We start from the raw sequence: 55,023 nt of genomic DNA, 5'->3' as shown, positions 1-55,023 counted from the left end.
AAGCACTACCCGCAGCGCCGGGAGATCGATGGCCTGCAGGTGCGGATCCAGGGCGAGTCGGCTGATCTGCAGCGGATCGTCCGGGCATTGGGGGCCACGCTGGCCTGAATCGCGGGCATAAAAAACCCGGCCACCAGGCCGGGTCAAGAGGACGTGAGGCTATGTGTCAATCTTGCCGAGCAGGCTTGACCAGTCGCTTTTCCAGTTCGCGGCAGGCGTTCTGGATCATGTCTTCAGTAATGGGTACTTCGCGGCCCTGGGCATCGATGATGGCACAACCCAGAGACTGGTTGGGCTGGGTACGGATCACTTGAATCTTGTCATTGCTGCTGTGTTGCAAGGACATGGCCTGTCTCCTCATCAGGTTGTGTGCTTACTTTAGAATGACCGGGTGACCGGGCTGTTACAGACCAGCGCCAGGGCAGGTCCGGTAACTTCACTCCACCAGAAATACCGCAGGAGTGCCAGTCATGGATTAGACCGATAATCTCTAGGTGCTAGCGTTACTGGTCATATTCAACCTGACTCATTGCGATTTACCAAAGTTCCTGCGAATTCATCCCGTTACCGGCGCTGCCGTGGGTCGATCGCCGGCGCGTCAATGGATGAACGGCATGCTCTCTTCTCGTCATCGCCGGGCCTTGCGCCTGGCCAGTCGCTTTATCGCTCCCTACCGTTGGCAGGCGCTGGGAGCCTTGCTGGCCCTGGTGCTCACCGCGGGCATCACCCTGTCCATGGGGCAGGGCATCCGCCTGTTGGTGGACCAGGGCTTCATGACCCAGTCGCCGCACCTGCTGAACCAGACCATCGGCCTGTTCCTGCTGCTGGTACTGGCGCTGGCCGTAGGTACCTTCGTGCGTTTCTACCTGGTGTCGTGGATCGGCGAGCGCTGCGTCGCGGATATCCGGCGCCAGGTGTTCAATCACCTGATCTACCTGCACCCGGGGTTCTACGAGAACAATCGCAGCTCGGAAATCCAGTCCCGCCTGACAGCGGACACCACGCTGCTGCAGTCGGTGATCGGATCTTCGCTGTCGTTGTTCCTGCGTAATGCACTGATGGTGCTGGGCGGCATAGTCCTGCTGTTCATCACCAATCCCAAGCTCACCAGCATCGTGGTGATCGCCCTGCCGCTGGTGTTGGTGCCGATCCTGCTTTTCGGTCGCCGGGTGCGTAGCCTGTCGCGCTTGAGCCAGGACCGGATCGCCGATGTGGGCAGCTACGTGGCAGAAACCCTCGGGCAGATCAAGACGGTCCAGGCCTACAACCACCAGGCCGAGGACGAACGGCGCTTCGCCCTGACGGTGGAGGAGGCTTTTCATACCGCGCGCCAGCGCATCATCCAGCGTGCCTGGCTGATCACCCTGGTGATCGTCCTGGTGTTGGGTGCCGTAGGGGTGATGCTCTGGGTCGGCGGCATGGATGTGATCGCCGGGCGAATTTCCGCCGGTGAGCTGGCGGCCTTCGTGTTCTACAGCCTGATCGTCGGTAGCGCCTTCGGTACCCTGAGCGAGGTGATCGGCGAGTTGCAGCGGGCGGCAGGGGCTGCGGAGCGGATTGCCGAGCTGCTGCGGGAGCGGAGCATCATCCAGGCGCCGAGCGCCGGGCTGGTCCGTTTGCCGACCCGGGTTAGAGGGGAGCTGCAACTGGAGAACCTGCGCTTTGCCTATCCCTCACGAGCTGATCGCTACGCTCTGGATGGTTTGTCCTTGAGCATCCGCGCCGGGGAGACCCTGGCCCTGGTCGGCCCCTCGGGAGCTGGCAAGTCCACCTTGTATGACTTGCTGCTGCGCTTCTACGATCCGCAGCAAGGGCAGATCCTGCTGGATGGCGTGCCCCTGGCCAGCCTCGATCCGCAGGACCTGCGGCGTTGTTTCGCCCTGGTGTCGCAGAGTCCGGCGCTGTTCTTCGGCAGCATCGAGGAGAACCTGCGCTACGGCAATCCTGCCGCGACTGCGGAGCAAGTCCGGGAGGCCGCGCGGATCGCCTACGCCCATGAGTTCATCGAGCAGATGCCCCAGGGCTATCAGACTCACCTGGGCGATGGTGGACAGGGCCTGTCCGGAGGCCAGCGCCAGCGCCTGGCGATCGCCCGGGCGCTGCTGGTGGATGCGCCGATCCTGCTGCTGGACGAGGCCACCAGTGCCCTGGACGCGCAGAGCGAACACCTGATCCAGCAAGCCTTGCCGAGCCTGATGCAGAATCGCACCACCCTGGTGATCGCCCATCGCCTGGCCACGGTGAAGAATGCCGATCGAATCGCGGTCATGGACCAGGGCCGGCTGGTGGCGGTGGGTACGCACCAGCAATTGATCGCCGACAGCCCGCTGTATGCGCGCCTGGCGGCGCTACAGTTCAGCGATGGTTCTTGAGTTCAGCGGGCTGGATGGCGACAGGTTCCTGTCGCGTCTGCCGAGCTTGTGAGGCTGCGCACGAGGGCGTAGGCCTCGCCAGCGATGTATTGCTGCTGCGTCATACCCGATCACAGCGAAGGGGGGAGATACGAAAAAGCCCGCAATCATGCGGGCTTTTTCTTGGGCGGGAGATCAGAGATCGTCGAAGTAGCGTTCGTGCCAGTCCACCAGTGGTTGCGGTGAATTGAGCTTCTGGCCGTAGATCACCGAATAGGACAGGACGTTCTGCACGTACTGGCGGGTTTCGTCGAAGGGGATGCTTTCCACCCACACGTCGAAACTCAGGTGGTCGGCGCCCTTGAGCCACTGGCGCACGCGGCCGGGGCCGGCGTTGTAGGCCGCTGAGGCCAGCACCCGGTTGCCGTTGAACTGGCTGTGGACCTGGCTCAGGTAGGCTGCGCCCAGCTGGATGTTCTTGTCCGGATCCAGCACTTGCTGCGGCGAGGCCAGGGGAATGCTGAACTTGCGCGCGGTTTCCTTGGCGGTGCCGGGCATCAGTTGCATCAGGCCGCTGGCACCGACACCGGAGCGGGCGTCGTCCATGAACGCACTTTCCTGGCGGGTGATGGCGAACACCCAGCTGGAATGCAGGCCACGGACCTTGGCTTCGCGTACCAGGGTATCGCGGTGGGCCATGGGGAAACGGATGTCCAGGTCGTCCCAGTACTGGGCCTGGCTGATGGTGCGGATGGCCGGGAAGTACCACTTCAGGTCATAGGCCAAGCGGGCCTGGGCGACCATTTCGTCACGGTTGAAATGCCGGCTGACGTGGTACCACTCGCGACGCCCGTCGACGATCTGTCCCCGGGCATGGAGTTCCAGGGCGCGACGCACGCCTGGAGTGTTGCGTACCTTGTTGATCACCGCCTGGCTGAGCATCAGCGGCTGGTTGTTCAACTGGTAGGGCGCCTTGGCATGATCGGCGGCGAGGAAACCATAGAAGTCCCGCTCCCGGGACAGGCCCTTGAACAGTGCCTGGGCCTGGGGGTTCTTCGGTTCCGCCAGTTCCAGGCTGCGTGCCTGCCAGTAGCGCCAGCGGTTGGTGCTGGCCAGCTCCTGGGGCAGCTTGCGGGTCAGCTGGTAGGCATCTTCCCAGCGCGCCAGGCGCAATAGCAGGCGCAGGCGCCATTCGGACACGGTGTTGTCCCGCAGCTCGGGATCGTACTTGGTCATCACGTCCAGGGCGCGGCTGTCGAAGCGCCGGGCCAGGGTCAGGCCGATCTCGCGGGCAATGGCCACTTTTTCGTCACGGGAGAAGTGCATGCTGCTGGCATAACCGTCGAGCAGGGCCATGGCCTTGTCCGGGTCCTGGCGGGCCAGGCGGCGCAGGCCAAGGCCGACCACATCGGACATGGCCTCGTTGGCGGGCTGGAAGCGCGAAGGCTGGCTTAGCAGCTCCGGTTTCTGGGCCACATCCACTAGCAGGCGACCCTGGGGCGCCAGGGTGGTCATGCTGTTGACCAGGCTGTTGGCCAGGGCGTAGTTACGCGCCTCGGCCGCCAGCTTGGCCCGCTGCCAGCGCTTTTGCTCGGTCAGCTGGCCCTCGGCGGCCCACTGGCCGAACAGGCCGTCGCAGGCCGCAGGTTGGGATTTGCCGCTCAGCCAGAGTTTTTCGGCGGTGGCGTAGCCCTCGGCCTTGAGGTTGTGGCCCAGTTGGTACTGGCCGTTGAGGCAGTCGAGCTCGGTGAAGTTGAGCTTGGGGTCGTAGTACTTGGCGAATGTCGCCCAGTCGCCGCGTTCGGCCAGCCAGCGTAACCAGCGCAGCTTCATCCAGTTGGCCTGGGGGAGGTCGCCGTGTTCGGCGAGGAATTTCTCGATCTCGGCGTTGCTGGCGCTCTTCAGCCGGGCAGTGAGTTCGTCGTAGGCCAGGTAGGGCTCGAGCGGGTAGTCGCGCAGCGCATCGGCGTAACGGAAGTAGGGGCCGGAGTCACCCTTGGCCAGGGCGCGCTTGGCTTCGTCGTAGTACTGGCGTTGCAGGGTCAGGTCTGCCGCCTGGGCGGACTGGGCGGCAGCGGCGGAAAGAAGCAGGCAGGATAAAAGGCTGAAAAGGCGACTGCGCATGAGACATCCGGGCAGAGAAATCATGACAAGTGCCGACAGGGCCAACACTGATTGCTCACTAGCTTAGCCTTTTGCCAGCAACCGGCGAAAGCTTTGCCGGTCCGCTGGTATCAGTTGGCAACAAATGTCGCGCCAGGGTCGCCACCGGCGAAATAGCCGGCCTTCTGCGAGCCTAACTCAGGTAGAATGCGCGCCCGGTTTTTGGAGAAGAACATGACCCTGCTCAAATTCAGCGATGTGTCCCTTGCTTTCGGCGCCATGCCGTTGCTGGACAAGGTGTCCTGGCAGATCGCCCGTGGCGAGCGGGTGTGCATCATCGGTCGCAACGGTACTGGCAAGTCCAGCATGATGAAGCTGGTCAAGGGCGACCAGAAGCCCGACGACGGTTCAATATGGCGCGCACCCGCCCTGAAGATCGGCGAGTTGCCCCAGGAGTTGCCGGTGGCCGACGAGCGCACTGTGTTCGATGTGGTCGCCCAGGGCCTGGCTGGGGTCGGCGAGTTGCTGGCCCAGTACCATCACCTGAGCCAGAACATCGTCACCGACGCCGACCTGGAAAAACTGATGCACGTCCAGCACGACCTCGAGGCCCGTGACGGCTGGCGCTTGCAGCAGCTGGTGGACAGCACCCTGAGCCGCCTGCAGTTGCCTGCCGACAAGACCCTCGCCGAGCTGTCCGGTGGCTGGCGCCGGCGCGTCCTGCTGGCCCAGGCCCTGGTGGCGGAGCCGGATCTGCTGTTGCTCGACGAGCCGACCAACCACCTGGACATCGGTGCGATCGCCTGGCTGGAAGAAGCGCTGAAGGATTTCCAGGGGGCCGTGCTGTTCATCACCCACGACCGTTCCTTCCTGCAAAATCTGGCCACTCGTATTCTCGAGCTGGATCGTGGCGGCCTGATCGACTGGAACGGCGACTACGCCAGCTTCCTGATCCATAAGGAAGCGGCCCTGGCAGCGGAAGAAACCGCCAACGCACTGTTCGACAAGCGCCTGGCCCAGGAAGAAGTCTGGATTCGCCAGGGCATCAAGGCCCGTCGCACCCGTAACGAAGGCCGCGTGCGGGCGCTCAAGGCCTTGCGCGTGGAGCGTAGCCAGCGTCGCGAGCGCACCGGTAAGGCCAACATCCAGCTGGAAGCGGCGGACAAGTCCGGCAAGCAGGTGATGGTGCTGGAGAATGTCAGTTTCGCCCACCCGGAAGGGCCGTTCCTGGTCAAGGATTTCTCCATGGTCCTGCAGCGCGGCGACCGTATCGGCCTGCTGGGCGCCAACGGCACCGGCAAGACCACCTTGCTCAAGCTGATGCTGGGCGGCCTGGTGCCCAGCAGCGGCAAGGTCGAGGAGGGGACGCGGATCGAAGTGGCCTACTTCGACCAGTTGCGCCACCAGCTGGACCTGGAAAAGACCGTGATCGACAACGTCGCCGAAGGTCGCGACTTCATCGAGATCGATGGCCAGAACCGGCATGTGCTCAGCTACCTGGGCGATTTCCTGTTCAGCCCACAGCGGGCGCGGACGCCGGTCAAGGCACTCTCGGGTGGCGAGCGTGCGCGGCTGCTGCTGGCCAAGCTGTTCAGCAAACCGGCCAACCTGCTCGTGCTGGACGAACCGACCAACGACCTGGACGTGGAAACCCTCGAGCTGCTCGAAGAGGTGCTGTCGAACTACCAGGGCACGGTACTGATGGTCAGCCACGACCGGGCCTTCCTCGACAACGTGGTCACCAGCACCTTGGTCTTCGAGGGTCAGGGGCGCGTGCGCGAGTACGTCGGTGGTTATGAGGACTGGATCCGCCAGGGTGGCTCGCCGCGTTTGCTGGGTGTGACCGAGAACAAGTCCGGCAAGGCCGAGCTGAACTCTGCCGTAGTGCCGCCGGTGCCGGCCCAGGCGCTGGAGCCAGTACAGGAAGCCGCTGCACCTGCGGCGAAGAAGAAGCTCAGCTACAAGCTGCAGCGTGAACTCGAGGCCCTGCCGGGGCAGATCGAGGCCAGGGAGCAGCAGATTGCCGCCGTCGAGGCGGAAATGGCCGATGCCGGTTTCTACCAGCGGCCCGTGGCAGAAACCACTGCGGTCATCGCGAAGCTGGAACAACTGAACGCCGAGCTGGACCAGATGGTCGAGCGCTGGGCGGAGCTGGATGCCTGATTGCTGGGTGCCTGATGCAAAAAGCCCGACTCCAGAGTCGGGCTTTTTGTCGCTGCGGTTGTCGCTTCTTCAGTTCGGCAACGACAAGCCTCAGCGCTTGGCCAGGTGTACCGCCAGCACGTCGCAAGGTGCTCCGTGCAGGACGTCGTTGGCGGTGGAGCCGAGCAACAGGGCCAGGCCATGGCGACCGTGGCTGCCGACCACGATCAGGTCGCACTCCTGTTCCTTGGCCAGGTGATGGATTTCCTGGCGCGGCTGGCCATAGGTCAGGTGGCTGTATTCCTTGGTCAGTTCCGGGTACTTGTTAATCAGGCGGTCGAGGCGTTCCTTGGCCTGGTCGAATTGTTGCTGCTGCAGTTGCGAGAGATCCATGGGGACGTCGCCACCGAAGGCCATCGCCATCGGTTCCACGATGTGCACCAGCGATAGCTTGGCGCCATTGCTCACCGACAGTTCGCGGGCCCGGTGGATAACAGGATCGCACTCTTCGGTTAGATCTACGGCGACCAGAATATGGTGGTAGGGCATGAGGCGCTCCTCCAGAGGATTGCAATAGCTTCAAGTATGGCTGGTTTAAAGCGGGTTGGTTGCAACGGCCCGCTCATCGAGAATCGAGAGTACAGATATGACGGTCTGGATAGTGGTGTCAATCCTTGTGGTGGTCTTGAGTCCCTGGGCATGGCTACGACCTTCGCGTCGCCAGAGTGGGTTGATCGCCGTGCGCATGGAGGCTCGGCGCATGGGCCTGGCCATGCAGCTGGCGCCCCAGGAGTGGCCGCACTGGCTGGGCCAGCAGCCTCCGGACCCGTGCCCGCAATACCACCGCCCACGGCGTGGGGGGGCGGTGGCGTGCTGGAGTTATTGGCAAGTGGCCCCGGGAAGTTGGGTCAACCAATGGCGAGAGCCATGTGACGATGAGTCGCTGCTCCAGCACCTGCGAACCCTGCCGGCTGGTGTGTTCAAGGTGGAAGCCGACAAGCAGCTGATCGCCCTGTACTGGAATGAGCGGGGTGAGCCCCGGGTGTTGCAGGATATCGCCGCGGTACTCAAGGCCCTGGCTTGAGCGCCGAGCAAGTTGGGCGAGCCTGTGCGCCAGGCAATAAAAAGCCCGACTCAGCATCGGGCGGGGTGGCCAGGCAGGCCGGAAACTCTCATGAAGCCACCTTCGGGTGGCTTTTTGTTGCCTGGGACTCGGGTTTGAGGCGGCATGCAGTTCCAGCGGCCATGCATGCGGCGTTGTTCGGATTTCTTTCTGAAGCTTAGCCAGGGGTTGTCATGCCGGCGGGAGATTTAGGGCGATTTTTCTAAATATTGATCTTATGAATGACTGCAGATGCAGGGGCGTGTTGGTGGTCCGCAGCACCCGGGAATGACCGCAAAGTCGCGTTTCAAACAGCATTTCGGACGATTGACAATTAGCGGATTTTCCGTGAATGTGGCGTACCCAAATCAAACGGGCGTATGAAATGAGCGTTTGTATCTCAGGCGTCTCTATACAGATTCCCGATTATCGCGTTGGCGGGTGTGCCTGGCGGATTGGCGTTAGCATCGACGGTGACGTCAGTGCCATGCCAGAAGTTAGCGTCCGACGTGTACTGTTCAGCTTCCATATCGTGGAGATCAGTTGATGATTTACGAAGGTAAAGCCATCACGGTTAAGGCTCTTGAAAGCGGCATCGTCGAATTGAATTTCGACCTCAAGGGTGAGTCCGTCAACAAGTTCAACCGTCTAACCCTGAACGAATTGCGTCAGGCTGTTGACACCATCAAGGCAGATGCGTCGATCAAGGGCGTGATCGTCAGCAGTGGCAAGGACGTGTTCATCGTCGGCGCCGACATCACCGAGTTTGTCGACAACTTCAAGCTGCCGGATGCGGAGCTGGTGGCAGGCAACCTCGAAGCCAACAAGATCTTCAGCGATTTCGAAGACCTTGGCGTGCCTACCGTTGCCGCCATCAACGGCATCGCCCTGGGCGGCGGCCTGGAGATGTGCCTGGCAGCGGACTACCGCGTGATGTCCGCCAGCGCCAAGATCGGCCTGCCGGAAGTCAAGCTGGGCATCTACCCGGGCTTCGGCGGCACCGTGCGCCTGCCGCGCCTGATCGGTACTGACAACGCCATCGAATGGATCGCCGCCGGCAAGGAAAACCGTGCCGAAGACGCGCTGAAGGTTGGTGCTGTGGATGCAGTGGTGGCCCCTGAGAAGCTCAAGGATGCTGCCCTGACCCTGCTCAAGGGCGCCATTTCCGGCGAGTTCGACTACAAGGCCAAGCGCCAGCCGAAGCTGGAGAAGATCAAGCTCAACGCCATCGAGCAGATGATGGCCTTCGAAACCGCCAAGGGTTTCGTGGCCGGCCAGGCGGGTCCTAACTACCCGGCTCCGGTCGAGGCGATCAAGACCATCCAGAAGGCCGCCAACTTCGGGCGCGACAAGGCCCTGGAAGTGGAAGCCGCAGGCTTCGTCAAGCTGGCCAAGACCTCGGCCGCCCAGAGCCTGATCGGCTTGTTCCTGAACGACCAGGAGCTCAAGCGCAAGGCCAAGGCCTACGACGAGATCGCCCAGGACGTGAAGCAGGCCGCTGTACTTGGCGCCGGCATCATGGGTGGCGGCATCGCCTACCAGTCGGCCTCCAAGGGCACGCCGATCCTGATGAAGGACATCAACGAGCACGGTATCGAGCAGGGCCTGGCGGAAGCCGCGAAACTGCTGGTTGGCCGCGTCGAGAAGGGCCGCATGACCGCAGCGAAGATGGCCGAAGTGCTCAACGGCATTCGTCCGACCCTGTCCTACGGTGACTTCGGCAACGTCGACCTGGTGGTCGAAGCCGTGGTCGAGAACCCCAAGGTCAAGCAAGCCGTACTGGCTGAAGTCGAAGCCCAGGTCAAGGAAGATGCGATCCTGGCGTCCAACACCTCGACCATTTCCATCAGCCTGTTGGCCAAGGCCCTCAAGCGTCCGGAAAACTTCGTCGGCATGCACTTCTTCAACCCCGTGCACATGATGCCGCTGGTGGAAGTGATCCGTGGCGAGAAGTCCAGTGAGCTGGCCGTCGCCACCACCGTTGCCTATGCCAAGAAAATGGGCAAGAACCCGATCGTGGTCAACGACTGCCCGGGCTTCCTGGTCAACCGCGTGCTGTTCCCGTACTTCGGCGGTTTCGCCAAGCTGGTCAGCGCTGGCGTGGACTTCGTACGCATCGACAAGATCATGGAGAAGTTCGGCTGGCCAATGGGCCCGGCCTACCTGATGGACGTGGTCGGCATCGACACCGGCCACCATGGTCGCGACGTGATGGCCGAAGGCTTTCCGGATCGCATGAAGGACGACCGCCGTTCGGCTATCGACGTGCTCTACGAGGCCAAGCGCCTGGGCCAGAAGAACGGCAAGGGTTTCTATGCCTACGAGACCGACAAGCGCGGCAAGCAGAAGAAGGTCGCCGATCCGTCGGTGCTGGAAGTGCTCAAGCCGATCGTCTACGAGCAGCGTGAAGTCACCGACGAAGACATCATCAACTGGATGATGATCCCGCTGTGCCTGGAAACCGTTCGTTGCCTGGAAGACGGCATCGTCGAGACGGCTGCCGAAGCCGACATGGGCCTGGTCTACGGTATTGGTTTCCCTCCATTCCGTGGCGGTGCGCTGCGCTACATCGATTCCATCGGTGTCGCCCAGTTCGTTGCCCTGGCCGACCAGTACGCCGATCTGGGCGCGCTGTACCACCCGACCGCGAAGCTGCGTGAAATGGCCAAGAACGGCCAGAGCTTCTTCGGTTAAGCGCCCACACTAGAGCGAGAGTGAACATATGAGCTTGAATCCTAGAGACGTCGTGATTGTCGACTTCGGTCGTACTCCGATGGGCCGCTCCAAGGGCGGCATGCACCGCAACACCCGTGCCGAAGACATGTCGGCACACCTGATCAGCAAGCTGCTGGAGCGCAACGCCAAGGTCGACCCGGCGGAAGTCGAAGATGTGATCTGGGGCTGCGTCAACCAGACCCTGGAGCAGGGCTGGAACATCGCCCGCATGGCATCGCTGATGACCCAGATCCCCCACACCTCGGCCGGCCAGACCGTCAGCCGCCTGTGCGGTTCGTCCATGAGCGCCCTGCACACCGCGGCGCAAGCGATCATGACCGGCAACGGCGACGTGTTCGTCGTTGGTGGTGTGGAGCACATGGGCCACGTGAGCATGATGCACGGCGTGGATCCGAACCCGCACCTGTCCCTGTACGCGGCAAAAGCCTCGGGCATGATGGGCCTGACCGCCGAGATGCTGGGCAAGATGCACGGCATCACCCGCGAACAGCAGGATGCCTTCGGCCTGCGCTCCCACCAGCTCGCCCACAAGGCGACCCTGGAGGGTAAGTTCAAGGACGAGATCATCCCGATGCAGGGTTACGACGAGAATGGCTTCCTGAAGCTGTTCGACTACGACGAAACCATTCGTCCGGATACCACCCTGGAGAGCCTGGCGGCCCTGAAGCCGGCGTTCAACCCCAAGGGCGGCACCGTGACTGCCGGTACTTCGTCGCAGATCACCGACGGCGCTTCGTGCATGATCGTGATGTCCGCCCAGCGTGCCCAGGACCTGGGCATCCAGCCGATGGCGGTGATCCGCTCGATGGCGGTCGCAGGTGTGGATCCGGCGATCATGGGCTATGGTCCAGTACCGGCCACGCAGAAAGCCCTGAAGCGTGCGGGCCTGGGAATCGCCGATATCGACTTCTTCGAGCTCAACGAAGCTTTCGCCGCACAGGCCCTGCCAGTGCTGAAAGATCTGAAAGTACTCGACAAGATGGACGAGAAGGTTAACCTGCACGGCGGCGCAATCGCCCTGGGTCACCCGTTCGGTTGTTCCGGCGCGCGTATCTCCGGGACTCTGCTCAACGTCATGAAGCAGAATGGCGGCACCTTCGGTGTGTCTACCATGTGCATCGGCCTTGGCCAGGGTATCTCGACCGTCTTCGAACGCGTTTAAGCGTTGGGTTGATGGAAGCCGGGGCCCTGTGCCCCGGTTTTTGTTTTTCTGAAGATTTTTAATTTTTTTGCACGAGGGCCAGAGCATGCAGTTACAACCCGGGCTCTACCAGCATTACAAAGGGCCGCAGTACCGCGTCTTCAGCGTGGCGCGGCATTCGGAAACGGAAGAAGAAGTGGTGTTCTACCAAGCCCTGTATGGCGATTACGGCTTCTGGGTGCGTCCCTTGAGCATGTTCCTGGAGTCAGTCGAAGTTGACGGCGAGCAGGTCCCACGCTTTGCTTTGGTGCAGGCCGAACCCAGTCTTTTTTCACCGGCTTGAGCGCAGGTCGCGCAGTACCCTGCGCTTGACCTCACCTTGTTGCCACTATATATAGCGGTGCCGCGTCAGGCGCCATCCGCCTCAACTTCTCGAATTCAGGAATTTTCCGATCCATGGGCAAATCGCTGGTCATTGTGGAATCCCCGGCTAAGGCCAAGACCATCAACAAGTACTTGGGTAACCAATACGTGGTGAAGTCGAGTATCGGCCATATCCGAGACCTGCCCACCAGCGGTTCGGCAAGTGCCGCCAAGGAGCCAGCCGCCAAGCGTGGCAAGGCCGCAGGCGAGGCTCCGGCCCTGTCGCCGAAGGAAAAGGCGCGCAAGCAGCTGGTGGCGCGCATGGGCGTCGATCCCGAGCATGGCTGGAAAGCCAAGTACGAAATCCTTCCTGGCAAGGAAAAGGTCATCGAAGAGCTGCGCCGCCTTGCCAAGGATGCCGACACCATCTATCTCGCGACGGACTTGGACCGCGAAGGGGAAGCCATTGCCTGGCACCTGCGCGAGGCCATCGGTGGTGACGACGAGCGCTACAAGCGCGTGGTGTTCAACGAAATCACCAAGAAGGCGATCCAGGACGCCTTCTCCCAGCCGGGCGAGCTGGATATCCATCGGGTCAATGCCCAGCAGGCCCGGCGCTTCCTCGACCGCGTAGTGGGCTACATGGTGTCGCCGCTGCTGTGGGCCAAGATCGCCCGTGGCCTGTCCGCCGGTCGCGTGCAGTCGGTGGCGGTCAAGTTGGTAGTGGAGCGTGAGCGCGAGATCCGCGCGTTCATCCCTGAAGAATACTGGGAGGTGCATGCCGACCTCGGTACCGCGAAGAATGCCAAGGTGCGTTTCGAAGTGGCGCGCGAGAATGGCGAGGCCTTCAAGCCGCTCAACGAAGCCCAGGCCATGGCGGCCCTCGAGAAGCTCAAGGCGTCGTCCTACAGCGTCGCCAAGCGTGAAGACAAGCCCACCAGCAGCAAGCCTTCGGCCCCGTTCATCACTTCCACCCTGCAGCAGGCGGCGAGCAATCGCCTGGGCTTCGGGGTGAAGAAGACCATGATGATGGCCCAGCGCTTGTACGAAGCGGGCTACATCACCTACATGCGTACCGACTCCACCAACCTCTCGGCCGACGCCGTGGCAATGGCCCGTAGCTATATCGAGAGCGAATTCGGTGACAAGTACCTGCCAGCCTCGCCCAATGTCTACAGCAGCAAGGAAGGGGCCCAGGAGGCGCACGAAGCGATTCGTCCGTCCGATGTGCACACCCATCCGAGCAAGCTGTCGGGCATGGAACGTGATGCCGAGCGCCTGTATGAGCTGATCTGGCGCCAGTTCGTGGCCTGCCAGATGCCTCCGGCACAATACTTGTCCACTACCGTCAGCGTTGCCGCCGGCGACTTCGAGCTGCGCGCCAAGGGCCGTATTCTCAAGTTCGACGGTTACACCCGGGTCATGCCCCAGGTGAGCAAGCCGGGCGATGACGATGTGCTGCCCGACATGGCCCAGGGCGAAGTCCTGAAGCTGATCAAGCTGGATCCGAGCCAGCACTTCACCAAGCCGCCGGCGCGCTACTCCGAGGCCAGCCTGGTGAAGGAGATGGAAAAGCGTGGCATCGGTCGTCCTTCGACCTATGCGGCGATCATCTCCACCATCCAGGATCGCGGCTACGTGACCCTGCACAACCGCCGCTTCTATTCGGAAAAGATGGGCGATATCGTCACCGAGCGCCTCTCCGAGAGCTTCTCCAACCTCATGGACTACGGCTTCACTGCTGGCATGGAAGAGAACCTCGACGATGTGGCCCAGGGCGAGCGTGACTGGAAGAATGTCCTCGACGAGTTCTATGGCGACTTCAAGAACAAGCTCGAGGTCGCGGAGGGCGCTGAAAGCGGTATGCGCGCCAACCAGCCGGTCATGACCGATATCCCGTGCCAGACCTGCGGTCGGCCGATGCAGATCCGTACGGCCTCCACAGGCGTGTTCCTGGGCTGCTCGGGTTACAGCCTGCCACCCAAGGAGCGCTGCAAGGCCACGGTCAACCTGGTTCCGGGCGACGAGATCGCGGCGGACGACGAGGGTGAGTCCGAATCCCTGGTGCTGCGCGGCAAGCATCGTTGCCCGATCTGCAGTACGGCGATGGACGCTTACCTGCTGGATGAAAAGCGCAAGCTGCATATCTGCGGCAACAATCCGGATTGCGCCGGCTATGAGATCGAAGAGGGCAACTACCGGATCAAGGGCTATGAAGGCCCGAGCCTGGAGTGCGACAAGTGCGGTAGCGAGATGCAGCTCAAGACCGGCCGTTTCGGCAAGTTCTTCGGTTGCACCAACCCGACCTGCAAGAACACCCGCAAGCTGCTGAAGAGCGGTGATGCGGCGCCGCCGAAGATGGATCCGGTGAAGATGCCCGAGCTCAAGTGCGAGAAGGTCAACGACACCTATATCCTGCGTGACGGTGCGTCGGGGTTGTTCCTGGCCGCCAGCCAGTTCCCGAAGAACCGCGAGACCCGCGCGCCACTGGTGCTCGAGCTGATCCCGCACAAGGACGAGATCGATCCGAAGTATCACTTCCTCTGCGAAGCGCCGCAAAAGGACCCGGAAGGTTGTCCAGCGGTGGTGCGCTACAGCCGCAAGACCAAAGAGCAGTACGTGCAGACCGAAGTCGATGGCAAGCCTACTGGTTGGCGCGCCTTCTACGACGGCGGCAGCTGGAAGGTCGAGGACAAGCGCTGAAGTCCCGTGAGCGCTGGAGGGCGACCTCCGCGCGGTGACTGACAAGGCCGCATGTTCCCTTGGAACATGCGGCCTTTCTTTTGGCTTGCGGCCGGCGGGAGCGATCCCTGAAACTGTGATACCCGCATCCGGCTCTGTTCTTATGGTGGAGGCTGCCTACATGGCCCATGAGCTCTATACCCGTACCAATCAGAAAATCTATTTCGCCGGTTTGGCCCTGGAGGCTTTGGCGCGGGCGCAAGAGGGGCGGGCGATGAATGCCCAGGCCCTGGTCCAGGCTGGTCGCGAATCGGTGTTGTTTCACCTGTACGGGGCGCTGCTCGGGTTGTGCCACGAGATTGCCGGGTTCTACCGATTGCCCCAGGCAGGTGCTTCCCGCGTGGAGCAGATCCTCAACCGTGAGGTGCTGGAAAACATCGCTATTCCCGAGCTGGCGGAGTTGGTCGAGCTGGCGCAGAGCCCGCAAAGCTGGCTGGCGCAGTTGCTGGCCGCCTATGGGGCTTTGCTCCAGCCGCCAAGGGCGCCCCACAAGCCCAAGGGCGATGTCACCCAGCCGTTGATCGTGGCGGTCAGCCTGGATGAAGAGGCGCCGCCAGAGCTGGGGCGTGAGGAGCTGGAAAGCTGGCGGCAGAATCTCAAGGCCTTGGCTATTCGTTTTCGGGACGGCTTGAACGAGTGTTGAGCCCGGACGCCGGCTGATCCGCCGTACGACTATTTGATCAAGGAAGATTCATGCTGTTCTTCTTGCGTGACCAGGCATTGGTTCGCCTGCTGAATGACTCTCAGGTGCGGGTCGCCCGTGCCCGCTCCAACGCGGATTTGCTGGAGGTGCTCGACAGGCTCGAGGTGTTTCCCGGCGGGCTGGAGTTCGATCATGTGCAGTCGATAATCCTTCTGGTGCTGGCCTTTGCCGCCTTCGCCACGATGTGGTTGATGGATGGCATGGGCGGGATGTTCTGGCTGGGTCTGGCCCTGGTCTTTTCCAGCTACTACATCGGTAAAGGGCTTTCTGGGGCGTCGACGGACCTGGCCGCCAGCATTGCTCGCAAATGTGCACTGTTCTGCAATGAATTGAGCGAATTCGACAGTACCGCCGACTGGCGCCTGAAGAAGCTCAATAGTGAATTCATCGAATATCAGCGAGGCAATGAGCGACGTCACATCGTCGACTCGGTCCAGGGCGTCTATCAGGGGGGCTGTCACCGGTTGGCGTTCGAATACCACCACCTGCAGTACGTTACCTCCAGCAACCAGCGGGGGCCGGGTGGCAGCTACAGGAAGGTCTTCGATACCTTCAATCGCTATAGCCTGGTAGTGGAGTTCCCTTGGGTGATGGACATCGCGGTTCGTTCCAGCCCTTTGCCGGCCCCACAGACGTTGCAGCCGTTCAAGACCGGTTGCAGCGCTTTCGATGAGACCTTCGTACTGCGAGGCAATGATCAGGCCGGTTGCGAGCGATTCGCCACGGGCGCGACCCTGGCTTTTTTGCTAGAGCTCGCGCGTCGCCTGGATCAGGTCAACCTGGAGTTTTCCAGTCAGGGGCGGCTCTGCCTGAGCTTTGGCGACGAGATCATGGCCCATGCCGATCTCGGGGCTTTGAGCGATCTTGCCGTGTTTCGCCAGCGGATCGAGGAGGGGGTTGAACTGCCTGGGCTGTTTCCGGTACTGGAATGGGTGCACCAGTTGGCGCTGCTGCAAGATGGTTCGGTCGATCAGTCCTTGCAGGACGATATCCGGCATAAGAGTCCTGGTGATCTGGTCAGGGAGGAATGATGCAGTTGCTAAAGCACGATGCCGAGTTGGTGCGCTTGCTGGGCGATTGCGATTCGGCAGTTGCGCGGGCTCGATCCAACGCGGATTTATTGGTGATTATCGACAGGCTCAAGTCCTTCAAGGGAGGGCTGCGTTTCGATCATGCCCAGTCCTGGGTGTTGTTGCTGCTGGCCATCATGGCGGCGATTCCCGCCCTGGCAGGCGTGCTGCTGATGTGGTTTGCCACGGCATGCCTGGGCTTCGCCAGCCTGTACATCTGGATGAGCCGGAAGGCGGCCGTTGATGAGCTACCGAAGAAAATAGCCCGCAAGTGTTCGTTACTCAGCAATGGCCTGCAGGACCCGGGTGGTTCTGCGGATGAGCGTTTCAACCAGTTGAGTGAAGAGTTCGCTGATTATGACCGTGGTAATGACAGCCGTCGTATAGAGGCCTCGGCCAAGGGGCTCTATCAGGGGCCACGCCATCAGTTGTCGTTTGTTTTCCACCACCTTCGCTATGTGAATTCGCATATCAAGAACCAGCCCAATAACGAAAGTGAAAGGGTTTACGAGAGCTTCGATCGATACAGCCTGGTAATCGATTTTCCTTGGATCAAAGACGTTGTGGTGCTCAGTAACGCGCTAGATCAGAAGAAAGCCAGGCGAGGGGCTTTCGAGACGACTTTCGCTGACTTCAACCGCGCTTTCATACTCAATGGTGAGAGTGAGTTGGTCTGCGCGAAATTCGCGAAACCCGCCACGCTGGTTTTTCTTCTGGGGCTTCATCGGCGATTGAAGAATGTGAACCTGGAGTTTTCCAGTCGAGGGCGTTTGTGCCTGAGTTTCGATGATGCCGAGGTCATGGCTTATGACGACCCGGGCACGTTCGAGGACCTGCAAGGCTTCTATGACAACATCGAGCGGGGATTGGCGTTGCCGAACCTGCTCCCGGTACTGGCCTTGGTGCATGAATTGGCGGAGTTGCAAGACGATAATTTTGATCGCCCGTTGAAAGTCACTGAAGAAATGGAGCAGTAGGTTTATGGAGTTGCTATTGGTCGTTGCGATTGTCTTGGGTGTTATTGCCTATACGCATTACAACAAGATAGTCGGTGCTCACAACAAGGCGCAGCGAGCTTGGTCGGATGTATTGGTATACGAGCGGCAGCGGATCAAGGTCCTGGATATGCTGGAGCCGCAAGTGGCTGGTTTCCAGGCATACGAAAGCCAGTTGCTGGAGCGGATAGTGGAATTGCGTACTGCTATTGCCGGTTTGCCATCGGCAGCCGATGGCGACGCATTGAAGTCGGTGAGTCAGAGCGCTAAAGCCTTGTCGGGGGGCTTGAATCTCGCCTTCGAGGCTTATCCCGATCTCAAGTCAGTAGAGCTATTGAGTAATCTGATGCGTGAGGTTGCCGAGCAAGAGAGCAATATTGGTGCCGCCATTACCCTGTTCAACCTGAACGTCGAGCATTTCAACAACAGCATTCAGTTATTTCCCGGTTCGCTGATCAATTGCTTGAGTTTGAACAAGTCTCTGATCACGCCATTCTCGGACAGTCAGGCCGCGTCGGGTTTTGAGTACAAGCCAAATTTTTGAAGGGGCCCAGAGGTTCTTGCGCTACTGGCTGGTACCGAGTTCTTCGAGGGGGGGCGACCAGCCGGACGCAAGCGATTCCCGCGCGAGGTTCGGGCGATGACTGGTATAATCCCTCGCCTTTCGTGGAGAACAGATCTATATGCCAACGTCCTTTCTAGAAATTGTCGAGTTGCCAGACGGCCGTATCGAGCTGCGCAGGGCTGAAGACGAGGGTTCTCTGGTGACTTTGGATTTCTCCGAGGATGCCAAGGCCTTTCTGCAAGGCCAGCATGTGGAAGTGGCCAAGGCCATGCTGAGCGTCGGCGTACAAATGGCCGGTCGCTTGGTCGAGGGCGAAATCGAGAAGGAAGAGGGGCCGCGGGTTCTTCATTAAGGCCCGTCCATCGGTTTCTTCAGGCCACTCGTCGCGTTGTTTGGGCTTCTCCGTCCTGGAGAAGCCTTGAATCATTCAAGCGTGTTCCCAGCTATTTTCCGTTGTTTACCCCAGGCGGATATTCAGGCTTTGCGCCTCGCCGGTGCGTGCAGCGCTGACCAGTTGTTGCCTGGCGCTGCTGCTCAGTGGATTAAGCCAACTGACCACTGTATGGCTACGGCCCAGGCGCAGGGCTTCGCATGCCAATTGTTGCGAGCTCTGGTTGCCCCGGGGGTGCAGTAGCAGGATGCGTTCGCGATTCAGGCCGGCATCCCGCAGCCAGGCCTGGGTCACGCTGGATGGCGGGGCGATCAGGGTGAGCCAGCGGGCATCCTGTTCCTGGCTCAGTTCCCTGAGAATGGGGGCCAACAGGTTCAGGCAGTTCCCGGCGGCGCCACGTAATGACAGTTCGCTGAAAGCTTCTGGTGCGTTGTTCCAGGGCGATTCGGCTGCTTCCTTGAGAGCCGGCGCCAGGGGTTGGGCCAGGAATGCTTCGAATAGCGGAAGCTGTGCTTGCTGGGGGACATGGGGGAACTGCATGGAGCCTCCTTCAGCGGCGAATGACGCCGACACTCAAGCCTTCGATCACCAGTTCCTGATCTTTCAGGTTGACTTCGATGGGGGCGAATTCGGGGTTCTCGGCGATCAGCCAGACCTTGCTGCCTTCGCGCTTGAAGCGCTTGACCGTGACTTCGTCGCCGATGCGTGCCACGACCACCTGGCCGTTGCGGGCTTCGCGGGTGGTGTGCACGGCCAGCAGGTCGCCGTCGAAGATGCCGATGTCCTTCATGCTCATGCCGTTGACCCGTAGCAGGTAGTCGGCGCGCGGATGGAAGAAAGTCGGGTTGATGTTGCAGGACTCTTCGATGTGCTGCTGGGCGAGGATCGGGGCACCAGCGGCGACCCGGCCGATGATCGGCAGGGTGTCGTCGCTCTTGGCTTCGAAGCCCGGGATACGGATGCCGCGGGAGGCGCCCGGGGTCATCTCGATGGCGCCCTTGCGTGCCAGGGCCTTGAGGTGTTCCTCGGCGGCATTGGGGGATTTGAAGCCCAGTTCCTGCGCGATTTCGGCGCGGGTCGGCGGGTAGCCGTTGTCTTCGAGGCAACGTTTGATAAAAGCCAGAATCTCAGCTTGGCGTGGCGTCAGTTTTAGCATGTCGATCGCTCTGTCTTTTTATACAGTTGCTGGGATTATATACAGTGGGCATGGCTTGGCAATCCTCCTTTTGCCATGCCCGGCCCGACGGTTGTCGTCCTGGTGTCGGAATCTGCCGGCCCGGGCAGGCTACAGGGGCCGGCAGGTATGATTAAATAGCGCGCCGGAAGGCCTTCGCAAGGGCAGGCAGGCTTGACATTGCAGAGCCTGAAACGTATGTTTCAAACAAGTGTTTGTCAGGCGGAGTAGCCATGGCCCAGTCGGAAACCGTTGAACGCATTCTCGATGCTGCCGAGCAGTTGTTCGCGGAAAAAGGTTTTGCCGAAACCTCGTTGCGCCTGATCACCAGCAAGGCCGGGGTCAACCTGGCGGCGGTGAATTACCATTTCGGTTCCAAGAAGGCCCTGATCCAGGCGGTGTTCTCGCGCTTCCTCGGGCCGTTCTGCATCAGCCTCGATCGTGAGCTGGAGCGGCGCCAGTCCAAGCCCGACAGCAAGCCGAGCCTGGAAGAGCTGCTGGAAATCCTGGTGGAACAGGCCCTGGTGGTACAGCCGCGCAGTGGCAACGACCTGTCGATCTTCATGCGCTTGCTGGGCTTGGCCTTCAGCCAGAGCCAGGGTCACCTGCGGCGTTACCTGGAAGACATGTACGGCAAGGTGTTCCGCCGCTACATGTTGTTGGTCAATGAAGCGGCGCCACGTATTCCACCCATCGAGCTGTTCTGGCGAGTGCACTTCATGCTGGGCGCGGCGGCGTTCAGCATGTCCGGGATCAAGGCCCTGCGGGCCATCGCCGAGACCGACTTCGGGGTCAACACTTCCATCGAGCAAGTGATGCGCCTGATGGTGCCGTTCCTGGCTGCCGGCATGCGTGCCGAGACCGGCGTCACCGACGAAGCCATGGCCAGTGCCCAGCTCAGGCCGCGCAGCAAGCCGGCCCCGGCAGCCGCCAAGGCCTGACCCTCCGGCTGGGCGCGGCAGCTTACATCCGCTAAGCTAGCCGCCCATGCCGATTCTCGTTTTCCACTTCCGTACCTTCCCCTTCGCGACATCGATCGCCATGGGCGCCCGTGTTTCGCGGCTGCCGGCGTCGATGGTGTGCGCATTCGTGTTTAAGGAAACTCTATGACCGCTGGCCTGCAAGGCTCCTTGATGGTGGACGTCGCCGGTACCTGGCTGACGGCCGAAGATCGCCACCTCCTGCGTCAGCCTGAGGTGGGTGGGTTGATCATCTTTGCCCGCAATATCGAGCATCCACGCCAGGTGCGCGAGCTGTGCGCGGCGATCCGGGCGATCCGTCCCGACCTCCTGCTGGCGGTGGACCAGGAAGGTGGCCGGGTGCAGCGCTTGCGCCAGGGCTTCGTCCGCCTGCCGACGATGCGTGCCCTGGCCGACAACCCGAATGCCGAGTACCTGGCCGAGCAGTGCGGCTGGGTCATGGCCACCGAAGTCCTGGCGGTTGGCCTGGATCTGAGTTTCGCGCCGGTGCTGGATCTCGATTACCAGCGTAGCGCTGTGGTGGGCACCCGGGCCTTCGAAGGCGATCCTGAGCGCACCGCGCTGCTGGCCGGAGCCTTCATCCGGGGCATGAACAGCGCCGGCATGGCGGCCACCGGCAAGCACTTCCCCGGCCATGGCTGGGCCGAGGCGGACTCCCACGTGGCAATCCCCAATGACGAGCGCAGCCTGGAAGAGATCCGTGCCAAGGACTTGCTGCCATTCGCCCGCCTGAGCAAGCAGTTGGCGGCGGTGATGCCGGCCCATGTGATCTATCCGCAGGTCGACGGCCAGCCGGCCGGCTTCTCGCGGCGCTGGCTGCAGGACATCCTGCGTGGCGAGTTGCAATTCGACGGGGTGATCTTCAGTGATGACCTGTCCATGGCTGGAGCCCATGTGGTGGGCGACGCCGCGAACCGGATCGAGGCGGCCCTGAGCGCCGGATGCGACATGGGCCTGGTGTGCAACGACCGTGCTGCCGCCGAGCTGGCCCTGAGCGCTGCCCAGCGCCTCAAGGTCAGCCCGTCGCCACGGATCGCGCGGATGCGTGGCCAGGCCTTCGCCGACCTGGAGTACAAGCAGGACCCTCGTTGGTTGATCGCACTGGCCGCGCTGCGCGAGGCGCAGTTGATCGACTGACCTCGACCCCTCGACAGGCCGCTTCAGCGGCCTGTCTTGTTATCCGGCAACGGGGCGAACAATGCCTCGATGTCCTCGCCCTGCAGTTTCCAGTCGCCAGCCTGGCGTCCATCCAGTACGCCTGCCGCCAATCCGGATTTTTCCTGCTGCAGGTGCTGGATCTTCTCTTCTACGGTACCCCGGGCGATCAGCTTGTAGACGAACACCGGTTTTTCCTGGCCGATGCGATAGGCCCGATCGGTAGCCTGGGTTTCGGTGGCCGGGTTCCACCAGGGGTCGTAGTGGATCACCGTGTCGGCCTCGGTCAGGTTCAGGCCGACCCCGCCGGCCTTGAGGCTGATGAGGAAGATCTGCAGCTTGCCGCTCTGGAAATCCCGCACTGGGGTGCGCCGGTCCCGGGTCTGGCCGGTGAGCAGGCCGTAGGTGATGTTGCGTCGCTTGAGCTCGATCTCGATCAGGCCCAGCATCGAGGTGAACTGCGAGAACAGCAGGATGCGACGGCCCTCATCGAACAGTTCCTCGAGCATGGTCATCAGGCTGTCGAGCTTGCCGGACGAACTGCCGCGGGCTGGCGGCGAGTCATTGACCAGGCGCAGGTCGCAGCACACCTGGCGCAGCTTGAGCAGCGCCTCGAGGATGATGATCTGGCTGCGCGCCACGCCCTTGCGGGTGATCTCGTCGCGAACCTTCTTGTCCATGGCCAGGCGCATGGTTTCGTAGACGTCGCGTTGCGCTTCGTTGAGCTCGACCCAGTGGATGATCTCGGTCTTGGGCGGCAGTTCGGTGGCCACTTGTTCCTTGGTGCGGCGCAAGAGGAACGGCTTGATCCGGCCGTTGAGGTGCTGCAGGCGCGCCTCGCTGGCTTGCTTCTCGATAGGCACGCGGTAGTCGCGATTGAAGCTTTTGGCGTCCCCCAGCCAGCCAGGCAGCAGGAAGTGGAACAGTGACCAGAGCTCGCCCAGGTGGTTCTCCAAAGGCGTGCCGGACAGGCACAGGCGCTGCCGGGCATTGAGCTGGCGGGTGGCCTGGGCGGCCTTGCTCGATGGGTTCTTGATGTACTGGGCTTCATCCAGGATCAGCACGTGCAGCGGCTGCGCGGCCAATTGCTCGATGTCCTTGGGGAGCAGGGCGTAGGTGGTCAGCAACAGGTCGTAGTCGGCCAACTGCGGGAAATGCTTCTTGCGCCCGGCGCCGTACAGCGCCAGGACCTTGAGCTGCGGCGTGAAATGCGCGGCCTCGTCCAGCCAGTTGGGGATCAGGCTGGTAGGCATCACCACCATGCACGGGCGGTCCAGGCGCCCGGCGTTTTTCTCGCTGAGGATGTGAGCCAGGGTCTGCAAGGTCTTGCCCAGGCCCATGTCGTCGGCCAGGATGCCGCCCACTTCCAGTTGGCGCAGCGACTGCATCCAGCTCAGGCCTTCGAGTTGATAGGGGCGCAGGGTCGCGTTGAGCCCCTCGGGGACTGGTGCTGAATAGTCGCGGATGTCCCGCAAGCGCTGGGCGAAGCTGCGAATGTGCTCGCCACCCTCCCAAAGCAGCGGCAGTTCCTCCAGCGGGTTGAGGCGGATGGCGTCGGCGTTGCTCAGGCGCAGGGCCAGATCGCTGTTTTCCTGCAAGTAGAACTCGCCCAGGGTCGCCAGTACCGGTTTCAAGCGGCCATAGGGCAGCGCCACCTGCAGCGGGCCGTGCGGGGAGTTGGGGCGGTTGGGGATGTTCACCAGGATCAGCTCGTCGTCGCGGCGCTTGGCCAGGCGCTCCGGGTTGAGGATCTCGGTGTGCGAGCGCATCAGGTTGAGCAGGATCGGCAGCAGGCTCAGGCGTTCGCCATTGACGATGATCCCCAGTTCCAGGTCGAACCAGTCCCGCCCCGGGGCTTCATCGACGCTGGCGTACCAGTCGTCCACCGCCGTCAGGTCGAAGCCGAAGCCCTCGTCGATCTGCAGCTCCCACTGTTGTTCGCGCAGCTTGGGCAACTCGTTGAGGGTGAAGGTCAGCCAGGCGCTGTCGTTGACCATCTCGTACAGCTCACCGGCGCTTTCCGCAAGCGCCTTGCTTTGCCGGGTAGCGATCTTGAAGCCCAGGGCGCGCAACTGCTCGCGGCAGGCCTGTTCCAGCTCCGGTTGGCGCTTGATGCGCAGGGTCTGCTGTTCCTGGTGGATGATCAGGTCGGCGTGCTTCTGGCCGCTGGCATATTCGCCCAGGTAGTTGAAGGACAGCGCGGCGCGGTGCTGGATGTAGCGCTGCATCTTGCCGTTACGCGGCTCGAAGGCACTGAACTCGATGCTCGCCAGCCATAGCCGGGGCACCGGTCGCACGTCGTCCAGCAGTTGCTGGGGTGGAGCCGGTGGACGGCGGCTGTCGAGCACGGCGGAGAGTTTCTCCAGGAGCTCGGCGTCCTTGGCCGCCGCTGGGTAGGCCAGGGTTTCCTCCACTTGCAGGAGGACGGCGGCGATGTGCTTGCAGTTGCTGTGTACCGGGCACGTGCAGTGGCTGTCGATCAGCAGCAGGTTGCCCTTGCTCGACTCGCGCAGGGTGATGGTCTGGCGGTAGACATTGCCGCCGGAGCCTTCGCAGCTGGCAGTGATAGCGCTGTCTCCGGCGCTGACGATACGCACGCGTTTTTCCAGGGCATAACGTCGGCCGCGCTCCAAGGCTTGTTCCTTGAAGCGGTTGACCCAGGACGGGGCCAGGGGTTTGGTCAGGGGCGGGGTCATAGGGACTTCGATCAGTCCGGAATTTCAGTTGGGGCAGGGCGCGGTGCCGGTGCGGTCAGCGAGGTGATCTTGATCAGCAGCGCCAGGTGGCCGTTATCCAGGTAGTTGAGCTGGCCATTCTTGGTATGGCTCTGCTGCTTCAGGCGCTCACTGCGGGTCACCAGGCCGTTGCTGTCGATCTGGTTGACCCAGAAGTCGGCATTCACGTCGGTGAAGCGCCCGAGGGTCAGGCCCAGGGTGCCCTCGATGGGGAACTGGCCGAACTGCTCGGGCCCGTCGCTGATGGCGACCTTGACCGGGGTTTCTCCCAGGTTTTGTTGCCAGGCTCGGTGCAGCAGCACGCTGTAGTTGCCGCTGGCGCCGAGCTTCTCGACGATCCCGCCCAGGGCCGGGGTGCGCTGGCTGTCCGGCCCCAGGCGCTGGGCGCCGGCGGCCCAGTCCTCCGGCGCGGCGCGGCTGATGATCTGGGGTTCGGCATTCTGGCGGACCAGGATCATTTCCACCTGGTACAGGTCATCGGCCAGGGCCATTGGCGCGACGACCAGGGCCAGGAGCAGGGGCAAGGAGCGGAACAGGCGCATGGGGCGTCCTTCAAGCTGTTTTCGGGGTGAGGCTCTCAAGCAGGGCCTCCAATGTATTAAAGCGCTCTTCCGGGCGTTCCATCGGCACCATGAACTTGAACAGGGTCGCGCCTTCGAACTTGTAGCGCTTGGGCTGGCCCTGGATCAGCTTGATCAGCGCCAACGGGTCCACCGGCGTGTCCGCGGCGAACTCGATGCGCCCGCCCTGGGGGCCACCGTCGATCTTCTTGATCCCCAGTTGCTCGGCCTGGAGCTTGAGCTGGGTCAGGCGGATCAGGTTCTTGGTCGGCTCGGGCAGCAGGCCGAAGCGGTCGATCATCTCCACCTGCATGTCCTTCAGGCCGTCTTCGTCGGTGGCCGAGGCGATGCGCTTGTAGAGAATCAGCCGGGCATGGACGTCCGGCAAGTAATCCTCGGGAATCAGCGCCGGCAAGCGCAGGTTGATTTCCGGGCCGCCGCCCAGGGGCTGGTCGAGGTTCGGCTGCTCGCCCTTGCGAATGGCCTTCACCGCCCGCTCCAGCATCTCCATGTACAGGGTGAAGCCGACGGCCTGGATCTGGCCGCTCTGGCCATCGCCCAGCAGCTCGCCGGCACCGCGGATTTCCAGGTCGTTGGTGGCCAGCACGAAACCGGCGCCCAGGTCCTGGGTATTGGCGATGGCTTCCAGGCGCTTTTCTGCATCCGTGGTGATCTGCTGGCGTGGCGGGGTCAGCAGGTAGGCGTAGGCCTGGTGGTGGCTGCGACCGACGCGACCGCGCAATTGGTGCAGCTGGGCCAGGCCGAACTTGTCGGCGCGCTCGATGATGATGGTGTTGGCGCTGGGCACGTCGATGCCGGTCTCGATGATGGTCGAGGCGATCAGCACGTTGAAGCGCTTGTGATAGAAGTCGCTCATCACCTGTTCCAGCTCGCTCTCGCGCATCTGCCCGTGGCCGATGCCGATCCGCGCTTCGGGCACCAGTTCGGCGAGGTCGGCGGCGCATTTCTCGATGCTCTTCACATCGTTGTGCAGGTAGTACACCTGGCCGCCACGCAGCAGTTCACGCAGCAGGGCCTCCTTGACCGTGCTCTTGTTCTGCTCCATGACGAAGGTTCGCACCGACAGGCGCCGGGCCGGTGGCGTGGCGATGATCGACAGGTCGCGCATGCCCGAGACCGCCATGTTCAGCGTCCGCGGGATCGGGGTGGCGGTCAGGGTCAGGATGTCCACTTCGCTGCGCAGGGCCTTGAGCTGCTCCTTCTGGCGCACGCCGAAGCGGTGTTCCTCGTCGATGATCACCAGGCCCAGGTTCTTGATCTTCACATCGTCCTGCAAGAGCTTGTGAGTGCCGATGACGATGTCGATCTTGCCCTCGGCCAGGTCCGCCACGGCGGCGCTGACTTCCTTGGCCGACTTGAAGCGGCTCATGACCTCGACGGTCACCGGCCAGTCGGCGAAGCGATCGCGGAAGCTGTTGTAGTGCTGCTGGGCGAGCAGGGTGGTGGGGACCAGGATCGCCACCTGCTTGCCGCCATGCACGGCGATGAACGCGGCGCGCATGGCCACTTCGGTCTTGCCGAAGCCTACGTCGCCGCAGACCAGGCGGTCCATCGGCTTGGGCGAGAGCATGTCCTCGCGCACCGCTTCGATGGTGCTCTGCTGGTCCGGAGTCTCCTCGAAGGGGAAGCCGGCACTGAAGGTGGCGTAGTCGGCCTTGGGGTCGGCGAAGGCATAACCTTCGCGGGCCGCCCGCCGGGCATAGATATCCAGCAGCTCGGCGGCCACGTCGCGCACCTGTTCGGCGGCCTTGCGCTTGGCCTTTTGCCAAGCCTCGGAGCCCAGGCGGTGCAGGGGGGCGAGGGCATCGTCGCTGCCGGTGTAGCGGGCGATCAGGTGCAGATTGGCCACCGGCACGTAGAGCTTGGCGCCCTCGGCGTACTCCAGGGTGAGGAATTCGGCGGCCTGGTTGTCGATCTCCAGGGTCGCCAGGCCCAGGTAGCGGCCCACGCCATGGTCGATGTGCACCACCGGCGCGCCTTCACGCAGCTCGGTGAGGTTCTTGATGACCGCGTCGTTGCTGGCGTCGGCGCGTTTCTCCCGGCGCCGGCGCTGCATCACGCGTTGGCCGAACAGCGGGCTTTCGGCGACCAGCGCCAAAGCCGGTTCGTCCAGGGCCAGGCCTTCATCCAGGGGGGCGATGGTGATCGCCAGGCGCTCCTTGCTGGCGACGAAGTCCGGCCAGTTGTCGACGGTCCTGGGGCGCAGCTTGAGGCGCTCCAGCAGCTCCAGCAACACCTCCCGGCGCCCGGCGGATTCGGCGGTGAAGAGTATCCGCCCGGGGAATTCGTCGAGGAACCTGGAAAGGGCCGCCAGCGGCTGGTTGACCTTGGCCTCGATGGCAAGATCTGGCAGCTCGCGCGCCGGGAAGCGCTCGCGGCCGACGCCGGTCTCGATGTCTTGCTGGCTGGCCACCACTCGTGGCCAGTTCTTCAGCCGGGCGAAGCAGTCTTCCACCGGCAGGAACAGCTCGGCCGGCGGCAGCAAGGGCCGCGAAGGGTCGATCCGGCGTTCTTCGTAGCGGTTGCGCACGTCGTTCCAGAAGTTTTCCGCGGCTTGCTCGATGCCCGGCAGGGAGAACACCTGGGTGTCCTGGGGCAGGTAGTCGAACAGGGTCGAGGTTTCTTCGAAGAACAGCGGCAGGTAGTACTCGATGCCGGCGGGGGTGATCCCGCTGGTCAGGTCCTGGAAGATCGGGCAGCGGCGGAAGTCCACGTCGAAGCGTTCGCGAAAGCGTGCCTTGAAGCGGGTCACGGCTTCTTTCTGCAGGGGGAATTCCTTGGCCGGCAGCAGGCGCACCGAGTCGACCTTGTCGATGGAACGCTGGTTTTCCGGGTCGAAGGTGCGCAGGGTCTCGATCTCGTCATCGAACAAGTCGATGCGGTAGGGCAGCTTGCTGCCCATGGGGAACAGGTCGATCAGCGCGCCACGCACGGTGAACTCCCCGTGCTCGTAAACCGTGTCGACATAGCGATAGCCGCTGGCTTCCAGGCGGGTGCGCATCAGCTCCACGTCGAGCTTCTGGCCCACGTCCAGCACCAGGCTGCTGCCCAGCAGGAACTGGGTTGGCGCCAGGCGGTGCAGGGCGGTGGTGATCGGCACCACCAGCACGCCGTGCTCCAGTTCCGGCAGCCGATAGAGGCTGGCGATGCGCTGGGAAATGATGTCCTGGTGCGGCGAGAACAGGTCGTAGGGCAAGGTTTCCCAGTCAGGGAAATGCAGGACCGGCAGATCCGGGGCGAAGAAGCTCAGCTCCTGTTCCAGCCGGTCAGCGCTTTGGCTGTCGGCGGTCAGCAGGAGGGTGAAGCGCTTGGCGGCGCTGGCGGCTTCGGCGATGGCCAGGCTCAGGGCGGCACCGGGCAGATTGCCCCAGTGCTGTTTCCCGGTGGCGGCGGGGAGTAGCGGTAGACGCAGGACAGGCACGGACGGTCAAGCTCCAGGCGTTGCGACAAAGTCGGTAATTGTAACGGGCCGGGGTCGCCACTGTCAGTGGCTGATGTGTCGATTGGGCCAGTTAGGGAAAATGTAGTGGCAATGACAAAATAATCGGCTTTTGACGGCAAGATGTAGTGCCGATTTCGGGCGGTGTTACGGAGGGTTACGGACAGAAGGCCTGGCGCGGGTAAAAATTGGCGTCGCTGGAAGCCGCGTGTTTACTGGGCTGCAGCGCGGTGTCAATTTTTTTGCAAGGGCTTTTGTTACGTTCCGCACGACAGGCGCGCATTGCTAGAGGAGGCTCTGGGCGGCATAATGTAGCCCCTTTTTTCTGCCCCTACATGTGGAAGGTTCCCGTGACTCAGAAGCCCGACCAGTGTCTTGGTGAATGGATCGACCGTGAAGCACTCGCAGAAGCGATGATTCCGCTTATCGGTCAGCTCTACCGCAACAACAATGTGGTGAGCTCGATCTATGGCCGCAGCCTGATCAACCAGTCTGTCATCGCGATTCTCAAAGCTCACCGCTTTGCTCGCCATCGTCAGTCCGACGACAGCGAATTGTCCGTCCACGAAACGTTCCCTCTCCTGAAGGCCATGAGCGAGCTCAAGCTCGGCGCAGCCTCGGTTGATCTGGGCAAGTTGGCTGTCAAATTCAAAACCCAGGGCAATGGCCGCACCGCCGAACAGTTCGTTCGCGAAGAGCTGGCCGATGTCGTGGGCCAACAAAACGCCTCGGCGCGCAAGGGCACTGACGTAGTGCTGTACGGCTTCGGCCGTATCGGTCGCCTGCTGGCGCGTATCCTGATCGAGAAGACCGGTGGCGGCGACGGCCTGCGCCTGCGCGCCATCGTGGTGCGCAAGGGTGCCGAGAACGACCTGACCAAGCGCGCCAGCCTGCTGCGTCGCGACTCGGTGCATGGTTCGTTCAACGGCACCATCACCATCGATGAAGCAAACAACACCATCACCGCCAACGGCAACCTGATCCAGGTGATCTACGCCAAGAGCCCGAGCGAAGTCGACTACACCCAGTACGGCATCCACGATGCGCTGATCGTCGACAACACCGGTGTATGGCGCGATGCCGATGGCCTGGGCCAGCACCTGGCCTGCCCGGGCGCTGCCCGCGTGGTCCTGACCGCACCTGGCAAGGGCGCGCTGAAGAACATCGTGCACGGCATCAACCACGGTGAAATCACCCCTGACGACAAGATCGTTTCCGCTGCTTCTTGCACCACCAACGCCATCGTGCCGGTGCTCAAGGCCGTGAACGACCAGTACGGCATCGTCAATGGCCACGTCGAAACCGTTCACTCGTTCACCAACGACCAGAACCTGATCGACAACTTCCACAAGGGCAGCCGTCGTGGCCGCGCCGCGCCATTGAACATGGTGATCACCGAGACCGGTGCCGCCACCGCTGCCGCCAAGGCGCTGCCTGTGCTCAAGGGCAAGCTGACCGGCAACGCGATCCGTGTGCCGACGCCGAACGTGTCGATGGCCATCCTCAACCTGAACCTGGAAAAGGCCACCACCCGCGACGAGATCAACGAGTACCTGCGCCAGACCGCCATGCACTCGGATCTGCACAAGCAGATCGACTTCGTCAATTCCCAGGAAGTGGTGTCCACCGACTTCGTCGGTTCGCGCCACGCCGGTGTGGTCGATGCTGAAGCCACTATCTGCAACGATAACCGCGTTGTCCTGTACGTCTGGTACGACAACGAATTCGGTTACAGCTGCCAGGTAGTGCGCGTGATGGAAGACATGGCTGGGGTCAACCCGCCAGCGTTCCCACGCTAAGCGTCTATCGATGTGAAAACGCCCCGACTTGTCGGGGCGTTTTTGTTTGTGGCGATTGCCGCGATGGGTTTACTGAGCGCCGCCAGTCACGGCCGCCTGCGCGGTCCGCAGGGCATGGCGGTTGCCGTGGAACAGCACCAGGGTGGCGATCAGCCCCAGCACGGCGGCGCCGCTGAGCCAGATCCCGGGAGCGGCCTTGTTGTCCAGCACGTGGATCAGGTAGGTGCAGGCTGCTGGAGTGAAGCCGCCAAAGGTCGCGGTGGCCAGGCTATAGGCCAGGGAGAAACCGGTGGTACGGACTTCGGCGGGCATGATTTCGGTCAAGGCCACCACCATGGCACCGTTGTACGAGCCATAGAGGAAGGACAGCCATAGCTCGACGATCAACAGGTGGCTGAAGCTGGGGTTGGCCACCAGCCAGGACAACGCCGGATAAGCGGTGAGAATCGCCAGGATGGTGGCACCCAGCAGCAGTGGCTTGCGCCCGATCTTGTCCGACAGCGAACCCATGACCGGCAACCAGAAGAAGTTGGACGCGCCGATGCACACGGTCACCAGCAGCGAGTCCAAGTCGGACAGGTGCAATTCGGCTTTGCCGAAGGTCGGGGTGTAGGCGGTGATCAGGTAGAAGGACACGGTGGTCATCACCACCAGGGCCATGCCGGCGATGACGATGCCGAAGTTCTGGCCGATGGAGCGCACGATTTCCTGCAGGGTCGGACGATGCTTGCGTGCCTGGAATTCCGGGGTTTCCTCCAGGGAACGACGAATCATGAAGATGGCCGGCACGATCATGCAGCCCACCAGGAACGGTACGCGCCAGCCCCAGTCGCCCATCTGCTCCGGGCTCAGCCAGTGGTTCAGGCCTACGCCCAGCAAGCCGGCGAACATCACCGCGGCCTGTTGGCTCGCCGATTGCCAGCTGACGAAGAAGCCCTTGCGGCCGGGAGTGGAGATCTCGGCCAGGTATACCGACACGCCACCCAGCTCCACGCCGGCGGAGAAGCCCTGCAGCAGGCGGCCGAGCAGGACCAGCAGCGGTGCGGCCACCCCGAGGGTGGCGTAGCCGGGGACGCAGGCGATCAATACGGTGCCGGCGGCCATCAGCGCCAGGGTGATGATCAGGCCTTGGCGGCGGCCATGACGGTCGATGTAGGCGCCAAGGAAGATCGCCCCCAGGGGGCGCATCAGGAAGCCTGCACCGAAGGTCGCCAGGGACAGCATCAGCGACGCGAAGGCGCTGTCGGCGGGGAAGAAGGTCTTGGCGATCGCCGTGGCGTAGAAGCCATAGACCATGAAGTCGAACATCTCGAGAAAGTTGCCGCTGACAACGCGAAAGATCGCCTTGCCTTTGCCCGTGGTCGTGGACATGTTTTGCACTCACTTTGGCTGTCTTGTTAGCAATCCCTGGTCATTGGTCGTCCTCACTGCAAAGGTGGGGGCGCGAGGCTGCACACTGAACAGTTTTGTAACAATATGTGTGTGGACGGCGCCAGGCAACTAAAACTCTCGGTCGTGGCCCGAGCCTCTGGTTCGTGGCTTTGCTCTCGGCCTGGGCGCGCCGGGAGCCTGGCGTCTGTCGCATAATGGCCCGTTGTTTGGCGGGCAGGCCCGGTAGGGCGCGGATCGGAAGAGGTGGACTTGGCAGCTTGCAGGTGGTGGATGTGGTGCGCGGTGATGGCGTCGCTGGCCGGGTGTGGCGCCGGGGAGCGGCTGGAAACTGTCTCCGGTCCGACCATGGGCAGTACCTGGTCGGTGCAGTACGTCAAGCCGGAGGGCGGACCTGCGGCCCCGGCGGTCAAGGCCGAAGTCGAGGCGATCCTGGCCGAGGTGGACCGGCAGATGTCCACCTATCGCAGCGATTCGGATATCGAAAGGTTCAATGGCTTGCCCGCCCACAGTTGCCAGCCCATGCCCGGGCCGGTACTGCAACTGGTCCGGCTTGGCGAGCAACTGTCCCGGGACAGTGACGGTGCCTTCGACCTGACGGTGGAGCCGCTGCTGGATCTCTGGGGATTCGGCCCGCAAGGGCGCGTCGAGAAGGTGCCGGACGTGGCAGCGCTGGCCCAGGTGCGCCAGCGTGTGGGGCATGGGTTGCTGCGCATCGAGGGCGCCCAACTGTGCAAGGACGCGGCGGTGGAGGTGGATTTCAACAGTATCGCTGCTGGCTACGCTGTGGATCGCATCGCGGCGCGGCTCGGGGAGCTGGGTATCTCCAGCTATCTCGCCGAGGCCACGGGCGAGCTCAAGGCGGCCGGGCGCAAGCCTGGAGGCGCACCCTGGCGCGTCGCCCTGGAGGAGCCCCGGGATGATCGGCAAGTGGCCGAGCGAGTGATCGCGGTGGACGGTTATGGCGTTTCCACCTCCGGCGACTACCGTCATTACTTCGAGCAGGATGGCCAGCGTTATTCCCACACCTTCGATGCCCGGCTCGGCCGGCCCATTACCCACAAGCTGGCGGCGGTAACGGTGGTCCACCGCTCGGCGCTGATGGCCGATGGCTTGTCGACGTTGTTGCTGATCCTCGGTCCCGAGGCTGGTTGGGACTATGCAGAAAAACACGATATCGCCGCATTTTTTGTGCTGCGTGCCGATACAGGTTTCGTCACACGTGGCAATCCGGCGTTCGAGCAATTGTTCGCCGGGCAGGCCAACTGACCTTGCATGGGGTTGTGGGCGCCGTAGTGCAGGCAAAAGTAGCTTACGACGCGACCAAGGGTTAATGTGCGCGGCGTTGACGCTTCTATAGACTGTGCCCGGGTTCGTAACCGAGCCAAATTGATCCTTCATGTCGCTGGCCGCGGCATGATTTAGCCGTCGATGCCAAGCGGGCATCGCGGCCTGTTCTGAGGAGTACGCATGGCTGTCTACAACTACGACGTAGTGGTGCTGGGTTCAGGCCCCGCAGGAGAAGGTGCGGCGATGAACGCCGCGAAAGCAGGACGCAAGGTGGCGATGGTCGACAGCCGTCGCCAGGTCGGCGGTAACTGCACGCACCTGGGTACCATCCCGTCCAAGGCCTTGCGTCACTCGGTCCGGCAGATCATGCAGTTCAACACCAACCCGATGTTCCGAGCCATCGGCGAGCCGCGCTGGTTCTCCTTCCCGGACGTGCTCAAGAGCGCGGAGAAGGTCATCTCCAAGCAGGTGGCCTCGCGTACCGGCTACTACGCGCGCAATCGGGTCGACGTGTTCTTCGGTACCGGCAGCTTCGCCGACGAGCAGACGGTCGAAGTGGTCTGCGCCAATGGCGTGGTGGAAAAACTGGTGGCCAAGCACATCATCATCGCCACCGGCTCGCGTCCCTATCGCCCGGCGGACATCGATTTCAACCACCCGCGGATCTACGATAGCGACACCATCCTCAGCCTCGGCCATACCCCACGCAAGCTCATCGTCTATGGCGCCGGGGTGATTGGTTGCGAATACGCCTCGATCTTCAGCGGCCTTGGGGTGCTGGTGGAACTGGTGGACAACCGTGGCCAGTTGCTCAGCTTCCTGGACTCGGAGATTTCCCAGGCCCTGAGCTATCACTTCAGCAACAACAACATCACCGTGCGCCATAACGAAGAGTACGAGCGGGTCGAGGGTGTGGATAACGGCGTGATCCTGCACCTCAAGTCCGGCAAGAAGATCAAGGCCGACGCCTTGCTCTGGTGCAACGGCCGTACCGGCAACACCGACAAGCTGGGCATGGAGAACATCGGGATCAAGGTCAATGGCCGTGGCCAGATCGAGGTGGACGAGAACTACCGCACCAGCGTGCCGAACATCTATGGCGCCGGCGACGTGATCGGCTGGCCGAGCCTGGCCAGTGCCGCCCACGACCAGGGGCGTTCCGCTGCCGGCAGCATCGTCGACAATGGCAGCTGGCGTTTCGTCAACGACGTGCCGACCGGGATCTACACCATTCCCGAGATCAGCTCGATCGGCAAGAACGAGCAGGAACTGACCCAGGCCAAGGTGCCCTACGAAGTGGGCAAGGCGTTCTTCAAGGGCATGGCCCGGGCGCAGATCGCCGGTGAGCCGCAAGGCATGCTGAAGATCCTGTTCCACCGCGAGACCCTGGAGGTGCTGGGCGTGCACTGCTTCGGCTACCAGGCATCGGAGATCGTCCACATCGGCCAGGCGATCATGAACCAGCCGGGCGAGCTCAATACCCTGAAGTACTTCGTCAACACCACCTTCAACTACCCGACCATGGCCGAAGCCTATCGGGTAGCTGCGTACGACGGCCTCAACCGGCTTTTTTGAGCGGCTCCGGCCGGTGGCCTGAGCCGGCCGGGGAGACCGATTTCAGTAATTCTCGAGGGTGGCGCTGGCCAAACCGGGAAAGTCTGTAATCAGGCTGTCTACGCCGAAGTCGGCGAGCCTGCGCATCAGCGCTGGCTCGTTGACTGTCCACACTGACACATGCAGGCCCTGGCGCTGCGCCCGTTGCAGGCGTTCCGGGGTGCACAGGGTCCAGTTCAACGCAAGAATCTCGCAGCCATAGCTCTGGGCGACTTTCAACGGGTCGAGCCAGGCGTATTCGGCTACCAGTCCGCGGGACAGGTCCGGGGTCAGCTCCAGCGCGGCCTTGAGGACTTCGCGGGAACTCGAGGTCACGGTGACCTTATCCAGCAGGCCGAAGCGCTGGGCCATTTCGCGAATCGCCAGCACAGTGGTGGCGGCGCGGGTGCGCGAGGCGCTCTTGACCTCCAGTTGCCAGTGCTCGAAGTCGCATTTCTCGAACAATTCTTCCAGGCGTGGAATGGGGCAGGGGCTGACCCAGCCCGGCCCGCCCTTGCGCGCGTCGTAGGTCACCAGCTCGGCAGCGCTGTGTTCTACCACCTTGCCGCGTCGATCGGTGGTGCGCTTGAGGGTCGGGTCGTGGATCACCATCAGTTCCCCGTCCATGGACAGGTGCAGGTCGAGCTCGCAGCGGCGTACGCCGTGCTTGAGGCATTCCTGGAAGCTGGTCAGGGTGTTTTCCGGCGCTTCGCCCTTGGCGCCGCGATGGCCATAGATCAGGGTCACAATTGCTCCTTCAAGGGTGTGGTTGTTCTTCAGGGAGGGCCGGGCAGGGGTCAGCCGGCGGCAGGGTCGTTCTGTTCCCGGGCCTGGCGGCGTTGCTGGGCCTGTTTCTGCAGGATGTAGCGGGCCAGCAGCTGGCGCTGGGAGTCGGTCAAGGCTTCGAACTCGGTGCCGATCTCGAAGGTGCCGAAACCCTGGGGTTCGCAGTGGGTGACCTTGGCCCGCAGCAGCAGGCCCAGGGCCTGGGGCATCAACAGCAGCTTCACCGCCAGCTGGCTGCCGGTGGGATAGCACTGGTGATGGCTGAACTCGATGCCGCCTTCGGAGAGGATCACCCGCTGGGGTTCGCCGAACTTGCCCAGCACGGTCTGGGCCACCACCTGGCCGAGCAGGTCGATGCGCTTGTTCATGGCCTTGAGGTAGCTGGCCAGGGTGCGATCGCGCTCGCTGACCTGGCGTAGCAGGTGCTGGGATTCGAATTCGCTCAGGTGCAATTCGCTGAGCAGATTGAACAGCACGGACTCATCCTGCAACACTTCCTTGCTCGCCGCATCGTGGGCGGACAAGGGGCTAATTTCCAGTGCGATCGTGTCCTCGATACGGTAGTATTCGCGGCGATCTTCTTCATCTAATGTCGACATGGCGAACCCATGGTAGAGGCGGTGGTCTGAGTGTAAAGCTGCTTACCAGGCCTCGCCACAAGGACGTCTTCTTTTCCTCCGAACAAGCCCCGACATGTTCAGACCTCTGTTTGCTTTCATCGGCACGCGTTATACCCGTGCAAAGCGTCGCAACCATTTCGTGTCATTCATTTCCCTGACTTCGATGATCGGTCTCGCCCTCGGCGTGATCGTGATGATCGTGGTGTTGTCGGTGATGAATGGCTTCGACCATGAGATGCGCACCCGCGTGCTGGGCATGGTGCCCCACGCCACCATCGAATCCGGTGAGCCCATCAGTGACTGGCAGGGCCTGGCCGCCAAGGTCAAGGCCAATCCCCAGGTACTGGCGGTGGCGCCCTTCACCCAGATGCAGGGCCTGTTGACCAACAACGGCCAGGTGCAGAAGGTGTTGCTCAACGCCATCGACCCGGCCCAGGAGCGGCAGGTCTCGATCATCGACCACTTCATGCAACAGGGACAGCTGGATGCCCTGGCGCCCGGCAGTTTCGGCATCGTCATCGGTGACAAGGCCGCCAACAAGCTGGGCGTCGGCCTGGGCGACAAGCTGACATTCGTCGCCCCTGAGGTCTCGGTGACCCCGGCAGGCATGTTCCCGCGCATGAAGCGCTTCACCGTGGTGGGTATCTTCCACGTTGGCGCCGGCGAGATCGATGGCTACCTGGGCCTGACCAACCTCCAGGACCTGGGCCGCCTGCACCGCTGGAAGCCAGACCAGGTCCAGGGCTTGCGGTTGAAGTTCGACGACCTGTTCCAGGCACCGCGCACGGCCTGGCAGATCGCCCAGGAGCTGGGCGAGAACCATTTCTACGCCCGTGACTGGACCCGCACCCATGGCAACCTGTACCAGGCCATCCGCATGGAAAAAGCCATGATCGGCCTGCTGTTGTTGCTGATCGTCGCGGTCGCCGCCTTCAACATCATCTCCACCCTGGTGATGGTGGTGAACGACAAGAAGGGCGACATCGCCATCCTGCGTACCCTGGGTGCCACGCCGGCGACCATCATGGCGATCTTCATGGTCCAGGGTACGGTGATCGGCGTGGTCGGCACCCTGATCGGCGCCGTGCTGGGCATGCTCGCGGCACTGAATGTCAGCGCTGCGATCGCCGGCCTCGAGCGCCTGATCGGACACAAGTTCCTCAATGCCGACGTGTACTTCATCGACTACCTGCCGTCCCAACTGATGGGCGAGGACGTGTTGATGGTCTGCGGTGCGGCATTGGTCCTGAGTTTCCTCGCCACCCTGTATCCTGCCTGGCGTGCGGCGCGCACCCAGCCTGCGGAGGCGCTACGTTATGAGTGAGTTGGGCATGAGTGAAAAAGCAATCCTGAGCTGCCGCGACCTGGGCAAGTCCTATGAGGAAGGTCCGGAGTCGGTGGTGGTCCTGTCCGGCCTGCAACTGGAACTGCATCCGGGCGAGCGGGTAGCCATCGTCGGCAGCTCCGGTTCCGGTAAAAGTACCTTGCTCAACCTGCTGGGCGGCCTGGATACCCCTTCCAAGGGCAGCGTCTGGCTGGCCGGCGAGGAGCTCTCGGCCCTGGGGGAAAAGGCCCGTGGCCAGCTGCGCAACCGCGCCCTGGGGTTCGTCTATCAGTTCCACCACCTGCTGCCGGAATTCACCGCCCTGGAGAACGTCTGCATGCCGCTGCTGATCGGTCGTACACCGATCCCGGAAGCCCGCCAGCGGGCCACGGCGCTGCTGGAGCGGGTCGGCCTGGCCCATCGTCTGGAACACAAGCCCGCCGAGCTGTCCGGTGGTGAGCGCCAGCGCGTGGCCATCGCCCGCGCCCTGGTGAACAAGCCGGGGCTGGTGATGCTCGATGAGCCCACCGGCAACCTCGATTCCCATACCGCCCAGGGCATCCAGGACCTGATGCTGGAGCTCAGCACCTCGATGCGCACCGCCTTTTTGGTGGTGACCCACGACATGAACCTGGCCCGGCAGATGGATCGCGTATTGCACCTGCAAGAAGGTCACCTGGTCGCGATCTGACGCGACCGCACGCGGCGTCGGCGGCTCGTCGGCCGGCGCCGGGTCATTAATCTTTCCAGGGTGCCTTGCCCATGTTCCGACCCTTATCGATCTTTATCGGCACGCGCTACACCCGCGCCAAGCGGCGTAACCGCTTCGTTTCCTTCATTTCCATGACCTCGATGATCGGCCTTGCCCTGGGTGTGCTGGCGATGATCGTGGTGCTTTCGGTAATGAACGGCTTCCAGCGGGAAATGAGCTCGCGGATCCTCGGCATGGTGCCCCATGCCACCATCGTCGGGGTCAAGCCCATCGACGACTGGCAGCCGGTAGCCGCCGCAGCCTTGAGCAATCCGCAAGTCACCGCGGCGGTACCGTTCACCGAAATGGAGGGCATGCTGTCCTACAAGGGGGCGATGCAGCCGATCCAGATCAGCGGCATCGACCCGGCCCAGGAGGGTAAGGTCTCCATCGTCGCCCAGCACATCGTCCAGGGCAGCCTGCAGGACTTGAAGCCTGGCGAGTTCGGAGTGGTGGTCGGCGAGATCACGGCCCGGCGGTTTCGCCTGAATGTCGGCGACAAGCTGACCCTGATCGTGCCGGAAGTCAGCACGGCGCCCGGTGGTATCACCCCGCGCATGCAGCGCCTGACGGTGGTGGGAGTGTTCAGGGTCGGTGCCGAGCTCGACGGTTCCATGGGCCTGATCCACGTGGCCGATGCCGCCCAGATGCAGCACTGGCAGCCCAACCAGGTGCAGAGCGTGCGCCTGGCGGTCAAGGACCTGTATGCCGCGCCGCAGGTCTCGGCGAGCATTGCCAAGGACCTGGGGGCGGACTTCAGGGCCGATGACTGGACCCACACCCAAGGCAGCCTGTTCAGCGCGATGAAGATGGAAAAGACCATGATCGGCCTGCTCCTGCTGATGATTGTCGCGGTGGCGGCCTTCAACATCATCGCCACCCTGATCATGGTGGTGAACGACAAGGGCGCGGATATCGCGATCTTGCGCACCATCGGCGCCACTCCGCGGCAGATCATGGCGATCTTCATGGTCCAGGGGACGGTGATCGGCATCGTCGGCACCCTGATCGGCGGCGTGCTGGGCGTCCTGGCGGCGCTCAACGTGAGCGAGCTGGTGGGCTGGCTCGAACGCATCAGCGGCCAGCAGATCTTCAGCTCTGACGTGTACTTCGTCAGCAACCTGCCTTCGGAACTGCAGGGCGGCGATGTGGCACTGATCTGCAGCGCCGGGTTCATCCTGAGCTTCCTGGCGACGGTCTATCCCGCCTGGCGCGCCTCCAAGGTCGAACCGGCCCAGGCGCTGCGCTACTCCTGAGCCCAGGGCCCCTGTGCTGCGTCAGTGGCGCGGGGCTCAGGCTTGCTTGGGCAACTCGATCACGAAGCGGGTCCAGCCCGGGCCGGATTCGCAATGGATCTGTCCGCCATGGGCGCGGACTATCGACTGGGTGATGGCCAGCCCCAGCCCCGCATGTTCGCTGCTACCTTCACGGCGCGCCGGATCGGCCCGGTAGAACCGGTCGAACAGGTGTGGCAGCACTTCCTTGGCGATACCTTCGCCGCTGTTCTCGATGCTCAGTGACAAGTCCTTGGGGCGGTCGCTGATCTGCACCTGCACCGTGCCGGCAGCGGGAGTGAAGCGCAGTGCGTTGTCCAGCAGGTTGGACAGCGCCCGGCGCAGCATGCTGCGGTCCCCGGAGATCCGGGCGCTGCCTTCACGAGCGAGCTGCACTTGCGCGTCCTCGGCCAGGGGGCCGTAGAACTCCAGCAGCATGTCGGTCTCCTGGGCCAGGTCGAGCATTTCCCGTCGGGGGGCCAGCAGGCCATGGTCGGCCTTGGCCAGGTACAGCATGTCGTTGACCAACTGCGCCATCCATTGCAGTTCCTCGAGATTGCTGTGCAGGGCTTCGCGGTAGTCCTCGATGGGCCTGGGGCGGGTCAGGGTGACCTGGGTATGGGTCAGCAGGTTGGACAGCGGCGTGCGCAGTTCATGGGCGATGTCGGCGGAGAAGGCCGAGAGCCGCTGGAACGACTCATCGAGGCGACCGAGCATGGCGTTGAAGCTGCCGGCCAGTTCTGCCAATTCGGCGGGCATCTGCTCCGCCGGCAGGCGTTGGGTCAGGGAGTTGGCGCAGATGCCGGCCGCCACGCTGCCCATGCTGCGCAATGGGCGCAGGCCGCTCCGGGCCGCCCAGGCGCCGAGCAGGGCGGTGGCCAATGCCGACAGGCCTACGGTGAGCCAGATCAAGTGCTGCATGCGCTGCAGGAAGTGCTGGTGATGGGTAATGTCCAGCAGCAAGGTCAGCCGTGGCGAGTCCGCCTGGCCGGGCACCAGCGCTGCGTTGTAGACCCGGTAGGCGGTTCCGGCCAGGTCCAGGCTGTGCAGTCCCGGAGTGGCGGGTAGCGGGGCGGGCAGGGCTGGCAAGGTATCGAACCAGGCCTGGCCATCGGCGGCGCCCACGCGCAGGGCCAGGTCCGGCTGGTGCTGCAGCTCATCTTGTAGTCGTGGCTGGTGGCGGGGAAAGTCCGCCGCCGTGGTGACGTCCTGCAAGGCGCTGCGCAGGGCGATCAGCTTGCCCTCCAGCAGTTGCTGGTCCAGTTCGACGAAGTGCGCCTGGCTCGCCCGGTTGAAGAGTATTCCGGCCAGCAACGAGACCACGGCGGTGCAGGCGGCGAACAGCAGCGCCAGGCGCCCGCTCAAGGACAGGCGGCGCATCAGGCCAGGCGCTCTTCGAGCACATACCCCATGCCGCGCACGGTATGGATCAGCTTGTTGGGATAGTCGTCATCGATCTTCAGGCGCAGGCGGCGGATCGCCACTTCAATGACGTTGGTGTCGCTGTCGAAGTTCATGTCCCAGACCTGGGACGCGATCAGCGACTTGGGCAAGACCTCGCCCTGGCGTCGCAGGAGCATCTCCAGCAGGGCGAACTCCTTGGCGGTCAGGTCGATGCGCTGGCTGCCACGCTCCACTCGGCGACGGATGAGGTCCAGGCGCAAGTCGGCCAGTTGCAGGCTGGTTTCCTGGGCCGCGCTGCCGCCCCGGCGCAGCAGGCTGCGAACCCGTGCCAGCAGCTCGGAGAAGGCGAAGGGCTTGACCAGGTAGTCGTCGGCGCCCAGTTCCAGGCCATGTACCCGGTCTTCCACCGCGTCGCGGGCGGTGAGGAACAGTACTGGCATCTCCAGCCCGGCCCCCCGCACTGCCTGCAGGATCTGCCAGCCGCTGCGGCCGGGGAGCATCACATCGAGGATCAGCAGCGCGTAGTCGCCGGTCAGCGCCAGGTGCTGGCCGGTATTGCCGTCCGCCACCAGTTCGGTATTGAAGCCGGCTTCGCTCAGGCCCTGGCGCAGGTAGTGGCCGGTCTTGGGTTGGTCTTCGACGATCAATAACTTCATGGCGGGACTCTTGGCATATGGAACCGGGGCTTTATACCTTGCAGGGGCGCTGCGCAGGTGAAGCTGACAAAGTTGTAATCTACTTGTCAGCTGGCTGGCAGCGGTCCGGTCCTAGAGTGTGGCACAGGCTCAATTCTGTTCTTGTCGGGGTTTGATGATGAATCTGCAAAAGTTGTTGTTGCAAAGCCGTTCCGTGCTCGGTGCCTGCCTGATGCTGGTGGCAGCACCGCTCTGGGCGTCGCCGGCCACGTCCTATGATTTCGGCCAGCCGGCCGCGGCGGCCAAGGCCACGCGCAGTGTCGAGGTGGTGATGGGGGACATGACCTTCAACCCCAAGGCGCTGGAGGTCAAACCCGGTGAAACGGTGCGTTTCGTGTTGATCAACAAGGGCCAGCTGTTGCATGAATTCAACCTGGGGGACGCGGCGATGCATGCCCGGCACCAGCAGGAAATGCTGCAGATGCAACAGAGCGGCATGCTGACCCCCACCGGCATGAAGGCCATGGAGCACGGTTCGATGGATCATGCTTCGATGGGGCACGGCTCCATGCCCGGGATGGCCCAGGGCATGCAACACGACGATCCCAATAGCGTGCTGGTGGAGCCGGGCAAGCAGGCCGAGCTGACCTGGACCTTCAGCAAAAGCGCCAGCCTGGAGTTCGCCTGCAATATCCCCGGGCACTACCAGGCCGGGATGGTCGGCAAGCTGACGGTCAGTCCATAGGCGGCCGGGGCTCAAAGGCGGGAGCAAAGGCTGTTAGAATCCGCTGATTCTTCAGTCAGGTTTCCGCCATGCATTCCGCAGCCGAACATTCGCCGCTGGGCAAGTCCAGTGAATACATCTCCACCTACACGCCATCGTTGCTGTTCCCCATCCCTCGGGCGGCGAAATGGGCCGAGCTGGGCTTGAGCGCCGAGACCCTGCCCTACCAGGGCGTGGACTTCTGGAACTGCTTCGAGCTGTCCTGGTTGCTGCCTTCGGGCAAGCCGGTGGTGGCCATCGGCGAGTTCAGCATTCCTGCCGACTCGCCGAACATCATCGAGTCCAAGTCCTTCAAGCTTTACCTCAACTCGCTGAACCAGACGCCGTTCGCCGATCGGGCCACGCTCGAAGCGACCTTGCGCAAGGACCTTTCGGCCGCTGCGGGCAAGCCTGTGACGGTGCATGTCCGCAGTCTTGGGGAAGTCGAGGCGCAAGGCCTGGTGGCGCTGCCGGGCGTGTGCATCGACGATCTGGATATCAGCGTCGACAGCTACGAGCACCCGCGTCCCGAATTGCTGCGCTGCGACAGCTCGCAGGTGGTGGAGGAGAGCTTGCACAGCCATCTGCTCAAATCCAACTGCCCGGTGACTAGCCAGCCGGACTGGGGCAGCGTGGTGGTGCAATACCGTGGTGCGGCCTTGGACCATGCCAGCCTGCTGGCCTACCTGGTGAGCTTCCGCCAGCACTCGGACTTCCATGAGCAGTGCGTGGAGCGGATCTTCCTCGACCTGCAGCGCCTGCTCAAGCCGGAGAAGCTCACTGTCTACGCGCGCTACGTGCGCCGCGGCGGGTTGGATATCAACCCTTACCGCAGTACCGAAACGGCGGACTTCGCCAATCACCGGTTGGTGCGCCAATAAATCAAAGCCCCGCTGTGATGGCGGGGCTTTGCATTTGGGCGCGTGCATTGAAGGTAGATCAGATGCCGATGTTGCCCAGGGTCTGGACGATGTTGCGCAAGGTTCCGGCGATGGCCGGGTGCTCCAGTTCGAAGCGCTCGACGGCCAGGTTTACGCCATCGGCGAGGCTGGTGTCGTGGGTGCTGTTCTCCAGCTGCAACTGCAGTTCGATCTGCTGCATCAGTTCTTGCAGGTTCTCGCGTTCGGCCGGCGACAGCGGCGGGTTCTGTTCCAATTGCTCGCGCAGGGTATCGAGTTGTTGTTGCAGTTCGCGGGCAGGCATGGCGTTCTCCCTTCAGTGATAGGCAGAGGGATGGACCGCGTGCCTGAGGCAAAGGTCCATGCCCACGGGATTTAGATTAATCCACCCGCAACCGCCGTGCATGATCTTGATCAACAGGCGTATTTCAGGGTTTTTCGCCCTTGAGCCTTCGCAGCCCGATGTCCTCCAGGCAGGTGGCCAGCTCACCCAGGTGGTCGATCACCGAGTGCACTCCCAGGCCGAACAATTGCACCGTCGCCTTGCCGCGCTTGAGTTCGCGCTCCTGCTGGCTCAGGGCCTGCCACTCGCTGGGAGGCAGGCCGCACAGGGAACCGCAGGACGCGAGGCCGATGGTCCACAGGCCGGCATTCAGCCCCGACTGCAACAAATGCGGTTCGCCACTGACCAGCACGCAACCGTCCAGGCCCTTGACCTTGAGTGCCATCAAGGCCTGCCAGCAAGCGTCGGGAGCGGGCCAGGGGATTGTGGTTGCCGGAGCCGGCTCGATCCATTCCGGCAGCGCAGCGGCCAATTGGCGAGTGCTGGTGTCGGGCAGCTGTTCCAACCAGGCACAGGGTATGCCCTGTCGTTCCAGGTACTGCAGGCTTTCCAGGGCGCCGGGTGTGGCCTGGAGTCGTTCCGGGGTGGGTTGCCATGCCGTTTGCAGGCGTGACAAGGCACCGAAGTCCACCAGGCAGCCACTGAGCCCGAAAAGCACCGCGGTCAGGGGGCGGAAGGGTTGGGCTGGGGTGTCGAGGTGGGGCATGGCGGCGTCCTTGAAATGCCTTCCGAAACTAGCGGCAGAACATGACATCAAGGTTACAGCCAGGTGAATACCCAGCCGATTCGTTCGTGTGGCTTGCGTCGATGCTGCCTAAAGCGGCGCATCCGTTTTATACTCCGGGCCTAACCTCAGGGCATGACCCCATGAGAGAACAAGCCGAGGAGTTTCCTGCGATGCGCTGGAGCCGTTATCTAGTTCCACTATTTATGAGTGCCGGCGTGACGCTGGCTCCCCTGGCCGTCCAGGCGGCGGAGGAGGATCCGTGGGAAGGCGTCAACCGCCCGATCTTCACCTTCAACGATACCTTGGACACCTATGCGCTGAAGCCATTGGCCCAAGGCTACCAGGCGGTCACGCCGCAATTCCTGGAAGACGGCATCCACAACATGTTCCGCAACGTCGGTGACTTCGGCAACCTGTTCAACGACATCCTGCAGGCCAAGCCCCATGCCGCCGGTGTCGATACCGCGCGCCTGCTGATGAACACCACCCTGGGCCTGGCCGGCTTCTTCGATGTCGGCACCAAGATGGGCTTGCAACGCAACGATGAAGACTTTGGCCAGACCCTGGGTCACTGGGGCGTGGAGAGCGGTCCCTACGTGATGCTGCCGTTGCTGGGGCCGAGCACCCTGCGTGATGCGCCGGCCAAGTTCGTCGACAGCTACACCGCGCCTTATCGCTACATCAATGATGTTCCGGCGCGCAACATCGCCATGGGCGTGAACGTGGTCGATACCCGTGCCAGCCTGCTGGCGGCGGACAAGCTGATCCGCGGCGACAAATACACCTTCATTCGCAATGCTTATCTGCAGAACCGCGAGTTCAAGGTCAAGGATGGCAAGGTCGAAGACGATTTCTAGTCTTTGGAGGGTCTTGCGTTAATGAAAAGGCGGCCATCAGGCCGCCTTTTTCATTGGTTTGTTTTCATTGCAGGAAGGGTTAGTTCATTTTAAGGATTGTAAGGCCAAGTTTCTGCCCGCCACCGTCCAGAGGCTTGATCCACACCACCTCGGTATCCGCTTCCAGTCCCCGGAGCGCCGTGTGCTCGGAATCGATGCGCACACTCAATTGATCGCCGATCTGGAACGAGCGCGGTGCCTGGACTTGCATGCCGCCGCTGGAAAGGTCGATGCAGACCGCTTCGATCACCTGTCCCTGGTGGATCAGCGTGATCTCGGCATCTACCCGCATGCGGATGTAATCGCGCTTTTCGCTATAGTCACGCTGATTCTGATTCATGGGGTCCATCCTGCAATTGAGTTGCGGTTTTGACGGTTTTTATAACTCTCGGTGATTTGTGGTGTAAAGACGCCAAGCGACCATCGGCATGAGCTTGAAACGCCCCGCGGATGGGAGTACCGTCTGCGCCTTAGAAGGGCACCTCTGACGGTCGGGCGTGCAGGATTCAAGATCCTGGCCTTGTCGGAGTGGCTAGAAAGCGAATCCAGTAGCGTGCCTCAGGCCCATGGCCAAGTCAGCTACGCCAACCCAATTCTGGCGCCGTTTGCCCACATGCAAAAAACCAGTGCCACGCTGCTGATAATCGATGACGACGAAGTAGTACGCGCGAGTCTCGCGGCCTATTTGGAAGACAGTGGCTTCAGCGTACTGCAGGCTGCCAATGGCCAGCAGGGTCTTCAGGTATTCGAGCGCGATAAACCCGACCTGGTGATCTGCGATCTGCGCATGCCGCAGATGGGCGGCCTCGAACTCATCCGTCAAGTGACCGAACTGTCGTCGCAAACCCCCGTGATCGTGGTTTCAGGCGCTGGCGTGATGAACGATGCGGTGGAGGCCCTGCGCCTGGGCGCGGCGGACTACCTGATCAAGCCCCTGGAAGACCTGGCGGTACTCGAGCATTCCGTGCGTCGGGCCCTGGATCGTGCCCGCCTGCTGCTGGAGAACCAGCGCTACCGGGAAAAGCTCGAAGCGGCCAATCGTGAGCTGGAAGCCAGCCTGAACCTGCTCCAGGAAGACCAGAACGCCGGGCGCCAGGTGCAGATGAACATGCTGCCTACCAGCCCCTGGTCGATCGATGCCTTCAACTTCGCCCATCAGATCATCCCGTCGCTCTACCTGTCGGGGGATTTTGTCGACTATTTCCGCGTGGACGAGCGCCGAGTGGCGTTCTACCTGGCGGATGTCTCCGGTCATGGTGCGTCTTCGGCCTTCGTCACCGTACTGTTGAAGTTCATGACCACGCGCCTGTTGTTCGAGTCCAAGCGCAACGGCACCTTGCCGGAGTTCAAGCCGTCGCAGGTGCTGGGCCATATCAACCGGGGCCTGATCAGTTGTAAGCTGGGTAAACACGTCACTATGGTCGGTGGAGTCATCGACGAGGAGACTGGTTTGCTGACCTATAGCATTGGCGGGCACCTGCCGTTGCCGGTGTTGTATACACCAGACAGCGTGCGCTATCTGGAAGGGCGCGGTCTGCCGGTAGGTCTGTTCGACGAAGCGACCTATGAGGACCACATCCTGGAGTTGCCGCCGGTATTCAGCCTGTCGCTGATGTCCGATGGCATCCTGGACCTTTTGACCGAGCCTACACTCAAAGAGAAAGAAGCGGCCTTGCCTGAACGGGTGAAGGCTGCGGGCGGCAGCCTGGATGGCCTGCGGCAAGTTTTTGGATTGGCCACGCTAGGGGAGATGCCGGATGATATCGCCCTGTTAGTGTTGAGCAGGAACCTTTGATGAGTACCGGTAGAATCCAGTTCGCCGAGCAGGACGGCACCTTTGTCCTGAAATTCGTCGGTGAAGTGCGCCTGACCCTGTGTTCGGCGTTGGATGCGACTATTGAGCGGATCTTCACGGCGCTGAACTTCTCGGCGATCGTGATCGACCTGACGGAAACCCGCAGCATCGACAGCACCACCCTGGGCCTGCTGGCCAAGTTGTCGATCCTTTCGCGGCAGAAGGTCGGCCTGTTGCCCACCGTCGTCACCACCCACGAGGACATCACCCGGCTACTGCAGTCCATGGGATTCGATCAGGTGTTCAACATCGTCGATCGCCCGGTGCCTTGTCCGGAGTGCCTGACCGACCTGCCGTCCCAGGACCAGTCGGAAGAAGTGGTGCGGGTCAAGGTGCTGGAGGCGCACAAGATCCTCATGGGGCTGAACGATTCCAACCGTGAAGCCTTTCATGACCTGGTGAATGCCCTGGAGCGTCACTGAGCGCTTGAAACCGGTCGATAAAAAAGGGCGAACCTGTGAGGGTTCGCCCTTTTTGCGTTCATGCCTTTCGTTCACTCAGAGCTTGGCAGTCAGCAGCGCCTCGAGCTTCTCCTGGTCACGGGCGAACTGGCGAATGCCTTCGGCCAGTTTTTCGGTGGCCATGGCGTCTTCATTGGATGCCCAGCGGAACTGCGCTTCGTTGAGGCTCTGGCGAGCTTCACCGGTCTTGCCCGGGCTCAGCTTGCGCTCCAGCTTGCCGGTGTCGGCTGCCAGTTTCTCGATCAGGTCCGGGCTGATGGTCAGGCGATCGCAGCCTGCCAGTTGCTCGATCTGGTTGAGGTTACGGAAGCTGGCGCCCATGACCACGGTCTTGTAATCGTTGGCCTTGTAGTAGTTGTAGATACGGGTTACCGACTGCACGCCGGGATCGTCGGAGCTGGTGTAGTCATTGCCGGTGGCCTTCTTGTACCAGTCGTAGATCCGGCCCACGAATGGCGAGATCAGGAAAACCCCGGCATCGGCGCAAGCTACTGCCTGGGCGAAGGAGAACAGCAGTGTCAGGTTGGTCTGGATGCCTTCGCGCTCCAGCTTCTCGGCGGCCCGGATGCCTTCCCAGGTGGAAGCGATCTTGATCAGCACTCGATCGCGACCTACGCCGGCTTTCTCGTACAGGTCGATCAGGCGATGGGCTCGCTTGAGCATGGCATCGGTATCGAAAGACAGGCGGGCGTCGACCTCGGTGGAGATTCGGCCCGGGATCACCTTGAGGATCTCCTGGCCCACGGCAACGCCAAAACGGTCGCTGGCCAGGCCGACATCACCCTTGCAGTCGCTGACGCTGGCGCCGAGCAGGTCGGCATAACCGGGAATGGCCGCGGCCTTGAGCAGCAGCGAGGGGTTGGTGGTGGCATCCACCGGCTTGACCCGGGCGATGGCGTCGAAGTCGCCGGTGTCGGCCACCACGGTGGTGATTTTCTTCAGTTGTTCCAGCTTGGAAGTCATGAGCGTGCTCTGTCCTATGGGTCTGATGACATTACCCGAGCGCTGGCAGGCGCTCAAGGGCGCGGAATGCTTGCAATGGCCCCGAAAACCATGACCTGGAAACAGGTGTTTGAATGTCGGGGCATGGTCCAGATAAATACGATGCCAAAACCCGGGTCAGGTTCAACCCGGCTGACGCCTAGCGTCCTTCCAGCAATTGGCCGGCCTGGTCCAGCAGCGCCAGCGGATCCTTGCTCTTGTGGATATCCACCGACAACAGCTGGCGGAACTTGCGAGCCCCGGGAAAGCCGCTTCCCAGGCCCAGCACATGGCGAGTGATGTGGTGCATGGCGCCACCGCTGGCCAGGTGTTCGGCAATGTAGGGACGTAATTGCGCCAGGGCCTCGGCCCGGGAAATCACCGGCGCGCTGCTGTTGAACAGTTGCTGATCCACCTCCGCCAGCAGATAGGGATTGTGGTAGGCCTCGCGGCCCAGCATCACCCCATCGAAGGCCTGCAGATGTTCATGACAGGCCTCCAGGGTCTTGATCCCGCCATTGAGGATGATCTCGAGCTGCGGGAAGTCCGCCTTCAATTGGGCTGCCACTTCGTAGCGCAACGGCGGGATCTCGCGGTTCTCTTTGGGCGACAGGCCTTCAAGGATCGCGATCCGGGCATGTACGGTAAAGCTCGTACAGCCGGCCTCATGCACCTGCCCAACGAAATCGCACAGTTCTGCATAGCTGTCCCGGCCGTTGATACCGATCCGATGCTTGACCGTCACCGGAATCGACACCGCGTCGCGCATCGCCTTTACGCAGTCGGCCACCAGCGCCGGATGAGCCATCAGGCAAGCGCCGATCATGTTGTTCTGCACGCGGTCGCTGGGACAACCGACGTTGAGGTTGACCTCATCGTAGCCATGCTCCTGGGCCATCCGCGAGCAGGCGGCGAGGTCCGCCGGAGTGCTGCCGCCCAACTGCAGCGCCAGCGGGTGTTCGGACTGGTGATAACGCAGGAAACGCTCATGATCGCCGTTGAGCAAGGCCCCCGTTGTGACCATCTCGGTATAGAGCAGGGTGTGCTTGGACAGCAGCCGCAAAAAATACCGGCAGTGCCGGTCCGTCCAATCCATCATCGGTGCAACGCTAAACCGCCGGGACAGCGTAGGGCTTGAGTTTACTGGGGTTGTAGCTGAATTCTGGACCATTTTGCTCTACGTGTTTAAGGCGTGTTTTGGGGCGTTTTCAGGCGTTTTTTAAGGCTCGGTGGTACGATGTACCACCCAAAAACTGACGCGTACCACTTTCCATATGGCGACTATCAGGGCAAGAAAACTGGCAGATGGGAGCGTGAGCTACACGGCTCAGATCCGCATCAAGCGCGACGGAGTGCAAGTTTACCAAGAGAGCCAGACCTTCGCCCGAAAACAGGCCGCCCAGGCCTGGGCGCGTAAGCGCGAGTCGGAGCTCGATGAACCTGGCGCGATCGAGCGGGCAAGCCGCAAAGGCGCCACGCTCAAAGAGATGACCGATCGCTACCTGGTAGAGGTCGAGAAAGCCCGGCCATTGGGCAAGACCAAGCGCGCGACACTCAATGCCATCGGTGAGACGTACCTCGGCGGCCTGACCGACACGGACATCAATACCCAGTGCTTGGTCGATTTCGCTCTTTGGCGGATGAGTAAGGAGGGTGGTGGGGTTCAACCACAAACCGCCGGCAATGACCTGGCGCACCTCGGCGCTGTCCTGGCAATTGCCAAGGATGCGTGGGGGTACCAAGTGGACCCGCTCGCCATGGGCGGCGCCCGGCGCGTACTACGCAAGCTGGGCTACAACCTGAAAAGCCGTGAGCGCGATCGCCGGCCGACATTGGACGAGTTGGGAAGGGTGTTGACGCATTACCAAGACATGCAGGAGAGGCGCCCAACTGTCATCAATATGCTGAAAGTCGTGGGCTTTGCTCTGTTCTCTACGCGCCGGCTGGATGAAATAACCCGTATTCGCTGGGCGGATGTCGACGAGCATGGTCAGCGGGTACTGGTGCGCGACATGAAGAACCCAGGGCAGAAGATCGGCAACGATGTCTGGTGTTACCTGCCGGACGAAGCGTGGCAGATTCTCCAGACGATGCCAAAGGCCGGCGACGACATTTTCCCCTACAGCCCTGAATCTATCTCCACTTCTTGGACCAAAGCCTGCAAGTTCTTGAACATCGAAGATCTGCACTTCCATGACCTTCGCCACGAAGGCATCAGCCGTCTGTTCGAAATGGACTGGGATATCCCGCGTGTGGCGAGCGTTTCAGGGCATAGGGATTGGAACTCGATGAGGCGCTATACCCACCTGCGGGGGAAAGGTGATCGTTACATAGGGTGGGAGTGGCACGAGAAGATATTGAGGGCGCCCGTCCAACTGGGCGCCGCATCAATGAAGTGGCTCAGTAGGCGGGTTTTAACCCGTTGAGCTGGTTGTGCTCTTTAACCGCGGCCGCGCGCTGTAGATCTAGGTAAGCCGCTAGGTCGGTGAGGTGGATGCCCTTGGCGGACTTCTGGCTCGGCTCTAGGCGGGTGATGGGCAGTTTGATCTGACCACTCATCACTTTGCGCTGGAACATTTCCGGCGTTAGGTGCGTGAAGTAATCCCGGCACACCAGTTCCAGCGAGATAATCGCCTGGCCGTCGTATTGGGCCATCAGGATAAAAGCTGTGTTCATGGTGCATTCCTCGCACCACAGTTCGGGCAGTCGTCGAATCGCTGTCGCTCGCTGAGAAAACGCCCGCATCCTTCGCAATTAGTGAGACTGCGGTAGCTCCTGGTGGTCTGGTACTTCACCTTTGGCAGCTTGAGGCCCACCGCGCGTAGGGCTTGCTTGTGATCAAGCAGCGAGGCCCGAACGACTGGGCGGGATCGCTCAGCAATGTAGCCGCACGGCCACAGTTCGCAACCCCGCGATAGGTAGCCAGCGGCATCTGTTGCACCTGGATGGATCGCTTCTTCCAGGTTGGCGGTAGGACCTTTGCCGCCGAGCCAGACCAGGTCGTTGCCGTCCCACTCGCGTGCATGGGCCACATACACGCGGCCATCCTCATTGCGGCAGGCCTCGGCTTCGGATTTGCTGAGGTACTGAGAATCGACGCCGACCTCTGCTCGAGCGCGGATGTAGTCCACTGGCCAGGGGAGATCGCTCTCGCGACTCTCGAACTGCCCGACAGCGTGCTCACGGGTGAACTGCTCAGCCTCGTTCAAGTTAGATGTATAGCCGCCCCCCGCGCGCCAGAACATTGCCCGGGTACCCACGTTGCTGCGGCTGTCCTGTAGATAGAAATGCTCAGACATTGTGGTCCTCCTGTTCAGAGCTGGAACGACTGGCGGTGCAGTGGTGGTTGGGATTGCTCGGCCGCATCGACGTCACCGGCCGCCTGGATGTCGCAGACGAAATAGTTCAGCTTTCGGTTCTTGCCGGTGAGGTCTGCGGTGAGCTGGCGCGCGGTGGCGCCACATTGTTGGTATGAGTCAGGCCCCATCCAGCGCTGGACCGGGAACACCTGGCAATCGGTGCGAGCCGCGCTGGTGCAGAGGTAGAGCAACAAGAATACGTTCATAGGGCCTCCTGCTGTGCAACGCTCAGCGCGATCGCTACGGGCTGAACCCAGACCGGCATGCTGTTGAGCATGAACGTCTCGCCGGCCTCGGCCAGGAGGAGGGTGGTGCCCATTACCTGGGCGATAGCTTCGGCCGCTGCTGGTGGAACTGCGTTACCGATCCTTTCTCGCCAGGCCTGGTCGCTCAGACCGTCCAGCTCAAGCCATTCCTCGGGCTCGACCAGACTCTGCAGAGCGGCCAGCTCCAGGGTGGTGAAGGGACGGTGCCAGGTGCCGTCGAGGCTTTCGATTACACAGGTGAGCTTTTCATTGGGCTCCGGCATGCGTGGATCTGCGACGGACCAACGGCCGTTGTCCTGGCGGGCACTCGCCGAAACAGCTCCGGCCTGGCCGCTCCAGTCGACAACCCCGTAATGGCCACCGGCGAAGTAGGCGTCGCCTTTGTCGCGCTTCATTCCCGGGCGAGGGTCAGCGATCGACAGTGCCCCGCTGACCACCTGTTGCGAACCAGTAACAGTTCCAGCCGTCTTGTCCCAAGGGCAGACCCCAAGCTTTCTGGTGCTCGCGCCGGCGTGCCAGTTGACGTAGCGAGGATCTTGCACGGCGAAAGCGCTCTGGCCGGTGGTGCTGCCAGCGATTACTGTGGTGCTGGGGCGCTCCCACGGTGTTACCAGGTACTTGCCAAAGCTACCTTGGGGCTGACGCGGGTCAGCAACGCTGAACGTCCCTTGCCCGGGTGACTTGACGCCAATCACCGCACCGCTGGTTTCATCCCAGCGCCGCACGCCGTACTGCTGGTATTGCTGCGCGCCCTCCCTGGCCCGTGGGTCTGCCACGGAGAACGCGCCATTGGTTGGCCGGCTCCGGCCGGCGACAACACCCATTGAGTCGTCCCACTTGTTCACCCCCAGATAGCCGCCGTAAGCCTCGGGCACTATCACGAAGTCGCGCAGATACCCGTCCTCGATGGCCAGGTCATTCAGGCTGCGCCAGTCCTTGCCAGCCTGGACCAGTGCCAGGCGCACCCAGGTTTTCCAGTGCAGTGACGGCACGCGGTGCATTGGGCCCGCGGCCTCGATATCGCCGGCCATCGGCATGCGGCCGAGGATCGATCCCACCGACTTGAGCGTCTTTTTCTCAGGCTCGTACAGGAAAGGCGGAACCTTTTCGATATGACGGGCCATCAGCAGGAACCGCTTGCGGCTCTGGGCCAGCCCGCCGATGACGCCGCAGTCGTGAGTGGTTTCAGCCGAGGCGTAGCCGTAGTGGCTCAGCAGCTTGTTGATCTGGTCCAGCAGGTGCCGGCCGCGGGTAGCGAGCCGTGGCACGTTTTCGAAGGCGATCAACGGCACCGGATCATCTGGCCAGGCCTCGCCCATCAGCCAGATGCAGCGCAGCGTCAGCTCGTTCAATGCCTGGTATTTCGGGGTGCGGCTCATTTTTTCGGACAGTAGGCCAGATGCGCCTTTGCAGGGGCTGGAAATGAAGATCGCATCGGGTCGCTGATACCCGGCCGCCCGACGAATGTCCTCCGCCGTGGCCTCGCGCCACCCTGGTGGTGGCTCTTTTCCGTGGAAGCGAACGTATTGATCCCGTGTGAACAGATCCAGCTGTGTGCCCGGGACGCCGGCGAGACGTTCGAAATCGCGCAAACCCACCGGGTCAACGTCGACGCCCCCGATGCACTGCCAGGTGCCCAGCATGTTGCCGACCACGGACCTGGCCCGGTTGAAACCCTTGGCACCGCCGCCGAGGCCGCAGCAGAAGTGAAAGTGCTTGAAGATGCGATTAAGCATGCTGCACCTCCTTCAACTCGACGCTATAGAAGTTGATGGACGCAACTTCTGCCGCTACGCAGCGAATGCCACACCAACCAAAAGGACTGCCGTCAGATCCGCCCCAGCCGTCCGCCTCATGAACATCAGCCGACCAGATCAGGCCAGGATGCGGGTCACCATCTGGGGACTCGTAATCAGGGCTGAAGTCGGTTCCACCCCCTTGGCTCATGTCGCTGATGATCCAGCTGCCGAAAAGGCGCACGGCGGCGCGGACTGGGTTCCCTTCTTCGGATTCGGCGTAGCTCCCTAAACAGCTCCAGAAGTTGCAGATCTCGGTAGCCCGCTCGGGTGTAAGCTTGTTGAGGTCAACTTCGAGCAGGACGTTATTGCCCCCGAACGTTTCCTCCACACGGTAAAGCGCGATATTGCTGGCTTGGGGCACGGTGGCCGCAGGTTGGATGGTTTGCATGGTGCTTCTCCTTTGGGGCAATGGGGGAGTTGCAGCTCCCCGTTAAACGCCCGTTTTCCAGTTCAGCGCGCGAAACGCCGCGGCTTGTTCTGCTTGGCTGCGGCCTGTTCGGCCATGAATGCTGCCCACTCCGCTGTTTTGCGCTGTTGGCGGGTCTTGCTGCAGCGTTGGTGGGTGCGGGTGGATCTGGCTTTGCCGCAGATGTCACAGCGGCTCGGCAGGTCCAGACGATGGCTTGCCATCGCCGGGCGGGAGCGTTCGGCCATGTTCAGCGCCCTCCGCTCAACATGCGGGTGAGCGCGTTCGGTTGACCGTCTGGTGTCAGCTTGTCGAGAGGTTGGGTGATGCAACGGCCGTTGGCTGCGCGCAAGGTCGCAACATTGCCGTTGATCTCGACGATAACGCCTTTGCGCGCGCTGAAACGGTAGCTGCGACCGCCGCCGCTGATGGTGACGTAGCTCACCTTGTCGCCGACAGCGAGTGGGGTTGTGGTAGCCTCTGCGGTACCGCCTTGGGGTTGATTCACTTGCATGGTGCTTCTCCTTTGGGGTGGTCGGTGCCGAGGGATTGCAGTCCCTCGGCACCACTCTTTCGGAACAATTCAGCCGGCGATGCGAACCAGGAAAATTTCCAGGTCCTTCAAACCATCGTTCTCGTCGTGAGCTGTCTGCCACTTCAATACTTCGTCGATTTGCTGGCGGGTGCAGTCATCCACGAGCAATGTGCGTTCTCCGCGCTCAATCCTGACTTCCATGATCGAAAGCAGCCCCTCTTGGGCGTATGCATCCGCGTGGATGATGCTGGTGGGCTTTCCTTGCGCGTTTCGCTGCTCCTCGATCTGCCTTAGTTGGCGGGTCTTTCCCGTTTCCCTGGCGCCTTTGATGACCTTGATATGCATGGTGCTTCTCCTTTGGGGGGGGCAGGCGTTGCAGCGCCTGGGCGGGTGGGTCAGC

General features: G+C 62.3%; 53 protein-coding genes (1 of these 53 only partly in view). 27 read left to right on the top strand and 26 right to left on the bottom strand.

Annotated features, from left to right (window positions below):
* Positions 1–108 carry the final stretch of a 4-phosphoerythronate dehydrogenase PdxB gene (pdxB, locus tag CAG11_RS16560; protein WP_085597107.1) on the top strand. 1,035 nt of this gene lie to the left of the window's left edge, so only the last 108 of its 1,143 coding nucleotides appear in the window; its start codon lies beyond the left edge, outside the window; its stop codon occupies positions 106–108.
* Positions 109–166: 58 nt separating this feature from the next.
* On the opposite strand, the gene CAG11_RS16555 is transcribed toward pdxB, so the two are convergent.
* A complete protein-coding gene (locus CAG11_RS16555) occupies positions 167–346 on the bottom strand; it encodes a PA1571 family protein (protein WP_011060254.1) in 180 nt (59 codons plus the stop codon).
* Positions 347–605: 259 nt separating this feature from the next.
* Here CAG11_RS16555 and CAG11_RS16550 point away from each other — a divergent pair, with 259 nt between their 5' ends.
* Entirely contained in the window at positions 606–2,372 is a 1,767-nt protein-coding gene (locus CAG11_RS16550; protein ID WP_177409086.1) for an ABC transporter transmembrane domain-containing protein, read from the top strand.
* A gap of 174 nt (positions 2,373–2,546) precedes the next feature.
* Here the strand turns inward: CAG11_RS16550 and CAG11_RS16545 are convergent, their stop codons facing one another.
* The gene (locus tag CAG11_RS16545; RefSeq protein ID WP_022643341.1) at positions 2,547–4,475 is read right to left on the bottom strand and encodes a transglycosylase SLT domain-containing protein; all 1,929 of its coding nucleotides are present in this window, start codon (positions 4,473–4,475) and stop codon (positions 2,547–2,549) included.
* A gap of 213 nt (positions 4,476–4,688) precedes the next feature.
* Here CAG11_RS16545 and CAG11_RS16540 point away from each other — a divergent pair, with 213 nt between their 5' ends.
* The gene (locus CAG11_RS16540) at positions 4,689–6,617 is read left to right on the top strand and encodes an ATP-binding cassette domain-containing protein (protein ID WP_085597105.1); all 1,929 of its coding nucleotides are present in this window, start codon (positions 4,689–4,691) and stop codon (positions 6,615–6,617) included.
* A gap of 90 nt (positions 6,618–6,707) precedes the next feature.
* Here the strand turns inward: CAG11_RS16540 and CAG11_RS16535 are convergent, their stop codons facing one another.
* Positions 6,708–7,145: a universal stress protein gene (locus CAG11_RS16535; protein WP_022643343.1), complete on the bottom strand. Its 438-nt coding sequence runs from the start codon at positions 7,143–7,145 to the stop codon at positions 6,708–6,710.
* Positions 7,146–7,242: 97 nt separating this feature from the next.
* Between CAG11_RS16535 and CAG11_RS16530 the strand changes: the two genes are divergently transcribed.
* From CAG11_RS16530 to CAG11_RS16480, 10 genes are all read left to right on the top strand, one after another.
* Positions 7,243–7,680: a hypothetical protein gene (locus CAG11_RS16530; protein WP_031321315.1), complete on the top strand. Its 438-nt coding sequence runs from the start codon at positions 7,243–7,245 to the stop codon at positions 7,678–7,680.
* A 564-nt stretch (positions 7,681–8,244) separates the two neighbouring features.
* Complete coding sequence (fadB, locus tag CAG11_RS16520; protein ID WP_053138613.1) at positions 8,245–10,392, top strand: fatty acid oxidation complex subunit alpha FadB; 2,148 nt, start codon at positions 8,245–8,247, stop codon at positions 10,390–10,392.
* 28 nt (positions 10,393–10,420) lie between these two features.
* A complete protein-coding gene (gene fadA, locus CAG11_RS16515; RefSeq protein WP_031321318.1) occupies positions 10,421–11,596 on the top strand; it encodes an acetyl-CoA C-acyltransferase FadA in 1,176 nt (391 codons plus the stop codon).
* An 85-nt stretch (positions 11,597–11,681) separates the two neighbouring features.
* Positions 11,682–11,918 (top strand): DUF1653 domain-containing protein, encoded by a 237-nt coding sequence (locus CAG11_RS16510; protein ID WP_019093731.1) that lies wholly within the window; start codon positions 11,682–11,684, stop codon positions 11,916–11,918.
* A gap of 113 nt (positions 11,919–12,031) precedes the next feature.
* A complete protein-coding gene (gene topA / locus CAG11_RS16505) occupies positions 12,032–14,641 on the top strand; it encodes a type I DNA topoisomerase (protein WP_085597103.1) in 2,610 nt (869 codons plus the stop codon).
* Positions 14,642–14,801: 160 nt separating this feature from the next.
* On the top strand, positions 14,802–15,323 hold the full coding sequence (locus tag CAG11_RS16500) for a DUF6586 family protein (protein WP_053138660.1): 522 nt from the start codon (positions 14,802–14,804) through the stop codon (positions 15,321–15,323).
* 50 nt (positions 15,324–15,373) lie between these two features.
* Complete coding sequence (locus CAG11_RS16495; protein ID WP_085597102.1) at positions 15,374–16,414, top strand: hypothetical protein; 1,041 nt, start codon at positions 15,374–15,376, stop codon at positions 16,412–16,414.
* Positions 16,414–17,430, top strand: a complete 1,017-nt coding sequence (locus CAG11_RS16490) for a hypothetical protein (protein ID WP_085597101.1) — start codon at positions 16,414–16,416, stop codon at positions 17,428–17,430. Before CAG11_RS16495 ends, CAG11_RS16490 begins: the two co-directional genes overlap by 1 nt.
* Before the next feature lie 4 nt (positions 17,431–17,434).
* Positions 17,435–17,992, top strand: a complete 558-nt coding sequence (locus CAG11_RS16485) for a LemA family protein (protein ID WP_085597100.1) — start codon at positions 17,435–17,437, stop codon at positions 17,990–17,992.
* Positions 17,993–18,131: 139 nt separating this feature from the next.
* Positions 18,132–18,365 carry a hypothetical protein gene (locus CAG11_RS16480; protein WP_083457029.1) on the top strand — a complete coding sequence of 78 codons (234 nt, stop codon included), beginning with the start codon at positions 18,132–18,134 and terminating at the stop codon, positions 18,363–18,365.
* Between the two features lie 105 nt (positions 18,366–18,470).
* On the opposite strand, the gene sulA is transcribed toward CAG11_RS16480, so the two are convergent.
* A complete protein-coding gene (gene sulA / locus CAG11_RS16475) occupies positions 18,471–18,944 on the bottom strand; it encodes an SOS-induced cell division inhibitor SulA (RefSeq protein WP_085597099.1) in 474 nt (157 codons plus the stop codon).
* Positions 18,945–18,954: 10 nt separating this feature from the next.
* Positions 18,955–19,560: a transcriptional repressor LexA gene (lexA, locus tag CAG11_RS16470; RefSeq protein WP_085597098.1), complete on the bottom strand. Its 606-nt coding sequence runs from the start codon at positions 19,558–19,560 to the stop codon at positions 18,955–18,957.
* A 251-nt stretch (positions 19,561–19,811) separates the two neighbouring features.
* Here lexA and CAG11_RS16465 point away from each other — a divergent pair, with 251 nt between their 5' ends.
* Positions 19,812–20,519 (top strand): TetR/AcrR family transcriptional regulator, encoded by a 708-nt coding sequence (locus tag CAG11_RS16465; RefSeq protein WP_022643354.1) that lies wholly within the window; start codon positions 19,812–19,814, stop codon positions 20,517–20,519.
* Positions 20,520–20,696: 177 nt separating this feature from the next.
* Complete coding sequence (gene nagZ, locus CAG11_RS16460; RefSeq protein ID WP_177409093.1) at positions 20,697–21,695, top strand: beta-N-acetylhexosaminidase; 999 nt, start codon at positions 20,697–20,699, stop codon at positions 21,693–21,695.
* Positions 21,696–21,718: 23 nt separating this feature from the next.
* Here the strand turns inward: nagZ and CAG11_RS16455 are convergent, their stop codons facing one another.
* From CAG11_RS16455 to mfd, 3 genes are read right to left on the bottom strand one after another with little or no spacing between them, the layout of a single operon-like run.
* Positions 21,719–24,409, bottom strand: a complete 2,691-nt coding sequence (locus tag CAG11_RS16455; RefSeq protein WP_085597096.1) for a DEAD/DEAH box helicase — start codon at positions 24,407–24,409, stop codon at positions 21,719–21,721.
* An 11-nt stretch (positions 24,410–24,420) separates the two neighbouring features.
* Positions 24,421–24,990 (bottom strand): CsiV family protein, encoded by a 570-nt coding sequence (locus CAG11_RS16450; protein ID WP_022643356.1) that lies wholly within the window; start codon positions 24,988–24,990, stop codon positions 24,421–24,423.
* 10 nt (positions 24,991–25,000) lie between these two features.
* Positions 25,001–28,450 (bottom strand): transcription-repair coupling factor, encoded by a 3,450-nt coding sequence (mfd, locus tag CAG11_RS16445; protein WP_085597095.1) that lies wholly within the window; start codon positions 28,448–28,450, stop codon positions 25,001–25,003.
* A 353-nt stretch (positions 28,451–28,803) separates the two neighbouring features.
* Here mfd and CAG11_RS16440 point away from each other — a divergent pair, with 353 nt between their 5' ends.
* A complete protein-coding gene (locus CAG11_RS16440; RefSeq protein WP_085597094.1) occupies positions 28,804–30,267 on the top strand; it encodes a glyceraldehyde-3-phosphate dehydrogenase in 1,464 nt (487 codons plus the stop codon).
* Between the two features lie 69 nt (positions 30,268–30,336).
* Here the strand turns inward: CAG11_RS16440 and CAG11_RS16435 are convergent, their stop codons facing one another.
* Positions 30,337–31,638 (bottom strand): MFS transporter, encoded by a 1,302-nt coding sequence (locus CAG11_RS16435; RefSeq protein WP_085597093.1) that lies wholly within the window; start codon positions 31,636–31,638, stop codon positions 30,337–30,339.
* Positions 31,639–31,929: 291 nt separating this feature from the next.
* Between CAG11_RS16435 and CAG11_RS16430 the strand changes: the two genes are divergently transcribed.
* Positions 31,930–32,925, top strand: coding sequence for an FAD:protein FMN transferase (locus tag CAG11_RS16430; protein ID WP_085597092.1), 996 nt, complete (start codon positions 31,930–31,932; stop codon positions 32,923–32,925).
* Between the two features lie 201 nt (positions 32,926–33,126).
* Positions 33,127–34,521, top strand: a complete 1,395-nt coding sequence (gene sthA / locus CAG11_RS16425; protein ID WP_031321327.1) for a Si-specific NAD(P)(+) transhydrogenase — start codon at positions 33,127–33,129, stop codon at positions 34,519–34,521.
* 42 nt (positions 34,522–34,563) lie between these two features.
* Here the strand turns inward: sthA and CAG11_RS16420 are convergent, their stop codons facing one another.
* Together CAG11_RS16420 and CAG11_RS16415 are read right to left on the bottom strand one after the other, a co-directional pair.
* The gene (locus tag CAG11_RS16420) at positions 34,564–35,286 is read right to left on the bottom strand and encodes a glycerophosphodiester phosphodiesterase family protein (RefSeq protein WP_022643361.1); all 723 of its coding nucleotides are present in this window, start codon (positions 35,284–35,286) and stop codon (positions 34,564–34,566) included.
* Positions 35,287–35,336: 50 nt separating this feature from the next.
* Positions 35,337–35,924 carry a PilZ domain-containing protein gene (locus CAG11_RS16415; RefSeq protein ID WP_031321328.1) on the bottom strand — a complete coding sequence of 196 codons (588 nt, stop codon included), beginning with the start codon at positions 35,922–35,924 and terminating at the stop codon, positions 35,337–35,339.
* 94 nt (positions 35,925–36,018) lie between these two features.
* Here CAG11_RS16415 and CAG11_RS16410 point away from each other — a divergent pair, with 94 nt between their 5' ends.
* The 3 genes from CAG11_RS16410 to CAG11_RS16400 all read left to right on the top strand — a co-directional run bounded on the left by CAG11_RS16410 (position 36,019) and on the right by CAG11_RS16400 (position 39,276).
* Positions 36,019–37,269, top strand: a complete 1,251-nt coding sequence (locus CAG11_RS16410; RefSeq protein WP_085597091.1) for a lipoprotein-releasing ABC transporter permease subunit — start codon at positions 36,019–36,021, stop codon at positions 37,267–37,269.
* Between the two features lie 7 nt (positions 37,270–37,276).
* Entirely contained in the window at positions 37,277–37,960 is a 684-nt protein-coding gene (gene lolD, locus CAG11_RS16405) for a lipoprotein-releasing ABC transporter ATP-binding protein LolD (protein ID WP_022643364.1), read from the top strand.
* 71 nt (positions 37,961–38,031) lie between these two features.
* Entirely contained in the window at positions 38,032–39,276 is a 1,245-nt protein-coding gene (locus tag CAG11_RS16400) for a lipoprotein-releasing ABC transporter permease subunit (protein ID WP_085597090.1), read from the top strand.
* A gap of 36 nt (positions 39,277–39,312) precedes the next feature.
* Here CAG11_RS16400 and CAG11_RS16395 read toward each other — a convergent pair whose 3' ends face one another.
* Positions 39,313–40,674 carry a heavy metal sensor histidine kinase gene (locus tag CAG11_RS16395; RefSeq protein WP_085597089.1) on the bottom strand — a complete coding sequence of 454 codons (1,362 nt, stop codon included), beginning with the start codon at positions 40,672–40,674 and terminating at the stop codon, positions 39,313–39,315.
* A complete protein-coding gene (locus CAG11_RS16390) occupies positions 40,674–41,354 on the bottom strand; it encodes a heavy metal response regulator transcription factor (RefSeq protein ID WP_085597088.1) in 681 nt (226 codons plus the stop codon). Before CAG11_RS16390 ends, CAG11_RS16395 begins: the two co-directional genes overlap by 1 nt.
* Positions 41,355–41,526: 172 nt before the next feature.
* Here CAG11_RS16390 and CAG11_RS16385 point away from each other — a divergent pair, with 172 nt between their 5' ends.
* Both CAG11_RS16385 and queF read left to right on the top strand, forming a co-directional pair.
* A complete protein-coding gene (locus CAG11_RS16385) occupies positions 41,527–42,078 on the top strand; it encodes a plastocyanin/azurin family copper-binding protein (protein WP_371857943.1) in 552 nt (183 codons plus the stop codon).
* A gap of 68 nt (positions 42,079–42,146) precedes the next feature.
* Entirely contained in the window at positions 42,147–42,977 is an 831-nt protein-coding gene (gene queF, locus CAG11_RS16380) for an NADPH-dependent 7-cyano-7-deazaguanine reductase QueF (protein WP_085597087.1), read from the top strand.
* A 58-nt stretch (positions 42,978–43,035) separates the two neighbouring features.
* On the opposite strand, the gene CAG11_RS16375 is transcribed toward queF, so the two are convergent.
* Both CAG11_RS16375 and CAG11_RS16370 read right to left on the bottom strand, forming a co-directional pair.
* Positions 43,036–43,299, bottom strand: coding sequence for a DUF4404 family protein (locus tag CAG11_RS16375; protein ID WP_022643370.1), 264 nt, complete (start codon positions 43,297–43,299; stop codon positions 43,036–43,038).
* Positions 43,300–43,423: 124 nt separating this feature from the next.
* Positions 43,424–44,044, bottom strand: coding sequence for a phosphatase (locus tag CAG11_RS16370; protein WP_085597086.1), 621 nt, complete (start codon positions 44,042–44,044; stop codon positions 43,424–43,426).
* Between the two features lie 191 nt (positions 44,045–44,235).
* Between CAG11_RS16370 and CAG11_RS16365 the strand changes: the two genes are divergently transcribed.
* Positions 44,236–44,922, top strand: a complete 687-nt coding sequence (locus tag CAG11_RS16365) for a VacJ family lipoprotein (protein WP_085597085.1) — start codon at positions 44,236–44,238, stop codon at positions 44,920–44,922.
* Positions 44,923–45,001: 79 nt separating this feature from the next.
* On the opposite strand, the gene CAG11_RS16360 is transcribed toward CAG11_RS16365, so the two are convergent.
* A complete protein-coding gene (locus CAG11_RS16360) occupies positions 45,002–45,301 on the bottom strand; it encodes a PilZ domain-containing protein (RefSeq protein ID WP_085597084.1) in 300 nt (99 codons plus the stop codon).
* Between the two features lie 273 nt (positions 45,302–45,574).
* Between CAG11_RS16360 and rssB the strand changes: the two genes are divergently transcribed.
* Together rssB and rssC are read left to right on the top strand one after the other, a co-directional pair.
* Positions 45,575–46,756: a two-component system response regulator RssB gene (gene rssB / locus CAG11_RS16355; protein ID WP_031321348.1), complete on the top strand. Its 1,182-nt coding sequence runs from the start codon at positions 45,575–45,577 to the stop codon at positions 46,754–46,756.
* Positions 46,756–47,238, top strand: coding sequence for an anti-sigma factor antagonist RssC (gene rssC / locus CAG11_RS16350; protein ID WP_022643406.1), 483 nt, complete (start codon positions 46,756–46,758; stop codon positions 47,236–47,238). Before rssB ends, rssC begins: the two co-directional genes overlap by 1 nt.
* 75 nt (positions 47,239–47,313) lie before the next feature.
* Here the strand turns inward: rssC and tal are convergent, their stop codons facing one another.
* Both tal and dusA read right to left on the bottom strand, forming a co-directional pair.
* Positions 47,314–48,240 (bottom strand): transaldolase, encoded by a 927-nt coding sequence (gene tal, locus CAG11_RS16345; RefSeq protein ID WP_022643376.1) that lies wholly within the window; start codon positions 48,238–48,240, stop codon positions 47,314–47,316.
* A gap of 178 nt (positions 48,241–48,418) precedes the next feature.
* Positions 48,419–49,429 (bottom strand): tRNA dihydrouridine(20/20a) synthase DusA, encoded by a 1,011-nt coding sequence (gene dusA / locus CAG11_RS16340; protein ID WP_085597083.1) that lies wholly within the window; start codon positions 49,427–49,429, stop codon positions 48,419–48,421.
* A gap of 103 nt (positions 49,430–49,532) precedes the next feature.
* Between dusA and CAG11_RS16335 the strand changes: the two genes are divergently transcribed.
* Complete coding sequence (locus CAG11_RS16335) at positions 49,533–50,684, top strand: site-specific integrase (RefSeq protein ID WP_085597082.1); 1,152 nt, start codon at positions 49,533–49,535, stop codon at positions 50,682–50,684.
* On the opposite strand, the gene CAG11_RS16330 is transcribed toward CAG11_RS16335, so the two are convergent.
* The 8 genes from CAG11_RS16330 to CAG11_RS16295 form a co-directional block, all read right to left on the bottom strand.
* Positions 50,659–50,934 carry a pyocin activator PrtN family protein gene (locus tag CAG11_RS16330; protein ID WP_085597081.1) on the bottom strand — a complete coding sequence of 92 codons (276 nt, stop codon included), beginning with the start codon at positions 50,932–50,934 and terminating at the stop codon, positions 50,659–50,661. The genes CAG11_RS16335 and CAG11_RS16330 overlap by 26 nt on opposite strands.
* On the bottom strand, positions 50,931–51,557 hold the full coding sequence (locus CAG11_RS16325; protein ID WP_085597080.1) for a hypothetical protein: 627 nt from the start codon (positions 51,555–51,557) through the stop codon (positions 50,931–50,933). Before CAG11_RS16325 ends, CAG11_RS16330 begins: the two co-directional genes overlap by 4 nt.
* A 14-nt stretch (positions 51,558–51,571) precedes the next feature.
* On the bottom strand, positions 51,572–51,823 hold the full coding sequence (locus CAG11_RS16320) for a hypothetical protein (RefSeq protein ID WP_085597079.1): 252 nt from the start codon (positions 51,821–51,823) through the stop codon (positions 51,572–51,574).
* Positions 51,820–53,619 (bottom strand): DNA cytosine methyltransferase, encoded by a 1,800-nt coding sequence (locus CAG11_RS16315; RefSeq protein ID WP_085597078.1) that lies wholly within the window; start codon positions 53,617–53,619, stop codon positions 51,820–51,822. The genes CAG11_RS16320 and CAG11_RS16315 overlap by 4 nt, the downstream gene beginning before the upstream one ends.
* Entirely contained in the window at positions 53,612–54,070 is a 459-nt protein-coding gene (locus CAG11_RS16310; protein ID WP_085597077.1) for a DUF2528 family protein, read from the bottom strand. Before CAG11_RS16310 ends, CAG11_RS16315 begins: the two co-directional genes overlap by 8 nt.
* A 62-nt stretch (positions 54,071–54,132) precedes the next feature.
* A complete protein-coding gene (locus CAG11_RS16305) occupies positions 54,133–54,336 on the bottom strand; it encodes a hypothetical protein (protein WP_053157186.1) in 204 nt (67 codons plus the stop codon).
* A 2-nt stretch (positions 54,337–54,338) separates the two neighbouring features.
* The gene (locus tag CAG11_RS16300; RefSeq protein WP_085597076.1) at positions 54,339–54,602 is read right to left on the bottom strand and encodes a hypothetical protein; all 264 of its coding nucleotides are present in this window, start codon (positions 54,600–54,602) and stop codon (positions 54,339–54,341) included.
* A gap of 69 nt (positions 54,603–54,671) precedes the next feature.
* Entirely contained in the window at positions 54,672–54,968 is a 297-nt protein-coding gene (locus CAG11_RS16295) for a hypothetical protein (protein ID WP_053149910.1), read from the bottom strand.
* Positions 54,969–55,023: the final 55 nt, after the last annotated feature.

The organism is Pseudomonas sp. B6(2017) (assembly GCF_002112765.1).
Lineage (GTDB): Bacteria > Pseudomonadota > Gammaproteobacteria > Pseudomonadales > Pseudomonadaceae > Aquipseudomonas > Aquipseudomonas piscis.
Note: the sequence above shows the minus strand (reverse complement) of the source record. Positions and strands in the feature narration are given on the sequence as shown.

Excerpts from the sequence above, each read along its gene's own strand:
- CAG11_RS16370 (WP_085597086.1), bottom strand. The coding sequence starts at position 44,044 with ATGCCCCACCTCGACACCCCAGCCCAACCCTTCCGCCCCCTGACCGCG.
- CAG11_RS16305 (WP_053157186.1), bottom strand. The coding sequence starts at position 54,336 with ATGGCCGAACGCTCCCGCCCGGCGATGGCAAGCCATCGTCTGGACCTG.
- fadA (WP_031321318.1), top strand. The coding sequence starts at position 10,421 with ATGAGCTTGAATCCTAGAGACGTCGTGATTGTCGACTTCGGTCGTACT.
- queF (WP_085597087.1), top strand. The coding sequence starts at position 42,147 with ATGCATTCCGCAGCCGAACATTCGCCGCTGGGCAAGTCCAGTGAATAC.
- rssC (WP_022643406.1), top strand. The coding sequence starts at position 46,756 with ATGAGTACCGGTAGAATCCAGTTCGCCGAGCAGGACGGCACCTTTGTC.
- CAG11_RS16375 (WP_022643370.1), bottom strand. The coding sequence starts at position 43,299 with ATGCCTGCCCGCGAACTGCAACAACAACTCGATACCCTGCGCGAGCAA.
- lexA (WP_085597098.1), bottom strand. The coding sequence starts at position 19,560 with ATGCTAAAACTGACGCCACGCCAAGCTGAGATTCTGGCTTTTATCAAA.
- CAG11_RS16395 (WP_085597089.1), bottom strand. The coding sequence starts at position 40,674 with ATGCGCCGCCTGTCCTTGAGCGGGCGCCTGGCGCTGCTGTTCGCCGCC.
- CAG11_RS16315 (WP_085597078.1), bottom strand. The coding sequence starts at position 53,619 with ATGCTTAATCGCATCTTCAAGCACTTTCACTTCTGCTGCGGCCTCGGC.
- fadB (WP_053138613.1), top strand. The coding sequence starts at position 8,245 with ATGATTTACGAAGGTAAAGCCATCACGGTTAAGGCTCTTGAAAGCGGC.
- topA (WP_085597103.1), top strand. The coding sequence starts at position 12,032 with ATGGGCAAATCGCTGGTCATTGTGGAATCCCCGGCTAAGGCCAAGACC.
- CAG11_RS16330 (WP_085597081.1), bottom strand. The coding sequence starts at position 50,934 with ATGAACACAGCTTTTATCCTGATGGCCCAATACGACGGCCAGGCGATT.
- tal (WP_022643376.1), bottom strand. The coding sequence starts at position 48,240 with ATGACTTCCAAGCTGGAACAACTGAAGAAAATCACCACCGTGGTGGCC.
- CAG11_RS16300 (WP_085597076.1), bottom strand. The coding sequence starts at position 54,602 with ATGCAAGTGAATCAACCCCAAGGCGGTACCGCAGAGGCTACCACAACC.
- CAG11_RS16535 (WP_022643343.1), bottom strand. The coding sequence starts at position 7,145 with ATGCCCTACCACCATATTCTGGTCGCCGTAGATCTAACCGAAGAGTGC.
- CAG11_RS16555 (WP_011060254.1), bottom strand. The coding sequence starts at position 346 with ATGTCCTTGCAACACAGCAGCAATGACAAGATTCAAGTGATCCGTACC.
- dusA (WP_085597083.1), bottom strand. The coding sequence starts at position 49,429 with ATGGTCCAGAATTCAGCTACAACCCCAGTAAACTCAAGCCCTACGCTG.
- CAG11_RS16390 (WP_085597088.1), bottom strand. The coding sequence starts at position 41,354 with ATGAAGTTATTGATCGTCGAAGACCAACCCAAGACCGGCCACTACCTG.
- CAG11_RS16500 (WP_053138660.1), top strand. The coding sequence starts at position 14,802 with ATGGCCCATGAGCTCTATACCCGTACCAATCAGAAAATCTATTTCGCC.
- CAG11_RS16320 (WP_085597079.1), bottom strand. The coding sequence starts at position 51,823 with ATGAACGTATTCTTGTTGCTCTACCTCTGCACCAGCGCGGCTCGCACC.
- CAG11_RS16530 (WP_031321315.1), top strand. The coding sequence starts at position 7,243 with ATGACGGTCTGGATAGTGGTGTCAATCCTTGTGGTGGTCTTGAGTCCC.
- CAG11_RS16455 (WP_085597096.1), bottom strand. The coding sequence starts at position 24,409 with ATGACCCCGCCCCTGACCAAACCCCTGGCCCCGTCCTGGGTCAACCGC.
- lolD (WP_022643364.1), top strand. The coding sequence starts at position 37,277 with ATGAGTGAAAAAGCAATCCTGAGCTGCCGCGACCTGGGCAAGTCCTAT.
- CAG11_RS16360 (WP_085597084.1), bottom strand. The coding sequence starts at position 45,301 with ATGAATCAGAATCAGCGTGACTATAGCGAAAAGCGCGATTACATCCGC.
- CAG11_RS16510 (WP_019093731.1), top strand. The coding sequence starts at position 11,682 with ATGCAGTTACAACCCGGGCTCTACCAGCATTACAAAGGGCCGCAGTAC.
- CAG11_RS16490 (WP_085597101.1), top strand. The coding sequence starts at position 16,414 with ATGCAGTTGCTAAAGCACGATGCCGAGTTGGTGCGCTTGCTGGGCGAT.
- CAG11_RS16410 (WP_085597091.1), top strand. The coding sequence starts at position 36,019 with ATGTTCAGACCTCTGTTTGCTTTCATCGGCACGCGTTATACCCGTGCA.
- CAG11_RS16545 (WP_022643341.1), bottom strand. The coding sequence starts at position 4,475 with ATGCGCAGTCGCCTTTTCAGCCTTTTATCCTGCCTGCTTCTTTCCGCC.
- sthA (WP_031321327.1), top strand. The coding sequence starts at position 33,127 with ATGGCTGTCTACAACTACGACGTAGTGGTGCTGGGTTCAGGCCCCGCA.
- CAG11_RS16450 (WP_022643356.1), bottom strand. The coding sequence starts at position 24,990 with ATGCGCCTGTTCCGCTCCTTGCCCCTGCTCCTGGCCCTGGTCGTCGCG.
- CAG11_RS16435 (WP_085597093.1), bottom strand. The coding sequence starts at position 31,638 with ATGTCCACGACCACGGGCAAAGGCAAGGCGATCTTTCGCGTTGTCAGC.
- CAG11_RS16365 (WP_085597085.1), top strand. The coding sequence starts at position 44,236 with ATGCGCTGGAGCCGTTATCTAGTTCCACTATTTATGAGTGCCGGCGTG.
- sulA (WP_085597099.1), bottom strand. The coding sequence starts at position 18,944 with ATGCAGTTCCCCCATGTCCCCCAGCAAGCACAGCTTCCGCTATTCGAA.
- CAG11_RS16335 (WP_085597082.1), top strand. The coding sequence starts at position 49,533 with ATGGCGACTATCAGGGCAAGAAAACTGGCAGATGGGAGCGTGAGCTAC.
- CAG11_RS16480 (WP_083457029.1), top strand. The coding sequence starts at position 18,132 with ATGCCAACGTCCTTTCTAGAAATTGTCGAGTTGCCAGACGGCCGTATC.
- CAG11_RS16485 (WP_085597100.1), top strand. The coding sequence starts at position 17,435 with ATGGAGTTGCTATTGGTCGTTGCGATTGTCTTGGGTGTTATTGCCTAT.
- CAG11_RS16495 (WP_085597102.1), top strand. The coding sequence starts at position 15,374 with ATGCTGTTCTTCTTGCGTGACCAGGCATTGGTTCGCCTGCTGAATGAC.
- CAG11_RS16440 (WP_085597094.1), top strand. The coding sequence starts at position 28,804 with ATGTGGAAGGTTCCCGTGACTCAGAAGCCCGACCAGTGTCTTGGTGAA.
- CAG11_RS16550 (WP_177409086.1), top strand. The coding sequence starts at position 606 with ATGAACGGCATGCTCTCTTCTCGTCATCGCCGGGCCTTGCGCCTGGCC.
- CAG11_RS16540 (WP_085597105.1), top strand. The coding sequence starts at position 4,689 with ATGACCCTGCTCAAATTCAGCGATGTGTCCCTTGCTTTCGGCGCCATG.
- CAG11_RS16400 (WP_085597090.1), top strand. The coding sequence starts at position 38,032 with ATGTTCCGACCCTTATCGATCTTTATCGGCACGCGCTACACCCGCGCC.
- CAG11_RS16295 (WP_053149910.1), bottom strand. The coding sequence starts at position 54,968 with ATGCATATCAAGGTCATCAAAGGCGCCAGGGAAACGGGAAAGACCCGC.
- CAG11_RS16465 (WP_022643354.1), top strand. The coding sequence starts at position 19,812 with ATGGCCCAGTCGGAAACCGTTGAACGCATTCTCGATGCTGCCGAGCAG.
- rssB (WP_031321348.1), top strand. The coding sequence starts at position 45,575 with ATGCAAAAAACCAGTGCCACGCTGCTGATAATCGATGACGACGAAGTA.
- CAG11_RS16415 (WP_031321328.1), bottom strand. The coding sequence starts at position 35,924 with ATGTCGACATTAGATGAAGAAGATCGCCGCGAATACTACCGTATCGAG.
- CAG11_RS16310 (WP_085597077.1), bottom strand. The coding sequence starts at position 54,070 with ATGCAAACCATCCAACCTGCGGCCACCGTGCCCCAAGCCAGCAATATC.
- CAG11_RS16430 (WP_085597092.1), top strand. The coding sequence starts at position 31,930 with ATGTGGTGCGCGGTGATGGCGTCGCTGGCCGGGTGTGGCGCCGGGGAG.
- CAG11_RS16325 (WP_085597080.1), bottom strand. The coding sequence starts at position 51,557 with ATGTCTGAGCATTTCTATCTACAGGACAGCCGCAGCAACGTGGGTACC.